We start from the raw sequence: 57,181 nt of genomic DNA, 5'->3' as shown, positions 1-57,181 counted from the left end.
GCAAGGGCTTGGCGCGGGAAGTGCTTCTGTTCTTGGCCGCAGTGTGCTGCGCGACAGTTATGATGGTCTGCAATTAACAAAGGCGCTTTCTTACATCGCCATCACCGCCTCAATTATGCCAATTATTGCCCCTGTGCTCGGTGGGTGGCTTGCCTTTCATTTAAGTTGGCAGTCCGTGTTTGTGTTCGTATTAATGTATATCTGTACCATTTTTATTTTAGGTTGGTGGATATTGCCAGAAACGTTGCCATACGCGAAACATCGGTTTCAACCTAAGGCCGTATTGCATAACTACTTGCTACTCTTGAAAAATTCCCAAGTGCTGACCAGCGCCAGTTACAACTGGATCAGCTATTTATCTAGCTTAGTGACTCTGTCGGTGCTGCCTTTTCTCTTGCAAAACAAGCTGGGGTTAACGGCCGCCGATTATGGAACCGTAATGATCGTCCCTTCCGCGGGTTTGATGATAGGCAGTGTTGCCGTTAACTTACTCAATGATCGTTTTTCATCCCAACGTTTACTTGCTTTGGCGATTGTCATTATGGCTTTTGCCGGTGTTTGGTTACTGATAACACCGATGAGCGTGTTCAATTTAGTGTGGGGATTTACTTGGTTAACGATTGCGCAAGGTATCTCATTTCCATTATCCACCAGCATGCTGCTCGGGCCACACAAAACTCAAGCGGGCTCCGTTGCGGCTCTATCTGGCTCCATTCAAATGTGCTTAGCTGGATTCTTAGGAGGATACTTGGTGGAAAGATGGATCACGAGTCAGATGTCGCTAGGCTGGTTCTATTTAGCAACCAGTTGCGCTATGTTTTTGGTGTTGTGTTCTTCCTATCGCTTACGTCAAACCAAATTCGCTTAATGCTTGTTTATACCCTTCCGGTTTGAAGCGGTTTAAGTCTAGTGGTGCATTGGCAGCGTACATGTCGGCACAAGAGAAATAATTTGAGGTATAATCTCGGCGACATTAATTCGACGGAAAAATCAATGCAACAAGATGAATTTCAAGCATTAGTCAAAAGCTTGTGCGAGCAAAAAACACTTCCTCAAGCGTTAGATATGCTGAAAGTATTTGAAGATCAAGATATTGCTGAAGCAGCCTTATCGTTAGTGGGTCAGTTTGCTTTAGCCGAAGTGGATGGGGAGCAACGCATTTACCACGTCGTGTTGCAAGAAAATGAGCAAGGTGAAGAAGAAGAGTTTGTCGAACACATTATGAATGAAGGCGATGACGTTATTAAGTTTGTTGCTTGGTTTTTTGAAACCATGTTTGAAGTTAAGCAGAAAGAAACTTACTTGGCTGCTGGTAAAACCTATAAGCAGCCTAAACGCGGTTAACTGAAAATTAATTACTTTATTTTGTGACTCGGGTCTTGTTTTTGTTCTTTTTTGGACTAATATACACCTCGTTAGGTAAATAAATTACATGTTGAGGTGATTCATGGGTTATGAATTAGGTGGTGCTTACGTTGGTCAACTGATCGCAAAAAAAGCGATGTATGATGCAATGCATGGCAAACCACAAGCAAAGAAAAAGTCTTTCATTAAAACGCTAGTGAAGAAATTCAGCAAATAGTGAATGCCTAAGAATCAAAAAGCCCTAGCTTGGTAACAAGCTGGGGCTTTGCTTTATTTACTGGGGTAAAAATGACTGTGCAAATTCGTCCACCATTCGTCCACAAAGAGCCCGTATACCATTACTGACTAAAGAGTCGGCGGTTTCTGAGGCGTCAGTACTTTTTCTTCTAAAGTAACCAGATGCTCTGGGGCACTACTGACTTTTTTTGGTTAGCCAATCTTCCAATTTATCACACCCGCCGATATAGCGGCTTTCTAGCCAAATTTGTGGCACGGTGACGGGCGTTTTTTGACCGATGATGGCTTTAACTTCTGGGATCATCCGGTACAGCGCCGCACTTTCTTTGACGACATCATGATAGGTGTATTGAATTCCCGCTTCATCCAGCAATTTCTTTGCTTTTACGCAGTACGGGCAAGTGGCTTTTCCATACACAATATTGCCAGTTAACTCGTCACGTTGTGCCCATTCTTTGATCACCGATTGAACCAAAACACCTCGATTTAACGCTTCTCCTTGGCTGATCACTTTACCTTCAACGACCAATATTGGGGCGTGCCATGCGCCAAGTTTCAAGGGTTCCCACCAGTACGATAGCCAGTCTTTGACTTCTAACTCGATGGGAATGCCCTCCAGTTCATTGTTGAAGGTGTCAGTCAAAATGTCCTTGGTGAGCGTACACTCGCCGCAAGGGATGGTGACTTTAAATGGGCCCCAACTTCCAGCCCATCGGTATAGTGTGATTTTTATCGGTTTTGCCATCGTGTTTTCCTCAAGAAGCATTGCTTAGAGAATAGGAAAGAGTTGAGTGACTTTTTATTTCAACGCGAAGATTTTTTTGTTTCCCAGTGAGTAATAAAGGCCACTGAAGCGATAATGATGGCAGCGCCAAGCCATAATCGCCCGGGTGGTGCCCAGCCAAACACTAACCAACCCGCCAAAACATTCAGTGGCAGCTTCGCGTGATCAAAAGGTTGCACAAAAGACGCATCTGCCACCGCATAGGCTTTAACGATCGCCCATTGAGCCAGTGCTGTCATCGCACCCGCAAAAAGCAATATGAGCCATAGAGTGCTTCCTTGAGGTGTTTGCCAATCTGGTAAAGCGAGCAGTAGATTGAACGGTGTGATCAGTACTAAAAGGTAGACCACCATAGTAGACGGTGAGTCATGGGCAGACAGTTTTTTCACCATCAAAGAGTAACAAGCCCAAAAAAATGCCGCGCCAACAGGCAGCAACGATGCCCAGTTGAAATCGTCAGCCCAAGGTTCAAGGATGATCATCGCCCCGACAAAGCCAGTTAATGTTGCTCCCCAGCGCGCTGTACCCACTTTCTCTTTTAAAAAAAGGCCTGAGCCAATCGTGGCAAACAGAGGAGAGGTCATCAGCAGTGCAATACCTTGCCAAATGGGTACGGGATAGGCGAGTGCCCATAACCAGAGTTGTATGCCAATCACAGATAAAAACACACGGAAAATATGCATGCTTAAATGCTCGGTGCGCAGCGAGTAGCGGATCCCTAACGTTGATAAATACGGCAAAATAACGACTAACGCGATGGCATATTGAACCAGCGCCACCGTGGTAGATGACAGGCCATAATTGATACTGGCGACTTGAGCAAGGCTATTGACTATCGCAAAGGCGAGGCCTGCGATTAGCATCCAACTTGCTCCTTGGATTGGGTGGTGAAGTATTTTGGTCATAGAGAAGAGGGTTATAGAAAAAGTCGTTGAATCATACTGACTTATCAGCGTTAAACCAATCTCTGAAATGAATGGAGTGGTTCAATAAATTTGAGCAAGTGTTATCCCTGCTGATTTCCACTTGTCTGAAACGCCAAACATTTTGCGTATGGGCTGTGGTGATGGGATAAAAAAAGCCCCCTAAAAAGAGGGCGAAAGAACATGAACGGCCAGTGCTCTGCCTTAGCACTGAAAAGAAGCACAAACGCTGCCATGCATTTGTACTTATTACATAGCAGGTTGTGTGCCACCTTTAACTTATTGAAAAATAGTGAACTTATATTTTTGGCTCTGTTAAGTATGGTCTAGCCTAGTGCAATGTGTTTCATTGTGGTGCAATGCGGAAAATAAAAAAGGCCAAGCGGGTGCCTGGCCAAAAGGACAAAATCCTTAGGGAGTATATGCGTTCGTATAATTAAAATTAGAAGTTGTAACGTAGGCCTAGGCGAATAGAGTCTTTTGCATCATACGCAGTGCCGAGGTCTTTTTTATCTAGGTTGTTCATTTTGTAGGCAACGTAAGTGTAGATTGATTTATTGAAATCATAACGCCCTGTCAACTCAGCAAAATCACTTTTCGTCGTTGTGACGTTTGCAGTTTCATTTTCCGTTTTTTGATACACACCAATCAAGCGGAAGTTACTTGTGATTTTGTATTGCGCAGCAAATTCAATCCCGTTGAATTCGCTCTTCGCTTTATCGTCCAAATCCCCTTGTGTATAGGTCAGGCCTAAGTACAAATCGTCCAACGTGTAATTCACACCGGCAATAATTTGATTCGCTGCACCTTGGCCTGTGCCATTATCGTTGCTTGCGTAGCCCAAGCCTAAACCAAGGCCGATAGGTAAGTTATAAATTGCAGAAAGACCGAAGCCATCGGTGTCTTTTTCTTCGCCTGCAATAAAGCTTGCTTTCACATTGAGGGCATCAAATGTACCTGCGTAGAGGAAGGTGTTGTTGATTTGCTCATTACCTGCGTTGATGAACTCTTTTTGAGCGCCAGTATAAGTACCGATGTCTGACATTTGAGAAATTTGCACGCCAGCCGTATCTTGGCGGCCGACAGAAATAGCACCAAAATCAGCTTGTAAACCTGCAAATAGGTAACGTTGGTTGAAATCAGAATTCTTATCGTTGCTGGCGGAGGAATTAACCGTTTGCTCTGCTTCATAGGTTGCAAAACCTTTCAAAGAGTCAGAGATTTCTGTTGAACCTGTAATGTTCAAACGCGCACGGCTTTTGTTTTTCATCGTGCCTTCAATTTCTTTGCCTTTGTCATCACCACCGAAATCGCCACGAAATTCTGCACGTCCACCAACTTTAAGCTCATTTCCATCCGCTTTGTAAACGGTCGCAGCAAAAGAAGAACCTGATACCAATGCTGTAAGAATTGCGGTTGCGATTGTTGCTTTTTTCATTTTATTTACCTTATCCATAATCAATGAGCTTCAGTGCTCGAACGGTTTGATGTGAGTAAAGTAGATGTTTTAAATGAATGTTTAATTACTGATTCATGATGTTTACATGTTGTTTTTATTGATGATTTATTAAAGAGAATGTTATGTAGTGATGTTCAAAATAGTCAAGGTGCCATGAATTTTGAGTCGAAGATCTTACTTTTATCTAATGAAGATGCAAATCCATTCACTCGCGCTGTAGATGAGGTAAACTCGACGATCTTAGTCATCTCAAGGAAGAGTATATGTATTCGGTTCGTTTGGATAAACAGAAGATAACCCCGTCTAAAGTGTTGTGTGTTGGACGGAACTATATTGAACATATTCAAGAGCTTAATAACACAATGCCAGAACAAATGGTGGTGTTTAATAAACCCAATACGAGCATCACAACCACTCTATCCTCGTTTCACCAAGAGACGCTTCACTATGAAGCTGAAATTTGTTTTTTGATCAAAAAAGGTCAATACAGCGCGGTTGGTTTAGGGTTAGATCTGACTAAGCGGGTACTGCAATCTCAGCTTAAAGCAAAAGGTTTACCTTGGGAGCGGGCGAAAGCATTTGACGGTTCAGCAGTACTTAGCCGATTTGTGCCATTGCATGGTATCGACATCAATAAGTTGCAGTTAGAGCTATTCATCAATTGTGTTCGGGTTCAGTGCGGCGGTGTAAATCAAATGATCTATTCACCCGCCATCATTTTAGAAGAGCTAAAATCTTACACATCGCTGCGTGATGGTGACGTTGTGATGACCGGAACACCACAAGGCGTTGGAGAAGTACATTGTGGCGATCTCTTTTTAGGGCGTCTTAAATGTGGAGAGCAGACCTTAATCGAGATTGAATGGCTAGCGCAATAAAACTGATTTGCGCGATTCGGGCTGCGGTTATTATCAGTATTCACCGCAGCCTCTGTCTTTAATGGGCTAAGAGCGTTAAATTTAGCAAAAAGAAAGTCGCCATGCTGATGATCGTGGTCAGCAGGACATTCTTGGTTTTCCATGCAATCAGTCCCGCTAATGCTGCGGCCCACAAGTAGGGATTATGGCGATCAAGCCAAAGTGTTTGCTCTGGCAGGAACACAATCGGAGCCCAAATAGCAGTTAATACAGCAGGGCTAGAATAAGTGAGTAAGCGCTGGATAACTGGGTTGAGACGCAGCGGTAATTTAGGCTCTAAGAACAGATAACGGCTCATAAAGACCAAAGCGGTCATGGCGAGGATAGAAAGCAGAATCATCGTTGGTTCCTCCTGCTCGAACAGAGTAAAACTTCAGAAACATAACCTGCACACATTGCGCCAATGCTTGCTAGCATTAAGCTACCTTCAACTTGCCAAAGAGTCAGGCTTACCGATAACACTAGGGCACTGATGACAGCAACGAGTATCGGTATGTTTTTAATGTTCGGAATGACAATGGCGATAAAAGTAGCCGCGACTGCAAATTCCAACCCCAACTCGTTTAAAGCGGGGATGTAGCTACCCGCAATAATGCCGACCAGTGTGGCCAAATTCCAAACTAAATAGAAGCTTAAACCTGCACCAAGCGCGTACCAACGGTTAAACTGTTTTTCATTTTGTTGTCCGCAGACCGCAAACAGCTCATCAGTGAGCAGAAAACCCAGAATTAAACGCCAACGTGTCGGGAGTGGGCTGATTTTGCTGCGCATGGAAACGCTGTAGAGAAAATGGCGAGAAGTGATGAAAAATGTGGTGATCAGCAGAGTCAACAGCCCTGCACCTGTTTTAAACATCCCCGTGGCGACGAGTTGCGCTGAGCCTGCAAATAAAACCGCAGAGAGTGCTTGGCTCTCTAATACGGTCAGGCCACTTTCAATCGCAAATGATCCCGCCAATAAGCCCCATGGTAAAACGGCAATACTCAGCGGTAGCATGGCCAGTGCGCCTTGCCCAAAGAGGCGACCTCGAGGTTCTAAATGTACGTGGTTCAATAGTGTGCTATCCATAGTAATTCCTTTGCTGGAAGTGATGAATCTATCAAGCCACAAGGTTGGGTCAAGTGATTGTACAAAATTGCGCTTGCTATTTGGCTAAGAACTGTTTTGGCGTTAAGCCCATTGCACGCTTAAAGTGGCGATGTAGATGACTTTGGTCATGAAACCCAGATTCTTGCGCAGCATCTGAAATGGGATGACCACTTCTCAATAGTGTTTTAGCATAACGCAACCGCGCTTGAATTTGATAGGCATGCGGTGGGAAGCCATACATTTTTTGAAATGAACGAACCAAATGATAGGGGCTAACTCCAGCTAGTTTTGATAAATCTTCTAATGAGACATCGGCCTGGGGAAAGTCATCTAAGAATTCTTTAACCGTATAGAGCGACTGCTGAATTTTAGTTTTAGGTACTGAGATCGGAGGACTTTTGGCATGACGTGCTACCAGTTTGGTTAGGGTCGCGTACACTAATGTTTCGCGTAATAGACGGTTACTCGACTGCTCTAACGTATCAAAAACTAAACGAAATTGGTTTGCTAATTCAGGATCGTAGACTACGGGTTCTGGAAAATAAGGAGCGCATGAGCTAAAAGAACCTAACTCTTGAAGCACGGTACTAAATTGTTCTGGAAGTGGATACATGGCTTTATAGGCCCAACCACCTTCTACAGCAGAATGGCCATTATGGATTTCTTCGGCATTAACCAAAATAATGCTGTCTTGTGGAGCAATATGATGACCACCGGTGCGGTAAAATCGTTGAGCACCGCGTTCAATTACTCCAACCGTGTATCCTTCGTGGCTGTGGCGCGAAAAGTTTTGTGTTTCGTATTGTGCATCGAGAAGCTCAATTCCGCCAAGTTCATTAGCGATATAAAACTTGGCTAGTTCTCTCTTTTTGCTTTTCTGCTTGGGCATTTCATATCCTACCTTTTTGCAACAACCAGTGTAGCCGATTTATTCAGAATGGTTTTGTACAAAATTGCGCATATCGTGTTATCCACTGAAGGCAAAAGAGTGTCGCGATGGTGCGCAACCTAAAAAGATGAAATAAAAATGCCGCCAACAATGAACTGAAGACGGCCTGTTATTTCGTTGTGCTTGTCCGGCAGTGAGCGCTACAAGCTGTGCTGGTGTTCTGCGATGAGCATCGCCATTTGCTCGTCGGATTTTTTCTCGGCGCTGGCGAAATCTTCTCCTGCTTCAAAGGTTCCGACGACCTCGTAATAGCATTTCAATTTAGGCTCAGTGCCCGACGGGCGGACAATCACTCTCGCTCCGCCTTCCAAGTGATAGGTCAATACATCGCTAGCAGGAAGTTGAATCACTTGCGTTGTTCCATCGGCAATATAACGTGTTAGTGATTTGAGATCGTCGATCATGAGCACTTTTCGACCGGCGATTTCCGTTGGCGGTGTGGCGCGAAGCTTATCACCGATCGGCGGTGAGTTAGGGTCTAACTTAATGCTACGTTGTGCATTAATGTAAAAACCGTGCTGGCGGTAAATGGTTTCGAGTTGATCCCAAATAGTCTTACCTTGGCTGTATAATTCGGCCGCTAGTTGTGCAAATGCCACCATGGCCGAAAGGCCATCTTTATCCCAAACGCTTTGCCCTATGGTGTAACCCAATGCTTCTTCATAGGCGAATAAGAACTGCTGTTCATCGCTTTGTTGTTGCATCGCCACGTTAGTCAACCATTTAAAGCCAGTCAAGGTTTGGTAGTATTTTGCACCTTTCGCCTGCGCAATATTACCGAGTAAACTGGATGAGACGATGGTGTTGCCAACCAACTGCTTTGAGGCATCGGTTTTGGAGAGCAAATAGTCCCCAAATAGTGTGCCAACTTGATCGCCAGTCAGCATTTGGTATTGACCATCCGCTCGTTGTACGGCAACAGCAAATCGGTCGGCATCTGGGTCGTTGGCGCAGGCCAGTTGTGCATTTTCAGCATGAGCTAACGCGATAACCATATCCATCGCCCCCGGCTCTTCAGGGTTCGGGAAGTTGACGGTCGGGAAACGGCCATCTGGTTCGCGTTGTTCTTTCACACTGATGACATGGGTAAACCCAGCGTCATGCAGCAAAGTTTCAGCCATCTCAGCGCCGACACCATGCATCGCGGTATACGCAATGGTAAGGCATTGCGGATCAGTGTGGTGGTTCAACAATGGGCTTTGATTGAGGGTACGACGGTAAGTTTGGTAATACTCTTCTGTTAGCCATTGCAAAAGGCCTTGTTGGTGCGCGTTGTCTAACGGCATCAGAGAAATAGCTCGAGTTGCCGCTAAGTCGATTTCTGCTGCAATACCTGAATCGTGAGGTGGGATAATCTGGGCACCATTTTCCCAGTACACCTTGAAACCATTGTATTCGGGTGGGTTGTGACTGGCGGTGACTACGACGGCGGCGGCGGCATTAAAGTGTTTTACCCCAAAAGCGACTACAGGGGTCGGTGCCACTTTATGCGTGAGATACACTTTGATCCCCAGAGCGGCGAGTACCGATGCGGTATCATGTGCAAATTGCTGAGAATCTGGCCGGCCATCATAGCCAATCACCACCCCACGTGTTTTGGCATTGCTGACTTGCTGAATGAGATAGTGCCCTAAACCCGTCGCCGTTTCTTGAATTACCAGGCGGTTCATACGATTAGGGCCGCATCCCACCATGCCGCGTAAACCAGCGGTGCCAAACTCAAGACGTGATTGAAAGCGATCTTTTATCTCATCTAACTGATGCTGATCGACTAGTGCTTGTAGTTCTTGGCGAGTTTTAGGATCGGGATCTTTTTCTAACCATTCGGAAACGTGTTGCATCATGGTTTCACCTTCTTACATTCATGTTGAATTGATTCTAACTGATATTCATTCTCAATAATGGGGGCGCAATCGCTAAACATCGTTCTTATTTTGTTTCTCATCACGTGTTGCTTCTCTTTGATTGGTTGCGCAACTGACGCTGACAAATTCCGTGTTATCTAGTTAGAGTGATGAAGCGAGAGATGGCGTAAACTGTGTAGCTCGAGCCGCCTAAACAGTAAAGAGAGGCTTAAACATAAACCCAAGTATGCACCGCCCACTAACAACCATATTTCAAAAATAAGCCCAGAAGAGTTAGCGATTTCTGTGCCAACAAACGTCATTTCTTGAATTGAAATTAGCGACACAATCGAAGAATCTTTGACCAAAGAAATCGCTTGCCCAGCCAAAGCCGGCGTGATCGCCGCCAATACTTGAGGGGCAATGACGTATCGGTATTTTACCCATCGAGACAGCCCTAAAGAGTGCGCTGCTTCCCATTGACCTTGAGCGATTCCGGCCAAACCTGAACGAACAACTTCAGCGATGTAGGCCGATGAAAGCATCCCAATACACACAATTCCAGAGAACAAATTTTCCCATAGATGAGAAGGACCAAACAGCCAATGCTGAATGGCATTGGTTGGATCATGGTGTTCCCGTAGTAGGTTTTCTAGGCCCAACAACGGGATCAGTTGATTGGAGACAAAAAAATAAAAAATGAACACGAAAACCAGCGGCGGAATGTTCCTAACTAATTGCACAAAAGCGTTAGCCGGAATTCTGAACCACGAAAACTGAGAGTGGCGTGCTACGCCAAGCAGTGTGCCTAACACAAGGGCCAGCACCATCGCCCAGACACTTAAGCGCAAAGTGGCGACCAAACCTTGAAAGAAATAAGGAATGTCGCCATTGCTGGTGGGAGTGAAAATCAGAGCAAAAGCTTCTTGCCAACGCCAATTATAATTCACCCCAAGCTCGGCTCGGTGCGTTAACCAAATAACAAAGCCTAACAGTGCTACGAGTAACGCATAATCGAGCTTATTGAGCGATAATTGTAGCCATGGTTTAAGGTTCCGTTTTTCATACAGCACGGTTTTTGTTCTATTCACATCCGCCCCTCAGGCTATTGCCCTGAGACGATTTGGTTTTGCCAATCTAGCGTTGAGAACCAATATTCGTAGCGTTCACTCAACCAGCCGTCATTGGTTCGTTCAATAATCCATTGATCAAAAAAGGCTTTTTTGTCCTCTTCACCTAAGCGAACGGCAAACGCTTCGTTTCCTTTGGACAACCGTTCATTGAAAGGAATGAACAGTTTGTCACTGTGTTTCACTGTTTCATGTTCAGGTTTAGGGCTTGACGCAATCACGGCGTGTGCTTGGCCGTTTAATACTTCTTGAAAGGCTTGTGCATCGTCATCAAATTGCAGAATTTTGGCTTTGGGGAAGGTTTCACGAGCGACTTGAACGGTAAATGCTCCGCGTCGCGCTGCGATAGTCACTCGACGAGAATTGAAGTCTTCTATTGTAGAAAATCCTTTAGCGAGGGACTGATTAGCGGCAAGTTGTACTCCTGAATGTGAATAGGGAGCAGTGAACAGGACGCTTTTCGAGCGTTCTGGCGTGATAGACATGCCGCCGATAATAACATCAAATTTTTGTGCTAAGAGTGCTGGAATAATGCCATCCCACGCGGTAGGTACAAATTCCACTTTCCAACCTGAATCTTCAGCAAGACGTTTGGCAACATCAATTTCAAAGCCAATTAGGTCGCCTTGCTTGTTGCGCATTGCCCAAGGCACAAACGTAGACATACCCACACGCAATGTGCCTCGTTCAGTGATTTTATCAAGGCTAGGCGTTTCACTGGCAAAGGCGGGTATGGAAATGGTTATCCCTAGTAACATGGTCAACCCGAGCGATAGAGCGGCGATAGCCTTCAACCCAGCGCGTTGCCACGCTTTTGGTGCAGATTGCTGCATGATGTTCTCCTTTTAAGGATGATTATTGAGCGCGCCATTGCGCCCCGAGTTTGTGTTCTAACCATGCTGAAAACCCTGATAAAGACAGAGTTAACAGTAAATAAATTGCAGCGACGGTAAACCATATTTCAAATGGCATCGCCGTTTCTGAGACAATATTTCTACCTTGAGTGGTTAAGTCAAAAATAGCCATCACACTGACGATAGACGAGTTTTTAATTAATGACACGACTTCATTGGTCAGTGGAGGTAATGTACGTTGGATAAGTTGCGGTAAGATCACATCAACATAGGTATAAAAACGAGAAAGCCCTAATGTTCGAGCTGCTTCAAACTGTCCCTTCGGAATGCTGTTTAAACCACCGCGAAACACTTCGGCAGTATAAGCGCCTTGAAACAGTGCCAAAGCTAAAATGGCGGTAGAGAAGCGATCTAAGCCCAGCACTGGGCCAAACACAAAATAGAGCAGGTATATCTGCACCAGTAGCGGCGTGTTGCGGATAAGCTCAATATAAATATTGGCCAACCAACGCCCTACCACAGAATTGGAAAGCTTCAACAAAGCGGTTGTTAAGCCAATGACCAGCGTAAAAAATAGGCTGACCGTTGAGATTTGCACCGTGACGGCTAACCCTTCGAGCAGTTCCGCGGGCCACCATTCCCCCTCGTCGTAAAAAGCGATGAAATCAGGCACACGATGCCATTGCCACTGGTAACCCATAGCATGTGCGCCAGAATCAAGTAGCCATATCATCCCCGCAAGCAATAGAACTATCTGTACTAGAGCGGAGAAGATCGGTTTTATCAGTACTTTTATCATCAATGGCTCAATATTTGGTTGAGAAACTGTTGAGTTCTTGGGTGTTTTGGCTGACGAAATATCTCTTCCGGCGTAGCGATCTCGAGAATTCTTCCTTCATCCATAAAAATGACGCGATCCGCTACTTTTCGGGCAAAACCCATTTCATGAGTGACGCACATCATGGTGATGCCATCTTGAGCAAGATCTACCATGACATCCAGTACCTCCTGGATGGTTTCAGGATCGAGAGCTGAAGTGGGTTCATCAAACAATAAAATTTCTGGTTGCATACAGAGTGAGCGTGCAATGGCAACACGCTGTTGCTGACCGCCAGATAATTGCACCGGATATTTGTCAGCTTGGTCAAGAATATTAACTCGCTGTAAAAAATGGCTCGCTCTTTGTCTTGCGGCTTGCTTACTCAATTTCAGTGTACGAATTGGAGCTAAAATAAGGTTTTCAATCACCGTCAAGTGAGGGAAAAGGTTGAAATGCTGGAAAACCATACCGATTTTTCCCGCAGGCTGTGTGATGTCGGAATGGTTAGAGTTCAGGGTGATCTTGCCCGCGGTGATAGCTTCTAACCCATTGACCGTTCGGATTAATGTTGATTTTCCTGAGCCTGAAGGGCCACAAACGACTAAGATTTCCCCTCGACGAACCTGAAGAGTAATGTCTTTCAAAGCGTGAAAATTATTGTACCACTTGTTTACTTTTTCAAACTCTATCGCATTCATGGTTGAATATCTTGTTGCTATTTTGTTATCACCTACCTTAGCAATATCAACGAGATAATGCACCTACGAAGCTCATATTAGCGTTAATTTGTGGGTTCCAGCATAAAGGTGTAACTATTTTTTTACGCAATGATAATCTTGTAAAAAAGTAGCCAATATTGCCTTTTGTTGAAAATAATGATTGAAGTTGTGGTTTTTAGTAGATAAGTTACAGGGGAGAGCCGAAAGCAAGGCTGCGTATAGATCCAACCTGTCCGTTGTTCGGTAGGCAGTAGAAAAGAATAAGGAAGAAGTAAGCAATGTTTCAGACTGATGATGTAAAAATTAAACGAGTTAAAGAGTTATTACCTCCTGTTGCGGTTCTAGAAAAGTTTCCGGCAACAGAAGTTGCTTCTTCAACCACATTTCAGGCTCGAGAAGCCATTCATAATATTCTACAAGATAAAGATGATCGCTTATTGGTGATCATTGGCCCATGTTCAATTCATGATCCTCAAGCGGCTGTTGAATATGGAAAACGTCTTAAAGTGTTGCGCGATGAACTAGGTGATCGCCTTGAAATTGTCATGCGTGTCTATTTTGAAAAACCTCGTACGACCGTCGGATGGAAAGGGCTCATTAACGACCCTTATTTAAATGATACCTATAAAATTAACGATGGTTTACGCATGGCGCGTAAGTTACTGCTTGATTTGACCGATATGGGGATGCCGACAGCGAGCGAATTTTTGGATATGATCACACCGCAGTATGTGGCTGACCTTATCAGTTGGGGTGCTATTGGTGCTCGTACAACAGAATCTCAAGTTCACCGTGAACTCGCATCGGGTCTATCTTGTCCGGTTGGGTTCAAAAATGGGACAGATGGCAATATCAAAATCGCTTCTGATGCGATTCGCTCTGCCAGTGCATCGCACCATTTCTTGTCGGTCACTAAGTATGGTCATTCGGCCATCATTCAAACGGCAGGCAACCCTGATTGCCATATCATTCTACGAGGTGGTAAAGAGCCAAACTACAACGCTCAACATGTCGCGGCTATCAAGCAGGAACTAGAAATCTCCGGTTTACCACAAAAAGTGATGATTGACTTTAGCCACGCAAACAGCTCTAAACAGTACCAGCGTCAACTTGTGGTATCACAAGATGTGAGCGAGCAGATTGCATCGGGTGAACATGCTATTTTTGGTGTGATGATTGAGTCTCATCTCGTTGAAGGACGTCAGGATCTCGTGGATGGTTGTGCGGCCACTTATGGTCAATCGATTACGGATGCATGTATTGGCTGGGATGACACTGAAGTGGTATTGCGTCAGTTGGCTGGTGCCGTAGAGGCGCGTCGCGCACGCTAAATATGGCGTCACTCTATAATATAAAGTATCAACAGAGCTCCCGATTTGGGGGCTTTTCTATTTAGGCTTAGACTCAGCTCTGATCGCGTCACTTTAAGCGCTATGGTTGTGCAAAATGCTCAGATAATGCTGAACGACGATTTTTGCTTGGGTCGCCGTTTTCATCGTTTTCTACCGTGCTTTCATAGCCTTGTTTGATAAAGCGTTGTAAAGGCATTACAGGTTCAATGCGCTTGAGTTGAGGGGAGTTTGTTGTCCCAGCAAGTTGGTAAATGGTTACGCCACTACCAGTGTTAATCACAATTTTATCCCCATCATATTCAAACTGAGTGCTGACTAAGCGATTATTTCGAAACACGCCATTTGAATTGAGAGTGAGAATCTCAGTGCTATAGCTGGGTGTACCGATTTCGATCCATGAACCATAGACATTTTTGGGGCTTGTATACTCTTGATAGCTCACTAAAAGTAAAGTGGCAAAACCAGCTGCGATAGTGAACAGCACTATCCAAAAAACACTTTTTAATACCCACTTTTTTTTCATGTGGTGACCTGAAGAGGCTTTATTTGCATGCGTGAAACCCTTAACTGCCATTCCCACTCCATAACGTAAGCAATCAGCGACTAGTACTTGTAAGGCTAACCAATTAAAACAAGGCTAGAGAGTGGAATATGTCGTGTGGTTTAGCAAATGTCACACCGGAAAATATGATCTTTTTTCCAAAACCAGTACTAATGGATGACAAGATGAACATTGCATCATGAATTTTGTTGACTTACTGATCAGTATAGGTCGCGTTTCACTATTTGTTTAATCCCAATTGCCACTTGTGTATTTTTACGATTTCAGATAAAACGGCTTACAAACGTGTTATTCACCATATTTTGGTGATTTATTTTACAAGGAAGAGAAATGATCAAAGAAAACACATACTTCGATGGGGCTGTTAAATCTTTAGGTTTTGCTCACCAAAGTAGTGACAGTTCGGTGGGCGTAATGGCTCCTGGCGAATACACCTTTGGCACGGCCGCTCCTGAGCGTATGAAAGTCATCAAAGGTTCGTTAACGATAAAGCGTTTAGGGGATGAACATTGGTCTACATTTAAAGCGAATGAATCTTTTGAAGTCGCTGAGAATTCGTCCTTTGATTTGAAAGTTGCCGAAGCAACAGCTTATTTGTGCGAATATTTGTAGTTGAAATAGGGCTTAAAAGCCCTATTTCTTATTGAGCTGTTAAGCCAAATTTTGCATAGATAGCTTCGATCCTTCCACTTTTTACCATTTCAGACAGAGCGTTTTGTAATGCATCCGCTTGTGGATGGCTTTTAGGCATACCGTAATAGTTGCCGATAGTGTTTGGATAGTAGTAGGTTGCTACTTGGTAGTTACTAAAATTGATTGTTTTTAATTCCACTTCTAGCGCAGGTAAATCCAATACGATAACGGTATCTATTCTCTTTGCCTCTAGCATTCTTGCTAGGTTGAAGTCATCATTAACAACCGTTCTATTTATCTCTTTGTCTTGATCAAACGCTTCGAAATAAGCGGTACCTCTTTTCACACCGACATTTAGCTCTCGTAAATCTTGATAATTGTTGATTGCTGGCCCATCACTGCGAGTGACAAAAACAATATTCCGTGTTTGCTCACTTATAGGACCGATAAAGCGAACAAATGCTTCTCTGTCTGCTGTTCGTATGACACGTGGAACAATGTCAACAGTACCATTTTCTAAAGTAGCAAGGCTGCGAGGAAATGGAATGTTTCGCCACTCGATATCGAAGCCTATATTTTTTGCTGCTTCTTCAATGATTTCCTTTAATGGGCCGCTGATTTTTTGACTATCTGGGCTGATCACCATTTCTGGTGGTCGATGCCTAAAATCAGCTTTAAGGGTGTTAGCAAAAAGCGTTGAGCTGATCAGCACTGCTGCCAATGAAATGAGAATATTTCTAGTCAATACCCACATATTTCGTGCCTCTCGTCAAATTTACTACTTGAGTATAGGCAAACTTTCTGAGAACCCCAAAATGACACTTAAGATCAGCCGGATGGCTACCCTATGGTTAATACTGTTCAAACACACCTGAGTTGTAGTCTTTAATTGCTTGTTCTATCTCAGAAAATGAGTTCATTACAAACGGCCCATAATGCACGACAGGTTCATCAATGGGTTGCCCCATTAGCAACAATACTCCGCTCGTATCATTGGCTTTTAATGTTAAGAACTCACCTTTTGAGAGCAACGCTAGCTCGCCTTGCTTCAACACTTTACTGCCTAGCTGTGCATTGCCTTTGTAGGTAAATGCCATGACATTAAAGTGATTTGGAGTGGCGATCTCTAATTGGCTACCCGGTGTTGCTTGCCAGTCGGCTACACTCAATTTAACGCCCGTTTTTGTTAATGGGCCAGTTACTATCTGGTTGCCACAAGTGACATCACCCGCGAGTACTCTCAGCAGGCCAGTCTCTTGGGAGTGGTATTCGGTAATGGTTTCGGGTTGAAAGTCGTGGTATTGCGCTGGCGCCATTTTTTGGCTAGCAGGCTGATTGATCCAAATCTGAAAACCGTGCAACTGACCTTCAGTCATGATTGGCATCTCGCTGTGAATAACACCTCTTCCTGCGGCCATCCATTGGGCACCTCCAGAGCGTAATTCACCGACATTACCCATATGATCTTGATGTTGGAAATGCCCATTTAGCATATAAGTGAGCGTTTCGATTCCTCGGTGTGGATGAGGAGGGAATCCGCCAATATAATCGGCTTTTTGATCAGATTTAAATTCATCGAGCATTAAAAATGGTGAAAAATTAGCATTATTAAAGCCAGCAACGCGGCTAATTTTTACGCCATCTCCATCCGAAGTGGGTTGTGCGGGGATTATCTGTTTTATTTCACGTTGCGTTAGCATAATGATTCTCCTTGTCGGTATAACATCAGTCTAAGACAAGGTGCTGATAAAGAAGAGCGCTGAGTTTTGAAGGTCTTCGTCGAGAAATTCGAACATATCTTGAGGGGGGCTATAATTAAAGTAGCTTGGATCACGAGGAGGATGCCCAATGTCTATGTTGCCCAAACATGAAGATCAGAATCCGCATTATGATCCCAAAGAGGATTTTACGCTTGAGCAGATGCACCGATTTACCAAGGTAGCTAATCAAGCGCAGAAAAATCGCGATACGCTTGAACAGCTCAGTGACAAAGACGTTTCCATTGTTGAAGCAGCAAGGCGTGCGGCAATGAGGCCAGTGATTCACCCTAAACCAAATAAACCTAATACAGCACGCTACGCCGCATGGATGGTGGTGGTATGTGCAGTAGGTTTGTGGATTATGTATATGACTCGCTAGCTTTCTTTATTGGTGTCACTGTTGCTGAATGGGTTGCAGTAGATGCTTCAGTATGGTCAAGTGAAAGATGTTGGTAATACTGATATTGATTTTTGCCGTTGTGTTTTGCTGCGTACATCGCTTTGTCTGCGCACCGAGTCAGCTCGGCCAAGTTATCAGCATCGGAAGGAAACAAAGCAGCGCCGATGCTGACGGTGAGGTTATTGATCATTTCTGAGCCTTGATATTTATCTTCAAACAGATAACAAATCCGGTTGAGAACGCCATCCAAATCCTTAACCGTTTTGATATCGTAAAGTAGTAGCACGAACTCATCTCCGGCAAATCTCGCGATGGAGTAATCGTGTTTATCGGTCTTCCGGTCTTTATTTCGGACGTTGTTTTTTAAACGATTGGCGAAATACTGCAAGACTCGATCCCCGACCTCATGTCCGTAGCTGTCATTAATGGACTTGAAATTATCAATGTCTAGAAAGACGAGTGCGGTGATGGTTTTTTTATCAGTCTGCTGGGAGAGTCTTTCACGTGCCCAAGTTTCGAAACTCCAACGATTGGCGAGCCCAGTCAGTTGGTCGGTGTAGGCAAGGTCTTCAATTCCCTCTTGATAAAGATGCTGGATATAGCAAACCGCTTTGTTGTAGTAGTAAGAGGAAATATGACACATGCAACAGAGTGCGATGAGACTGAGAAAAAACCGATCTATGGGGAGATATTGAGGAAGAATATCGGCTCCGGAGAGTTGTACTGAGACGCCAATTAGCATAAAGAAACTGCAGCTAAAAACTAAGCCTATTCGAAAGTCATTAATGAAGATCACCGCCGCAATAATTGGAAACAACCACAGCACATTGCCGACCATATGCTGCCCATATAGTAGTAATATGACCCCTTTTGTTAACAAGATGGCACTGAGGAATAAATCGGCATAGGAGGTGTTATCAGAGTGATGGTAGAAATACAGGTAATTAGAGGCAATGGCGATCAAGCATAATAAATTAAAAGTGCTCAGGTAATATTGCTGTTCAAGAAAATGAAGAATGCCATAAAAGGCGAAAAGTAGCACAGACACAAACGAGCATAAGGCAACGACCCTACGCTTGCGTGACGCTCGCATATTGGCCATCTCTTCTAAATGTCTACCTACCAGTTCAGTCATACTCGATCTCGATGCTATCCTAAAGTATTAGATACCGAGTTAAGTCTAGAATAAATAACAGAGTTTTGCGGACGAAGTGCATGGAGTAAGTTGAAAAATACAATGGCTAATCATTTTGCGTTTTCGTTAAGTCATTAGGCTATTAATAATCGGTGAACAATGGTCTTATAACTTATTGTATTATCAGCATGTTTTGTCGATTATTTTAACGTTGTCCAAATAAGTCATTATTTAAGCCATTATTTTTTATAAAAAAATGAATATAAGCAAATGTGGATATAGCAAAAAAATCTAAGCCGTCCTGTAGTTACATCGCAAATTTAGTTACATCACAAATTCTTTTTTGATCCAACTTCTTAGCACTAAGATACTCTCTTGTTTCAGTTGCTCTTTGGCACAAACGAAGTAGTAGTCTTGATAGGGATTAGTCACTGCGGAACCGAGTTCTTGTAGTAGGCCTAACTTGATGTCATCTTTTACAAAGAGGCGATGGGTAACGAAAATACCTAATTGGCGGATAGTTGCTTGTACGGCTTGTGCTGAAGAAACAAATGATAGGTTTTTGCGACTTTCTGGCATGCTAAGTTGATAAGCATCGCACCAAATTTGCCAGTCTTTTTTGCGGCGCTCGTTCACAGCGATAATCGCTGGGTGGCATTTAAGTATGGATGAAAGCGTCTGCTTATCACCTTGCTTTATGAGTTCAGGGCTGCATACCAGCACCAATTCATCTTCGGCAAGTTTCTCACAATAGTAGTCTTGCCACTCATCTTGTTTACCATGAACAATCGCGATATCAACGTTCTCTGATGTTAGAGAAAAAGTGCCTGTTAAACTCGATATTCTCACGTCTATATGTGGCGCGTGCTCTTGAAAGCGGTTAACTCGTGGTATCCACCAGTGCAGCGCTAATGAGTTGACCATGTTGAGTGTCAGTCGGTTATGGCGCTCATCTCTCATAAGCACTTCAGTTGCTTCAACGATTTGCTCCAAAGCAGGCGCAATTCTCCGATAGTATTTTTGACCAGCATTATTGAGTACGACGTGACGCCCAACGCGATTGAATAGCGGCTGGTTTAGCTGGTTCTCTAATGCTTTTATTGATTGACTGACGGCTGAATGACTAACATTAAGGTGCTTTGCTGCATCCGTCATACTGCCTGTTTCTGCTACGGCAATAAATGAGTAGAGTGACTTGAGCGGAGGTAGTTTTCGCATTGGTAAGTTTCTCTTACAGGTTTGGTTAATATTACTCGTTATTTTTCCTTTCGTCATTGTTCTATGATGGCTGTACTAGAGGAGAGTTGTATGAACCCACGAATTTTGGCCCCATTATTTATGTTGTCCTCCACATTTAGCTTGTCATTGACAGGGCTACTGTCTAAGTTTCTTGCACATGAGATACCGCTACAAAGTCTCAGTTTTCTCCGATTTTTACTCCCCGCGCTTATATTGTTGGGAGTAATGAGCTTGACTCATTTCCGTTTTCCTCCCAAAGGTATGAAACGGGCTCTGTGGGTTCGCTCAGTATGCATTGCAGGCTGTCAGCTCTGTTTTATTTACTCACTTCAGCACCTTTCTTTGGTGGAAAGTGTCGTATTGTTCAGCACTGGTCCACTGTTTATTCCTTTGTTAGAAAAATTAATATTTGGTGTAGTGATGAAAGCTGGCACGGTTGTGAGCTTGGCCATTACATTTATCGGGGTGTTACTGCTGGCTGGCGATGTTTCGGGCATCCATTTACGGATGGAGTTATTGGTCGGTTTACTTGCGGGAGCGCTGAATGCGGGATCGCAGTTAAGCTTATATCGAGCGACGAAAAGTAATATGCGATCTATTGATATCAATGCTTGGACGTTTGTGTGTGCATCAATCTTATTACTGCCTTTGTTATTTCTTCCTACCGTAGACGCGAATGTACTTCAACAAACCTGGGGCAGCTTGCAGCAGTTAGCTGTGGTTATTGCCTTGAGCGGAGTCTCTATATTAGTCATTAACACTCAAATTTTTCGAGCCAAAGCCTACCGTCTGGCACACTCTGGCTCGCAGCTCGCTCCGTTAATTTTTACCAATTTGCTTTTTACCGCTTTATGGCAACAGTTGTTTTTTAATGTGCAGTACTTGCCAACACAAATGGTAGGGTTGGGCTTGATTGTGATGGCAACTTTTACTGGAATTCTTATCCCGAAGCTATTTAAATCCTCAGTATCGTCAAACCAGCTTAAATCAGCTTAACCCGCTTGTTGTTACTGTCTGATGAGCCCATAAGGCAGGCTAGAAAATACCTTAGGATTATTTTTCACTGTGGGCGCTTGGTTGGTTTTCTGCCAGTCAAGTAACATAATGGCAAGTACATTGCGGTGCTCTCCGTCGGCAAGGTCAAACACACCTGAGGTAGAGGGGATCATCCCTTTCTTTTTATCAATCGCTTGTTGAATTGCGAGACGAGTTTTTTCTACAACAGGATCCTTTTCTAAACCTGCGAGTAGAAAAGTGATCCCAACTTCAGCAACCACATCTTCCTTCGCTCTTAGCAAAATGGTATCGATATTATTGCGAAAGTAGTCGAAGATCCATTGATGCTGCTGCTCTTTAATGGGATTTTGATAGTATTCCGAATCGGCAAAAATAATGTGTGTCATGCCATACAGCTTATTGCCATATTGTTGCACGGAGAGTGCTTTATCAGCAGAATCTGGGTATGTTTTCCTAAAGCTATCAATGAATGGTTGTACGACATCTTGTTCACCTAACTGGCGTAACCAATAGACTTGGTTAGCAAGTTGTGCGGCCCACGCTTTAATCATTTCTTCATCAGTGGCGTACTTAGTAAAATCATAACGGCGGATCACTTGGCGCAAAAGCTGATCTTCTTTATGTTTCAAACCATATTCGTTGGCACGGGCCATAGAGCCTAATAGGTCGACGCCTAAGTAGAGGTATTCTGGCATATGTTTAGTGGCGATATAGCGTAATTGGCTGCGTTCATCTTCGTCATCGAGGTATCCAGCCAAACGTTGCTCAGAGTAGAGAAAAACCTGTTCAGCAGTTGAAACTTCTGCGGAAAATTGATTAAGTCGGCTTGCTACGCGAGCAAGATCACTCCACACCGCTGCTGAATATTTAGGATCTAGAGTTTGGCGATACATCCGTAACCCATAGTGCCCCTCTTTGAATGCCGGCAATGTGAAAAGTTGCTCTTCATAGGTTTGACGAATAAGCTCCGCAGATTCAGAAAAAGTGTTATTCGTTGTTGACGCCGGCTCTGCATAGCCAGAGGCAGGCAACCACAATGTAATAGCTAATCCCAGAAATAGGCCACTCTTTTTTAATAACATGATGAAAACACACCTCTAAGCTAATATTCATAATAACATTAGCATTTAATGGATTTATTATTGTTGGTGATGTGTCAAGTGTGCGTAAAATGACCGCTTTGAGCCGTCGTTAGGATAATGCGTTTAGCTGATTGTGCTTTTTACGCTATGCAAATTGATGAATTAAAATATTGCTATGTTAGCAAAAAGCTACGAGTTCATTTGGTTATATCAACAAATTTGTAATTAATTTGGGTATTCCCCCATTAATTACGTTAATCTTAAGTAAGAAGCACTATTCTAAATAGAGCAAGTAAAACCATACACATGTAGTGATCGCTACAGGCTAGTGAGGGAGAGTTGCATGAGACATATCTCAGGCAAACAGTGGTCTGTCAATTTGCTTCTCGTTGCCTTCATCATTTTTTGTGGAGGGTTGATCGAAATTATCAATTTCAATCAACGAAGTTTTATCCGAGATAATCTTCAAACCAGAGCAAAGGAAGAGCTTTCGATTATTCGAGCTCAGTTAGAAGCTGCCATTTTGTCTGACATCTATGTAGCAAATGGGTTAACCAGTTTAATTGCGATTAACGCCCATTCTCAGTTCGAAGATTGGGAAAAGATTGCGGCTAATATTTTACATGAAGGTAGACATTTGCGCGTGATTGGGCTTGCGCCTGATGATGTGATTCGTTACACCTATCCATTGAGCGGAAATCACAAAACGATAGGCTTAGATTACCGTACCGTTCCCAAACAATGGGCCACGATCTTAAAAGCAAGGGAGATCCAAGAGATCTTCATTGCAGGCCCTGTGAACCTAGTTCAAGGTGGGCGAGGCCTTGTTGCTCGGATTCCTATATTTACTGACCCTCCTGATAACCAACAATATTGGGGAGTATGCAGTGTCGTGATCGATTTAGATTCGTTATTACTTTCCACTGGCGTTGAACGTTTTACTCACCGCTTTAATTTGGCGATACGTGGGGTAGACAGTACTGGTTCGGAAGGCGAGGTATTTTTTGGTGAACAAGAGGTGTTCACGAAAGCTTTTGCAAAACAAAGTGTTCATTTTCCCTATGGCGGCTGGGAAATTGCTGTTGCGCAGAAAAGCGATGTTTTAGGTCAAGTGCCTTGGTATCAGGTTCACATTGTACGGCTGTTAGGTTATCCGATCTTAATCTTGTTGGTTGCGGCGTTTATTACGATATATCGCTTGTACTCTATTGCTAATGAAAGAGCACTTCATGATGAATTAACTCAGCTTCCTAACCGTCGGTACTTCATGTATACGCTTGATCGATATTTTGAGCAGGCTATAAAAATGGACCAATCGGCTGGTTTTGTCATCCTCAACATTGATATTGATAAGTTCAAATCGATCAATGACACCTATGGGCATGCGGCGGGTGACAAGGTGTTGATTGCTTGTGCGGAGCGAGTGAAAAGCGTATTGCGTTCTTCGGATTTAGTTGCACGTATTGGCGGTGATGAGTTTCTGGTTTTGCTGTCTCGAGTATCGGACAACGATGATATTGAGCGGATCAGTCTCAAAATAAAAAGTGCGTTGTGTAATGCGCCAGTCATTTATGAGCAGCACTTAATTAACCTACATGTCAGTGTAGGCGCAGCCGCATTTAGCCCAGAATTTGATAATGTGGATGCGATGTTGAAACTGGCTGATGAGCGGATGTATCAAGAAAAGAGGCAGCAGTACTACTAAATTATTTATTCAGATTTGCATTTTGAAATTTAATTGCAAAATGCAAATTTATTATGCGACACGTTGTAATGAAACCGCTCATAAAGTAGACAGATAAGGTGTTTTTTGGCAGTTTTAAAGTTGGCATGCATCCTGCTATATAGTAAGTGACCCTTCTAAGCCGAGGGTCACCTAGCCAACTGACGTTGTTAGTGAACCTTATTTTTGTTCACACTTATTAATAGCCAATCATACTTTTTGTGATTGGCTTTTTTTATTTTTACGCTCTGCAACTAGCCAGCACATTTCTCATAGCAGCTTGGTTTTCTTGGACAGACAGCACCGCGTGAGCAGATTAAGCGCGCATTATTTTCAATTCCGCGTTCAATCCAATTAATATTAAGAATTTTAGCAATAGTCGTGAGATCTTTTTTAATATGTCTTGGAATAAGAGAGCTTCCGCCGTTGCTGACGCATAACGCTTTGAGCTCCTCAGCAATTGAGTGAGCATCCCCACCTTGTGCATTGATGGCTGGATTCAAATCTATTCCTGCGCATAGCACTCGATTATTGCCTGCTGGATCGATCATATTGACGGATTCACAGCAATATATTCTCGGCTCATCACCTACATTCAAAATCGAAATTTGCGCAGAGCTGCCACTTTGCGGCTCTGAAAGACGTCTAAACACGGCCCAATGCTGGCAAGGGTCATTCACTTTACGCATATTCCCCCACGGTAGAGGGATCCCATTGCCACGATAAACCGCTTTTAATTTGCCTTCACCATAAGCATCGAAATAGTGCCAATGCGGATAGGGTGACACGACCGTCATGCGTCTCATCGCAACAGAAGGAGAAACCCCTGCTTTCAAATGTACATCGATTTCGTAGCCGCTGCGATCAAGAAGTTGTCGATAAGGCACTTTGGGGCACAGTAGTGCGCCAGCAAAAAAACTCGATTCAAAATCTCGCCATGCCTGAAGGATATCTTGGGAATTTAATTCGCAGGTGGCGGTGGCATCAGGCGTTTCTTCCCAACTGTTTGTGTGGCCAACCGTTAAGACACTTTTTAGTCCCTCTTTGCTGTGCAGAATATTGTGGCCAATATACACCGCGAGGTCGTACTTTAGGCGAGTTGGGTACTCACGTAGAATTTCATTGAGGTAGATCGTGCATGGTGGTTCAAAAAAAGAGGTAATAAGTTGTTTGGCGCTAACACCAAGCTCATCAACAACATCTTGCGGGGTTCTCGTGACCCAGCGGATAACCAAACCAAGGCTTTTGGCGATGTCGATAAGATCTTCAACAGCTAAGTTTAAGCGTTTTAAACCCACTTCTTCTGCCGCTCGCTCAAGATCTGGGAAGTGGTTTTGTAAACTCTCTTGGTGAGCACGGATCAATAGATGAGCAAACTGTTTGCCAGTGATCCCGGTTTGGGAAAGCATCTCTGGGATCGCGATTTGTAAAATATCATTTGAGAATAAAAAGCTAGGTTCAAGAGCCATACCGCTGATCCCACCTCTGTTACCCTTGTCAGGAGTAATATCCGTTTGACCTGGTTCATCATCTAAAAACCAAGCGGGATCTTTTTGGAAAACTTGGGCAATGACCTCCAACATATCAACACTAGGCACCCGTTTTCCACGCTCAATCATCGAAAGGTATGAAACGGAGGGGGCGTATTCTGGGTTGATACGAATACAGCGTGCCGATAAGTCTTCCATCGTTAGGTGATTACGCTTTCTTAAGTTTCTGACTTTTGTCCCTAAGAAATGTGACTGACGAACTAAGCTTTTTGATAAGGCCATTTTGTAAAATTCACACTGTAAAATTTTTGTTGTGAAATTGTAGTAAAAAATTGGTTAATCTACCAAGTAAGCAAGGTCACAAATTTGCACAAAGGTTAAACGCAAGTTTGGAATAATTGCTCTAGAACACAAAATGTTGAGTTACCTATAAGGAAAAGACGATGAATATGCTGACATTCGATAAAACAGAAATCCAAAAACTAGATAAACCCTTTATCGCTGAAGCCGTCTTCGCCGTCGAGACTATCAGTGCTAATCAACAAAATGAAAAGCAGAGTAGAGCGAAGCAACTACTCGATAGATTGTTCCCTTTGGCGACGGGCTCTCATCAAGATGTGACCAGTTATGTGATCGATTACCGCCATGTGTTGGCTTATTTCAAGGATGGGCGTCATAGTGGTTTGAAGCACCCAAAACATTTTGTTGCCTTCAATGGTGAAAAGGAGTCACCATGTTCGATCTTGTTCCGTGATGGAAGTGGTAGTCATGTTGAAGTGATGTTAGGCTGCACTAAAGGGACTGGGCGCGTTGAGCTGATAGAGATTAATGATATTCAGTTAGAAACGTGTACCACATTTACCCAATCGGTGGAAGAAATGCCCAGCGCCGCAATGCGCCACTGGGTAAGCCTAGTCAAAGGTGATGAAAAGGGTAAGCCTCAAGCTTGTAGTGAAGATAAGGAGTACACCGCAAAAGATGGTGAAGACTATTACTTAAACTACAGTTTTAACCTTGCTTAGGTTATAGATGCGTATTGGGATTAAATGGGGCGTGGCGCCCCTTTTACTTTTCTATCCATAAATTGAGGTTTATGGAACTTGTGATTGCTTTTCAGCTACCTATAAGCCATAAGAGGTTGAAGCGATTAAAGCGGCATAACACGGTTGCGGCCTAACTGTTTTGCTTCATAGAGCAGTTTATCTGTTCTTTCTATCAAAGACTCGGACGTATCACCTAGTTGTAATTCTGTCACACCAAAAGAGGCGGTAATATTACCAACTTGGTTTCCTGAACGGCGATCCTTCACGCTCATTTTCTCTATCGAACGGCGCAGTGATTCTGCAAACTGTCTGGCAATGCGCAGTGTTTTATTTGGAACAATTAAAACGAACTCTTCGCCGCCAAATCGGTAGGCGGTAATGCCATCTCGACAGCTACTCTGAAGCTTTTTAGCGATGCCTTTGATGACGGTGTCACCAAATAGGTGGCCGTAATTGTCATTAAAAGATTTGAAGTGATCGATATCTAATAAGATCAGGCTTATTGGTTGCTGCGCGCTTATTAGGGTAAAGAGATCATCATTGAACGAACGGCGGTTATATAAACCGGACAATCCATCGAATAAAGCCTCTTTTTGCACCTCGGCAAGCTGCTCTTTCAGTCGATGAATTTCTTTACTGGCACTATTAAGTTGACCATTTAGAAACTGAGTTGAATGGCGAATATCTCGCGATTCAGTGACCAATTGGCGAACCACTTTCATCACCTCTTCGATCGATAAATCATCGTTTTCGACTCGTTCTAATTCACTAAAACTTTTATCAATCACTCTGGCAAATTCGCTGGTATCGGTTAGGGTATCTGACATTGAACTTGCGACTTCATTGACTAACACTTCAATGTTGTTGCGTAGCGTGCTTAAACTGGTTTCAGAGCGCGATGCGACATAGCTGTTATAGAGTTGAGAGCTTGCCGCGGGAGGACAAAGGCCAAAGTTTTCCAATACAGAATCGAGTTCTCGATTGAGTTGAGGTATGGCGTTGTCAACATAGGTATACCAAAGTGCATAGTTAGCAGGTGTTGCCGCCACATGATTTTTCATCATCAACGGTACTGCTTTTTTTAAATTGGCTGTAGATCTCTTAAAGTCGTCGCTGGTCATTATCGTAAAATTAATAGACAGTCACAGATATTCATACCGCTAAGATTAGCGGATATCCCAAAGTTATGCGCTAAAAAAATGCAACTAAAGTTTGAAGTTGAATTTTTATTTACGGTGAACAATCGATTCTTGATGTAGATCAAACACAACAGACAGACATAGTAGGGGGTTTTTTATATATTGAATCGTTGAATGATTAAAATAAGTTGGTTACTGAATCAAGGAGTAATAGATGGAGATGTATGATATTGAATCGTTTTTGGATATTTTACCTCAGGTAGAAAGTAGCTATCCGTTTGGTCCTGACGCGTTGGTTTTCAAAATTCGCGGTAAAATGTTTGCCTATACTTCTCAGTCGAGAGAAGAGCCGTTTGTGACATTGAAGTGCACTCCAGAAGATGGTGAAGTTCTGACCAGTGCCTTTTCCGCTATTCGTCCTGGTTATCATATGAATAAAAGACACTGGATCTCCGTTAAGTTAAACGGAGATGTTGACCAGATGATGTTAGAGGAATTATGTGAACGCTCTTATCAGCTTGTAGTGAGTAAACTGAAAAAATCAGATAGAGAAGCGCTTCAGGCTCTGTTTGTGCAAGCAAAGCTTGATTAAGCGGTATCCTTACGTTGTTCCAGTTTTTTTGCGCCACGCAGCATCGCTTCTATTAATTCTGTTGCGTTAAATTTTTCCAAAGCTTCGTGGGCTCCGACTTGGTGAGCTCTATCCAAACAGATCTCACTGGAAAGCGAGGTGTGAAGAATACAATAAGCATGGCTCAGCATTGGATCATTTTGAACCTCAAAGGCCAGTTCATATCCATCGAGGCCCGGCATTTCAATATCACTGACCAGCAAATCGATCGCACGTTGATGTTGAGCGTCTTGACGCATCAGCTCAATGGCATCAAGCCCATTTTTACAGATTTGGTAAGGGATGTTGATACTGTCTAAGGCATCTGACAATTGTTTACGTGCAATAGATGAATCATCCACCAGTAAAATACGCAGTGCTTTTAATCGCTCACGTTCAATATCAGTCAGCATCGGGATCTTAGTTGATTCATACTGTGGATAAATTTTTGAAAGTAATAATTCGACGTCAAGTAACTGCACAATCTGTTTTTGATAGCGGGTTATGCCAGTGACAAAAACGTCTTTTCCCGCCACTGCAGGTGAAGACTCGATTGTTCGCCAGTCACACTCGATGATTTTCTCAATGCTACGTACCATAAACGCAACTACAGTTCGCAGGCAGTCCGTCACGATTAAGTAGCATTGTTTATATTCGCTAGGTTGAATTGCTCTAAAGCCAATGGCGGCAGCCATATCAATGACAGGTACCGTCAAGTTACGGATAGTCACCGTTCCGATCACATGGTGATGAGAATATGGGATTTGTGTCATTGGCATGTAAGGGACAATCTCTCGTACTTTCAGAGTCCCGATAGCAAAAAGCTGTTTCTGAGTGTTCAATGTGAACATCAACATGCCTTGGGATTGGTTTGCCTTACTGGGGGTTTTAGCCATAACACCTTACTCAACGTTGTTTCTTATGCTTAATACTAAACGATCTCTTACTGACGGCAATGCGTTAAATGCAAATAAACAGTATAACCGTATGTTTATTGATCTTTTGCACTCTTACATTGGGGTTGGACTCTTGAAAAGCATCCGTTACACTATTTGCAGTAGCAAATTTATTGAGAAAAATGATGGCAAGAACGGCAGCGGCTCTTCACATTTTAGTGAAGCATAAAGAACAAGCTGAAGATATTATCGCTCAGTTAAAAAAAGGAGCGAAATTTCAAACATTAGCCAGAAAATATTCTACCTGTCCTTCTGGTAAAAAAGGGGGCGATCTGGGTGAGTTTCGTCAGGGGCAGATGGTACCTCAATTTGATAAAATCTGTTTCACTGGTGAGGTACTGACACCCCATTTGGTGAAAACCAAGTTTGGTTGGCATGTTGTAAAAGTTCTATATCGGACCTAGCCTCAATAGGGTGATTTTCTCATCGATGTTGATTTTTAAAGTAATAGTCAATGAGCAGTGAGTGCCACGCTTTTTCTTAACACCAGAAGTGCGTGGTGCTTTTCATTCGTTAGGAATGACACTCGATTCTTTATCTTTTTTATTCCATTACCTTTTATAGAATGGCCTACTACACCCAAACTACTTCAAGTAGTAAGGTATATAAATAAAACAGTCATTTGTTCTCATAAATAAGAATGCACAATAACTTCATGAATTAAATGGATTTATTCATTAGGTTTTTTATTAAAATGAGAGCGGGTTATTTTGAGATATTGACTTATAGTCGCTTAACGTTAGTTTTATCAAGTGAGCGGTATGATCTAGGAGTTTAAAATGAGTGAAGAAAAAAAAATTAACGTTCGATTGCTTTCTGATGTTTGTATGCAGTCTCGCTTACTTAAAGATTCGCTAGAGTCAAAGTTGCCGATTAGTATTGATATCTCTCCGCTTTGCGATACGTGGATGAATGATAACAGTCTATCATCCTATAAAATTCAATTGGTTATCATCGACTATTCTCGCGTTGATGAAAATAATTTTGCTGATTACTCAGCATTTAAACGCTTATCCTGCCCTGATGCAAAAGAAGTGCTTATTAATTGCCCGCTAGATATTGAACCTAAAATGCTCTTTAAATGGCAGAATCTTGTGGGTGTATTTTATACCAATGATCAGCTTGAATCTTTAGTTAAGGGCATGGAAAAAGTGCTTGATGATGAAATGTGGTTTAATCGAAAATTGGCTCAGGAATATATACAGCATTATCGTGCAGGTAATTCATCTATTACCTCTCAAGCTTATGCTAAATTAACGAAAAGAGAGCAGCAAATAATTAAGCTACTTGGCTGTGGTGCATCTAATATGCAAATTGCAGATGAGTTGTTTGTAAGTGAAAATACAGTAAAAACACATTTACATAATGTATTTAAAAAGATAAATGCTAAAAATAGACTTCAGGCATTATTATGGGCAAAAGATAATATTGGTATTGAAGAGTTTAATTAAATTTTATTTATTTTTAAATAAGACAGCCCCTATCAAAGGGGCTGTCTTATTTTCTTAACTGAATTTCTTTTTATTCGGCTTCGATGCCTTTTTCTTTGTAAAGGCGGCGGCATGCACGTCCATCGCTGTGGAAGAGATGGCAGCGATGCCCTGGAATACCAATTGTCAATGTATCACCTGTTTCAACGCCCAAAGTATCAGGCTGGCGGTAAATTACATCAGAATCAGAGCCTTTCAAGTTCATGTAGACTTGTGTTTCATTGCCGAGTTTCTCAACCATCATCACCTTGCCTTCAATTTTCGCGTCACCATCTTCAGCGCTCAGCAAGTGCTCTGGACGCACACCTAATGACATACGCTCGCCGCGAGTGATCGTGGTTCCATCGACCAAAATCCAAAATGAGGTTCCATTAGAGAGTTGAACTTTCACACGTTCGGCTTCGACATCTTCGATGAATACGCTCATGAAGTTCATTTTAGGAGAACCGATGAAGCCTGCGACGAAACGATTTTCTGGGTAATGATACAACTCAAGTGGTTTACCTACTTGTGATACGAAACCAGCATCCAAGACCACGATTTTGTCAGCCATTGTCATTGCTTCGACTTGGTCATGGGTAACGTAAATCATAGTGCAGCCCAATTTGCGTTGCAGTTTGGTTATCTCTGAACGCATCTGTACGCGCAGCGCTGCATCTAGGTTAGACAGCGGCTCATCAAGCAAAAAGACATTCGGTTGTGAGACTAAAGTACGCCCAATCGCGACACGCTGACGTTGGCCACCTGAAAGAGACTTAGGTTGACGTTCAAGCAAATGGCTGAGCTGGAGAATATCGGCGGCGTGCTCAACACGTTGCTCGATCTCCTTTTTATCGGCTTTGGCCAACTTTAGGCCAAAAGACATGTTGTCGAAAAGATTAAGGTGCGGGTAGAGCGCATAGGATTGAAATACCATGCCGACGCCACGTTTAGAGGGTTCAACATCATTCATTCGCTTATCGCCAATAAACAAGTCACCCGAGGTGATATCTTCTAGGCCTGCGATGCAACGCAGTAGGGTGGATTTCCCACAACCTGACGGACCGACAAAGACGACAAATTCGCCTTCTTGAATTTCTAAGTCGACATTTTTAGAAATTAATACATCACCGTATGCTTTACATACATTTTTTAACGTGACACTCGCCATAGAGCTCGTCCTCGATCAATATTTTTTATAAATCACTGCCCATCATTATATGAGTTTTCTTGCAGGCAATGACAGCAGGAATTGGGTAAGGTGGTTAATAATGTAAGAAAAAGGGTGATGTCTTCAAATTAAGGGAGTTTGAAGAAAGCATCACCCATCCATGCCAATGATTTAGTTCACTTCCCCTGCACATTGAGCGTCTCCCCCGTTATAAAATCAATTACCACGAACGCTCATTTATGACAGCAAACCAATCTAGCGATGTAAGCCAGTAAACGATGAGTTACTGGAAAAGGCTCTTACTATCCACTCTGGGATGACTGTATTTTGTGTGATGTGTGTGTTTGATACATCCTCCTAATTGAGTTTTTTATAGGGGGGAGTAGCGATGGATGCGATGGAGGAGGGGTTTAAGGGCTGAGTTAGATCCAGTTCAAATAATTAATGGCTGTTAAGTGGAAGCATGTCACAAAAAGGTATTTTTTTGTGATTGAGCTCTCTAACCTTGAGCGATGATGATCACGAAAATAGTCCATAATATCGAGGGCGTAGGGCGTAGGAGGATGAGTCAAGTTAGGTTTTCTCTGATTATATATGACGAAATACGGCGAAACCTGTTGGTGAGCCCTACAACACAAAAATAAAAAGGATATGAACATGAAAAACGCCCTAAGCACAGTCGCGCTAAGTACTCTAGTTGCTCTTGGTTCGTTTGGTGCACATGCTGCTATTGAAGAAGGACAACTCACCATTTGGATTAATGGTGATAAAGGCTATAACGGTTTGGCTGAAGTGGGTAAGAAATTTGAGGCGGACACGGGTATCAAAGTGACCGTGGCCCACCCTGACGCACTTCAAGATAAATTCCCACAAACCGCAGCAACGGGTGATGGACCTGATATTGTGTTCTGGGCTCATGACCGTTTTGGTGGTTATGCAGAAGCTGGCTTGCTGGCTGAAATTAAACCTTCAAAAGCGATTCAAGAGGGTATCGTGGATTTTGCCTGGGATGCGGTGAAATACAACGGTAAAATCATCGGCTACCCAGTCGCGGTAGAATCCTTGTCTCTCATCTATAACAAAGATCTTGTGCCAAACCCACCGAAAAGCTGGGAAGAAGTGGAAGCGTTGAACGCCAAACTTAAGAAAGAGGGCAAAACGGCCATCATGTGGAACTTGAAAGAACCGTATTTCACATGGCCTCTTATGGCTGCTGATGGCGGTTACGCATTCAAATACACGATTGATGGCTATGATGTGAAAGATGCGGGTATCGCGAATAAAGGCGTAAAAGACGCGATGAACTTCGTGAAAGGCTTAGTGGACAAAGGCGTGATCTCTCCGGATATGGACTACTCTGTTTCTGAAGCTGCGTTTAACCAAGGTAAAACGGCAATGACGATCAACGGTCCGTGGGCTTGGGGCAACATTGAAAAATCAGGCATTAACTACGGTGTGACGACATTACCGAAATTTAACGGGCAATCTTCCAAGCCGTTCGTGGGCGTATTGACGGCTGGTATCAGCACCGCTTCTCCAAATAAAGATCTCGCGATTGAGTTTATCGAAAACTACTTACTCACCAATGATGGTCTGCGCATGGTCAATAATGACAAACCTCTTGGTGCGGTGGCTCTTAACTCTTTCCAACGTGAGCTTGATGCAGATACACGCATCGCCGCGACAATGGATAACGCAATGAATGGCGAAATTATGCCGAACATCCCTCAGATGAATGCATTTTGGGGCAGCGCGAAAAGTGCAATTATCAATATTGTAGATGGCCGCCAAACTGTCGATGCCGCACTGGCTGATGCAGAAAAACAAATGACTAAATAATTCGGTTTTGGTCAAGCCCTTAAGGAGAGGGTAACCTCTCCTTCATTTTACGTTTATATCGCTAGCAGGTTCTTCTATGCAGTCAGTTCAAGGTACAGATGCTTTGTCAGCACCCGAAACGGCACTTCCTTCCAGTAAAAATGTGCTCATTAAATGGGCATTATTAGGTACGGTTGGTATCGTTAACGGTTACGCCACTATTCTTATGTATTCTCGCGGTGAGCTCGCCTTTGCGCTGCTTACTCTCATTCTTACCGCTCTGGCCCTTTATATTTTCGGCAGTAAACATACTTACGCACACCGCTATATTTATCCGGGTATCGCGGGAATGATCTTATTCATCCTCTTTCCTTTGGCCTACACCGTTGGTCTGGCTTTTACTAACTACAGTGCTAAAAACCAACTCTCTTTAGAACGTGCACAAACCGTGCTGTTGGATCGAACTTATCAGGGCGGGGAAAGCTATCCTTTCACTCTATACAAAACGGAAAGTGGTTATCGAATTGCAATCGAAGATGGAGAGCAGACGCTCGCTACCGACGTATTTTCCTTAAATGGCTTATCGGTGACCGATATGGACCTTCAACCTATTGAGGGTATTGAGGGCACCAAAGAGCCGATTAAAACCATTATTAATCACCGTGCTACGTTGAGCTCAATTGATCTGCATTTCCCTAGTGGTGAAGATGTACGCATGAGTGGCTTGCGCAAGTTTGCCGCCGTATCGCCGCTTTACACCATGCAAGATGATGGCGAAACGCTGGTCAATAATCAAACAGGCGAAATACTACGGCCGAATATGGATGTTGGCTTTTATCAACCAGTGGACGAAAGTGGTCAATTTATCGGTGCGACAGTATCGCCTGGTTTTGTGGTGAAAATTGGCACACATAACTTTGAGCGTGTATGGAAAGATGACGGTATTAAAGAGCCTTTCATCAATATCTTTATCTGGACGGTCGTTTTCTCAACCTTAACCGTGATTTTCACTCTTATGATAGGGTTAGTGTTGGCTAGTGTTGTGCAATGGGAAGAGCTTAAAGGCCGCGCCGTTTACCGAGTGCTATTAATCCTGCCTTATGCTGTTCCTGCCTTTATTTCTATTTTGATCTTCAAAGGCTTGTTCAACCAAAGCTTTGGTGAGATCAATATGGTGCTCAACAGTATTTTTGGCATTAGTCCTAGCTGGTTCTCAGACCCCTTTCTCGCTAAAAGTATGGTGCTGATCGTCAATACTTGGCTTGGTTTTCCTTACATGATGATTTTGTGTATGGGTCTTTTGAAAGCGATTCCAGAGGATTTATATGAAGCATCGGCGATTGATGGTGCAGGTTTTTTACACAACTTCACCCGTATCACATTGCCGCTCATGATCAAACCAATGACTCCGTTACTTATTGCGAGCTTTGCGTTTAACTTTAACAACTTTGTGATGATTCAACTTCTGACACAAGGTGGCCCGAATATGATTGGTACTTCAGAGCCAGCCGGTTACACCGATTTACTCGTAAGCTATACCTATCGTATTGCGTTTGAAGGAGCTGGTGGTCAAGACTTCGGTTTGGCTAGTGCCATCGCAACCTTGATCTTCTTACTGGTTGGTGGGTTAGCACTACTCAACTTACGTTTTACGAAGCTGTCACAGAATTAAGGAGTAATCGTTATGGCGATGGTACAAGGTCAATCTCTCAAATATCGCTTATGGGCGACTCATGTTGCTCTGTGGGCATTTTTATCGCTGATCATTTTTCCACTATTGATGGTCATTGCGATTTCATTTCGTGAAGGGAACTTTGCCACGGGCAGTTTGATCCCAGATAACCCATCTCTAGAACACTGGAAATTGGCATTAGGTTTTGCTGTCACTAATGCTGATGGCTCTGTTACACCGCCGCCATTTCCGGTTCTGACTTGGTTATGGAATTCAGTGAAAGTAGCAGGCATTACTTCAGTGCTCATTGTGGCCCTATCGACAACGTCTGCTTATGCCTTTGCGCGCATGCGTTTTAAAGGTAAAGACACCATCCTAAAAGCGATGATGATTTTTCAAATGTTCCCAGCGGTACTGGCACTGGTTGCGATGTATGCACTGTTTGACAAATTAGGTCAATACATCCCATTTCTTGGCTTAAATACGCATGGTGGTTTAATTTTCTCCTACCTAGGTGGTATCGCACTGCACGTATGGACGATCAAAGGCTATTTTGAAACGATAGATAACTCATTAGAAGAAGCGGCTGCTTTAGATGGAGCTACACCATGGCAAGCCTTTAGACTGGTGCTGCTACCACTCTCTGTGCCGATTCTTGCGGTTGTGTTTATTCTCTCGTTTATTGGGGTGGTTGGTGAAGTACCAGTGGCATCTTTGCTACTTTCTGATGTAAACTCATATACATTAGCGGTGGGTATGCAGCAGTATCTTTATCCTCAGAACTATTTGTGGGGAGATTTTGCAGCAGCAGCAGTGTTGTCTGCTTTACCTATCACTGTCGTATTTTTGCTTGCACAGCGCTGGTTAGTCGGAGGACTTACGGCCGGTGGTGTGAAAGGATAATAACGATAGGGCGACCGTGAGGTCGCCCATATTGTATTAGCTTAACGTATTTGGTTTGGCCGCCGATCAGTTAAGTAATATGCAAATCTGGCGTTACGCATAGCTGGCTGTTAGCTTTATTCCTTACTATCCAACAAACTAACAGTTTTTGTAACCAAGACCCGAGCATTGCTTGGGTTTTTTTATATCTGCATTAAAGGGTGCTATTGGTAACGCACATGCAGTATATGATGAATTGAATGTCTCAAAAGTGAAATGGTGTTTGGATGCGACTCACATCTGAAATCTTCGTGTAACGTCGTAAAGGAAAGCTAAAAAATTAGAACTCACGGCTAGAAGGGGCGCAGCCTAAGTATTGCAAAAGGACATACAAACTCTCTTGTTGCAACGCAACGCGGCGAAACAGATCGGCGAAGGTATCATCTCCGCCAAAGCAGGCACGGATATAGTGGTTAATTTCTTGGGGCTGGTAGCCTTCAACGTAAAGCGTTCGGACCCAGTGATACTCAATTGACTTTGGGTAGACTAATGTCGATTCGCTCAAGGTAATCTCTCTGAGAGTCAAAGCCTTTTCCTATCATCGATGCAAAATTTCAGAGAACTCGATTTAAGCAGATAAAGATGAAGAAAAAATGACAACTGAGCGCATCATGGGTGGTTATTTTAAGTACTTAACGTGAGCTTCCATCTCTTCCCCTATCTCTTTACGCATGTTCATTAAGCGTATCGCTGATTGGCGTAGGGCAATATCTTCTGCTGTTTGCGGCACCCATTCGGGTATAGGGGTGGGCTTGCCTTGCCCATCGACAGCCACCATGATGACAATACAATGGGTAGTCAGCTGGTTTTTTAACTCTTTTGGATCACTCGCTTGCACATCAATGGCAATATGCATTGAGCTCGTTCCCGTATAAATGACTTTTGCGCTGACTTCAACGAGGTTCCCTACGTGGATAGGAGCGACAAAGCGGATCCCTCCAGCATAAGCGGTGATGCAATATTTACCACTCCAGCCTGCAGAGCACGCATAGGCCGCTAGATCTATCCATTTCATGACAGCGCCACCGTGGACTTTACCACCAAAATTCACATCACCGGGCTCTGCTAAAAAACGCAAAGTTATTGCACGTTGGCCACTACTCATTGGGGAATCCTTGTTTTTTATTAACGGAATCATAAATAACAAAGCGTTAACCAAACTGCAATATTATTTTGAATGCAGCAGATATAAAAAATCCTCTTAGTTGCCTAAGAGGATTTTTAAAGCCGAGCGGTACGAGTTATTTACTTTATGTTGTACCTTATTGAGCCAACTGAGCGTTAGTTATTCAGTTGCGTTAATAATAGTTTAAACAGTATTTCGACGTAACTGTTCGATCGAACAGGTTCTATCTCTGATGAGATTGTTTAGCGTGATTTCTCCAATAACCTAAGGAGAAGTCACATGACTATTTCAATTTATTCACATACCTTTCAAAGTGTCCCTCAAGCTGATTATGTGTCATTGCTGAAGTTACGCTATAAAGTTTTTTCGCAACGCTTGCAGTGGGAGCTAAAAACAAATCGAGAAATGGAGACTGATGAGTACGACGTTCCAGAAGCACACTATTTGTATGCCAAAGAGGAACAGGGTCATTTAGTGGGGTGTTGGCGAATTTTGCCAACGACGTCGCGTTATATGCTTAAAGATACTTTTTCGGAATTACTCGGTGTGCAGCAAGCACCCAAAGCAAAGGAGATTTATGAGCTGAGTCGTTTTGCGGTCGATAAAGATCATTCGGCGCAATTGGGCGGCGTGAGTAATGTTACGCTGCAGATGTTTCAGTCGCTGTATCATCACGCCCAGCAATATCACATCAATGCCTATGTAACGGTCACATCGGCCAGTGTGGAAAAATTGATTAAGCGAATGGGGATCCCATGCGAAAGACTCGGTGATAAAAAAGTGCATCTTTTGGGAAGTACACGTTCTGTCGCTTTGCATATTCCAATGAATGAAGCATATCGTGCAAGTGTCAATGCATAAGCCTTATAAATAGGGATTGATATAGCCACCTAAAATAGCTTTAGTGATCGCTTGGTAGCGATTCGTCGCGCCAAGCTTTTTACAAGCATTACTGAAATGGAACTTCACGGTACGTTCTGACGTATTAATAATCGTGGCAATTTCCCATGCGCTTTTGCCTTCGGCCGCCCAAGCTAAGCATTGTACTTCACGTGCGGTGAGCACCGCTCTCGGTTTTGCGTCTTTATGGTAACGGGTGATGTTGCCAATATTATGAGCCAGTAACGGTACAATGAGCTGTGAGGTATGGATACTTTGTTGATTCAAATCGTAAGACTTGGTATCTGAGGTTGCAAAACTTATCATGCCAAATTCCCCTCTAAGCCCATGGATTGGAATGCTAAATCCCGCTTTGAGTCCATTGCAACGCGCCTCTTCGAAAATGACTCGTCCATCCTCATTGACCCGCTTAGCGTCATCCCAGCGAATGGGCAAAAAATTGGTAATGCTGTATTTGACAATTGGATCGATATGCATGAAGCCGGATTCATCATATTGCTGTCGCCAGCTATTGGGGTAATTGTCCGTGACAAGCGTTTCACTAGTTTTTAACGTGGGTTGAAAAGAGAGGCCAAAGAGGAAAAATTCATGACCAATTAAGTTATTGAGCCCATTGAGTACATTTTCCAAATCATCGTGGCTAGTGATTTGTTGGTTCTCTTGGATCAGTCTCAGAATTTTGTACATAAGCCGAAAGTTCTAAATTGCGTCGTACTATATTGGCATTTATATCAAAAAAAACCGTAACAGTACGAGCAAATAATGAAATAGTTTATCTATTTGGCGGGAAAATCTAGTTCAAATGTCGGTTTTGGCCGCAATCTATCTATACCACCTGAATGGTTACTTCATTTTCACGAGCGAATGCATCAATTTCTTCTGGTGGTTGAGCATTGGTAATGATCAAATCTACATCGGCAATTGTGCCTAGCTTCACCATGGCATTACGTCCGAATTTACTGTGGTCGACACCGAGATAAACACAGCGACTATTTTCGATGATCGCCCGTTTGACTCTCACTTCGTGATAATCGAAATCTAAAAGTGAGCCATCATAGTCAATGCCGCTAATCCCTAAAATACCGAAATCGAGACGAAATTGTGAAATGAAATCCAAAGTGGCTTCACCCGTCACGCCACCGTCTTTATTACGCACTTCACCGCCCGCTAAGATGACATTGAAATCCGGTTTGGCCATTAAAATCGTCGCCACGTTAATGTTGTTGGTAACAATGCGCAGATTTTCGTGATTGAGCATTAATGCCCGAGCGATAGCTTCAGGTGTCGTGCCTATGTCGATAAAGAGCGTTGCGCCATCGGGAATGTGTTTGACTAGCTCGGCAGCCACTTTCTCTTTTTCTTGCTGATAAGTTACTTGGCGAGTGTGGTAAGAGGAGTTTTCAGAACTAGACGCGATGGTAGCGCCGCCGTGATTGCGTCGTAACTTATTGGCATCTGCAAGTTCGTTGAGATCTCGGCGGATGGTTTGTGGGCTGACATTGAATCGCTCGACTAAATCATCGGTACTCACAAATCCGTGTGTTTGAACTAATTCGATAATTTCTTGATGGCGTTTAACTGCTTTCACCTTAAATATCCTTATTCATTGAAGCTTAAATAGGTCAATACCTTGAATGCTTACTTTGCGTAAGGCACTACGATTTTGTGAGTGTACGGTTTAATCGACCAAATTCAATCATTAGTGAATGGGATACGCGAGTATTTGCTCGTTTTAAGTGATAATTCACATTAAACGAACATTATAGGCTCTTTATGGAACATAGTTATGTTTCTTGGAATGTGGCACATTGATTCCGTCCAGCGAGCTTGGCTTTATAAAGTGCTTTGTCTGAGCGGCGATAAATTTCGAAAAAATCGGCATCGCTACCCGCAATTTCAGAGATACCACAACTGATACTAAAGTGTGCGTCGTTGTCAAAAAATGCGTATGCATAAAATTCTTTACGTAAACGATCTGCCACTTGAAAGGCCTCATGCACATTGGCCTTATGCAAAACAATCAGAAACTCTTCACCACCAATTCTGCCGCAGGCGTCGCCATGGCGTGTGTGCTTTCTCGCCATCTCTGCTAACTGCCAAATCACGTCATCTCCTCGCTGGTGGCCATAGGTGTCGTTTACTAACTTGAAGTTGTCGATATCAATGGCAATACAACTTATCGGATAATGATCACGCTGAGCCAACGTAAATTCATTGCACGCTTCCCGCCACAGCTTGCGGCGATTGTAGAGCTGCGTTAAGTCATCGGTATTGGCCAGAGTGTGTAGTTGCTCTCGCAGTTCGACAATATCGGTAATCTCAGTAGAAACACCGATAAGGCCAATCACTTCACCGGTTTGTGTACTTAGAATAGGTTTCTTTATGGCGCGGTAGACGCGTACTTTGGTATCCAATTTTGCTTGTGCACGTTCTTCACTGATGAAAGGCTGTTTGGTATCAAATACCATTTGATCGCTGTGTAAAATATCGGCGAGTAGGTCATCTTGAAAAAAATCATGATCAGTTTTGCCTCTGAGTTCTTCCAAAGTTGTGCCAAACAGTTTAAGTGTTAGCTGATTTGCATACAGATACTCACCTTGGCGGTTTTTTACGAATACGTATGAACCGAGCTCGTTTAAAACAAGCTCATGCAAGGCAAACAAATTATTGCTATACACATCTTCGATGTTATCAAGAATCATTATCTGGCCACCAAATTTGCTAGGTTGCCTAACGGATCTGACGTAAAGGATCCCTCAATACATTTCATTTTTGTTTATTTTTATTCTTCTTCCATAAACATAGCTCCAATCGATGCTAGATGCTCAATTTTATGGTTGTATTGCGCCCTCGATAGCTGTTGTACGGCTTTTTGTCAGTTTTATTTGGGATAAAATAACCCCGGAAATTACCATCGTTCCACCTAAAAGATGGTAGTTTTGCACTGTTTCACCTAACAGGGTTGTGGCAAGCGAAACCGCCACCACAGGTAACAAATTCATAAACATCGCACTAGAGTCTGCACCAATTAAATCGATCGCTTTTACCCACATCCACGGAGCCAATAAGGATGCAGCGACGGAAGCGTAAGCGATTAGGGGCAGTGAGCCTTCCGTGGGTAGGAGATGTTCACTGGTCAACCATAATGGTGTCAGCATTAAGACAGCAAACAACCCTTGCATATAAATAAGCGTCCAATTGCTTAGCGGCATTTTCCACCGTTTAAGTAACACGCAATAAAGTGCGTAAACGGTTGCAGCCACCACCATTAATGCATCACCATGTGTAATATCTTGATGCAAGAAGAAGCTCATATCGCCTTGACCTAGCATAAAAGCAAGCCCTGCGAGAGAGAGGACTCCTCCGACAACACTCAAAGCTGAAATGCGCTTATGGAGCAGAGGGACGCTGATGAACACACTGAGCAGTGGTACCAGCGAAGTGATCAACGACATATTTGATGCAGTAGTCGTTAGCCCTGCGTAATAGCCAAGAGACTGATTCAGTACCATGCCTAACATGGCTAAAAAAGCCAGTTTAGTTAAATGGGGCTTGATGATTACCCATTGGCGGATCACGGTAGGTAAGCAAAAGGGGGTTAGCAACAGCATCGCGACAAACCAGCGATAAAAACTCATCGCACTTGGTTCAATGGTTTCTGCGGCGAGCTTGTTGATGATAGAGTTACCACCCCAAATTAGAACCGTGAATAGTGGAAGAAGATATACCATGTGAGCCTCGTCGCAAATTGTGCTGTGAAGTATAGTGTGGCAGGTCTCTATAATTATATATATCTCCAAAACGACATTGCGAGCGATAGGAAGACAAGTTTGAAAAAAGCGCCCAGAAATCTTCACCCTTCACTATCGATTGACAGTGCGCCATCGGATGTCTTTATGAATTTCGATGCGTTTTTGTCAAACACAGAAACGCGAACTCATAGCCATCCATGGGGACAAGTGCAGCTAATTTCCGGCGGGATTTTGGAAATGGAAGCGCAAGAAACGCGATTTCTCGCACCGCCTCATCTAGCGATTTGGGTTCCTGCGGGGGTGAAACACTGCAGCTATAATCGTAAGCCAATTGAATATTGTTCGCTCAATATTGCTCGGGCTCTCACCCATGGTTTTCCCAAGCACACCAGTTTGATAAAAGTGACGCCCATCGTTTCTGCCATCATTGAGGATTTTCGATCGCGTGAAATCAGTGTGGCTCAAAACGCGCAAGATAAACGTTTAGTTCAAGTATTGCTCGATCAATTGGCAACGCAAGAAACACAGCATCATTTTTTGCCTTCCACTAATCACAAATATTTAGCCCCGATTTTAGCGGCGGTAGAAGAAAACCCGACCGATGATACGACATTGGCTTTGTGGGCTGAAAAAGTACATACCACAGAGCGAACATTAGCGCGTCATTGCCAAACGGAACTCGGGATGAGTTTTACCGAATGGCGATTAAGAGTACGCTATCTCTATTCCATGGATTTACTGCGCACAGGGCATTCAGTGAAAGAGGTAGCATTAACTCTTGGCTACAACCAAGCCAGTCCTTTTATTACTATGTTTAAAAAATACTCCGGCCAAACGCCGGAACAGTATAAAAATCGCTTGTTATAATATTGCTTAAGCGTATGTAGGCACTTCATCCTGATCAAACTATAAAGAAGTGCCTTAGACTTAATTTGGTAATTTTTTACAACGTCTATTACTCATGAATCCATGACATAGGGTGTTTGGTGTTTTATCGTTTTAGCGGCACACGTAGTCCAAAGCGCCAACAATGGCAGCCACTTGTGCGTCATTACACTCTTGCGCTGTGACTTTTGGGCTATCTGGGTACACTTCGGTGGTGGTGCCGAAGTAGCAATTTGTGATGCCACCGCATAACCCTAACGCTTTCATGGGGTAGTTGATCACCCCTTCTTGAGTGATGGGAGAGCCGATGATCTCGCCTTTACTATCGGCTGGTGCAATGTGCGTGACTTTGCGTACCGATTCAATAATGGCTGCTTGGAATTCTGGCTGCGGATTTTCCGTATCGCCGACAGTATAAAACCCATCGGGAATCGTATCGGCTTCATATCTAATCCCATCGCGCGCTGCGAGTGCAGGGCGAAATTCGCTTTCATCACTGTCTGTAGTTTCATGCAAATCAATATGCACCAGCACGTCACCTAAGCTTGCGACCCAGCGCATTAAGCTTGCAGACTCTTCGGCTGGGCTATTGGCGTAAAATGAGCGATTAGGGTCAAGCGCTGATGTGTTCCAACGATTGATCGTTTCATAGCCCCAAGGGCTTACGCACGGGGCAACGGCAATGTTGAAATGAGATTGATACTGCTGTGCTTGAGTCGCTAAAAACTGCAACGCGCCGTGCACTCCGCTGGTTTCGTAACCGTGTACGCCACCTGTGATCAACACCGTTGGTTTGTCAGGGTTCCATGAGCGACTTTTTAAGGCAAATAATGGGTAGCGATCTTTGTCTATTGATAGTGCACCGTATTGCTCTATCTCAAAATCCGTTGCCAAAGCGTTAATTTTCGACACGACTTCTTGCTGATATTCTCGTTTAATCGTCGTTTGTGCGAGCCACGCTTCGCGTTCTGCTGCTTGCCAAGGTGTACCTGGCGTACCGATAGGATAAGTATAAACAGAGTACATGAGGGTTCCTTTCTGACTAGTTGCCCACAGAGTAAGAGGTGTTAGTGTCAAGAGCAATCAAAAATACCAAGCTGGATTTACCACAGCCCGTTAACAGGGTTCATTACCTCAACCTGTTTTTGGGGCAATGCAGGTTTGTTAGAGCAAGGAAATAGTCCAACTCTGGCCTGATAACTGAGGTAAATCATTGGCTAAACCGAACGGTCACATCTAAACTGCAACCAGACCAATGCAATTGAGTGAGAACACGATTGGAGAATAGTTTCCCCCTTTCTGAACTAATGATTTCGCTAACGACCGCCTTAGACATGACGGAAGGGCAACCACCGGAGCACTGCATTCGTTGCTGCTGGGTTGGTATGCATATTGGCATGCAATTAGAGCTCGATCAGGCTGAGCTGCATGATCTGTTTTTTACCTTGCTATTGAAAGATGCCGGCTGCAGTAGCAACGCCGCGAGAATTTGCGAGTTGTATGCCACCGATGATCTCGCTTTCAAACGGCGTTATAAAACCGTCGGAACCAGTCTATCGAGTGTGATTAACTTTATCGTCAAAAATACCGGTTCAGAGCAGAGTTGGGCAGAACGTATTTTAACTACCATCGACATTTTGAAAAATGGTAATGATTATGCACAAGAGCTTATTCAAACTCGTTGTACTCGTGGGGCTGATGTGGCGCGAGAGTTGCGATTTAGCGAAGTCGTCGCGCAGGGGATCCACTCACTGGATGAACATTGGAATGGTCAAGGGCGCCCTCAACAACTAAAAGGTGAAGCCATCCCCCTTTTCTCGCGGATTGCGTTATTAGCTCAAGTGTTTGACGTTTTTCAAATGGAACATGATTTGGACGAAGCAATACGCGAGGTTACAGAGCGTAGTGGTGTATGGTTTGACCCACAATTGGTTGAGATTATTGAGCAGTTGGTGGATAACCCGCACTTTGTGGCTAGCCTCAAAGCCCCTGATATCATCCAACGAGTGATGCATTTACCACCGGCACAAGCGCATCAGCCTTTGGATGAAGCGTATTTAGACTGTATCGTCACGGCATTTGGCAAGATTGTTGATGCAAAAAGCCCCTATACCGCAGGGCACAGTGAACGAGTGGCTGTGTATACTGATTTAATCGCACGACAATTAGCCATTTCGGAAACTGATCGATCTTGGTTGAGACGCGCGGCATTACTGCACGACATTGGTAAATTAGGGGTCAGTAATGCCATTTTAGATAAACCCGGTAAGTTAGATGATATGGAGTGGAAAGCCGTTCAGGCACATGCCACGTTTACTGAACAAATCTTGCAGAAATTATCGCCCTTTAAGACGTTGGCACGTATGGCAGGGGCACATCATGAGAAACTCGATGGTACTGGCTATCCGCGTGGTGTAAACGGTGATGAGATCAGCGTGATGACTCGAATCATCACGACAGCCGATATTTTTGATGCTCTCAGCGCGGAACGCCCTTATCGCTCCGCGATGCCAATTGATAAAGCACTTTTGATCATGCAAGAGAATCTACATACTGCCATTGATCCTGACTGCTTCGCCGCGTTACAGAGCGCTCTGGCTCAATTGCCAGCCGAATATACTCAGTCACTGAGCTAGTGTTCTTTACTGCTTTGCTACTTGAAGCGTCAGCACTGTTGGTGGGATTCTTATCGCTGTGTTTCCCTTCATCAGCGCTTGGTGTTACATTTTGTCACGCTTTGAATAATGAAAATGAATAAGAGAGAATTTGCATGGCAGGCGCGAGCTTACTTACCCTTCTTGATGATATTGCAACCGTGCTCGATGATGTGGCGTTGATGTCAAAAATGGCCGCGAAAAAAACGGCAGGTGTATTGGGTGATGATTTGGCGCTCAATGCCCAGCAAGTGTCTGGTGTTGCCGCTGAACGAGAGATCCCAGTGGTATGGGCAGTGGCTAAAGGCTCATTTCGCAACAAATTAATTTTGGTCCCCGCCGCCTTGCTGATGAGCTCATTAGCCCCTTGGCTGATAATGCCGCTCTTGTTAGTCGGTGGACTTTTTCTCTGCTTTGAAGGGGCAGAAAAAATCTTAGAAAAAGTGTTTCATACCAACCATCACAGCACCGCTGACGCGGATGAGCGCATGCTCACTGACGTATCGATTGATGACTATGAAAAACGTAAAGTCGCTGGGGCGATTCGGACCGATTTTATTTTATCGGCCGAGATTATCGTGATTGCGTTGGGGACAGTGCAAGGCCATAGCATGGTGACACAAATTTTGGTGGTGAGTTTAATTGCAGTGGTCATGACCATCGGCGTTTATGGTTTGGTGGCAGGCATTGTGAAATTGGACGATTTAGGTTTCTACCTAGAGCGCACTTCAGATGGCGCAGGGCTGCGTGCTCGCTTTGGTAAAGGGTTGATCAGTTTCGCGCCTAAGCTCATGAAAGCATTAACTGTAGTGGGTACCGCCGCGATGTTTTTAGTGGGCGGTGGCATTGTGGTGCACAACGTCCCTTTTATTCACCACGTGCTTGAGCCTGTGATTGCAGCCGTTGCTGAACTCTCTTTATTAACAGTAGTGATGCCAACCTTGCTTAATGGTTTCGTTGGTTTACTCGCCGGGCTGGCTGTGGTTGCAGTGTGGGGGATGGTGAGTAAATTGAAACCGTCCCATTAATTTTTTTTATGGTGATGATAATCATATTGAATGGTGATTTGCCCGCAGACGAATAGACTAGCGCTTTTCGTTTTTGGCAGTTCCCATTATGCAGTGTGCGTTTTTTGATCAACAGCTGTGCCGTTCTTGTACTCATTGCGCGGTTTCTTATTCAGAGCAGGTGAAGCGCAAAGATTTGGCACTAAAAGCGCTGTTTTCAACGCAGATGCCACAGCAGTGGCTAGAACCTGTCATAAGTGAAGAGACGGGTTTTCGTAACAAAGCGAAAATGGTGACTCTTGGTGCGGCTCATGCACCGATCTTGGGTGTTGAATCCATGGTTGATGGGCAATCAACGCCCGTGTCGTTAGTGCAATGTGCTCTCTACCCACAAGAGACACAAGCGCTATTAACTTATCTACAAGATTGGATCCGTAGCTCGGGTATTCCTCCCTATAATAAAGCCAAGAAGAAAGGCGAACTCAAATACATATTGCTCACACGCAGCGAATATTCAGGTGAGTTTATGCTGCGTTTCGTACTGAGAAGCCGCGAAGCTTTAGGCCGAGTTGAGCAAAACCTCGCGCGGCTTCAGGCGCAGTTTCCAACCATTCGCGTCGTCTCAGTTAACCTTCAACCCATCCACATGGCGCGCCTAGAAGGTGAAGAAGAGATTTTTTTAACCGAGCGTGAGTATTTGATTGAGCAGTTTAATCAGGTGCCTATGGTTATCCGCCCGAAAAGTTTTTTCCAAACCAACCCGCATGTAGCGAAGCAGTTGTACGCGGCGGCGCGTGATTGGGTGAGAGAGATAAACCCAAGTCACATGTGGGATCTGTTTTGTGGCGTGGGCGGTTTTGCCCTACATTGTGCCAGTCCAACTACGGCAGTCACAGGAATTGAAATTGAACCAGAAGCGATCGCCAGTGCTAAACGCTCTGCCAAGACGATGGGCATTACCAATTTAGACTTTGCTGCGCTGGATTCTGCCCAATTCTCACAAGCTCAATCAACCGCGCCTGAGCTAGTGCTAGTCAACCCTCCGCGTCGTGGTTTAGGAGCTGAATTAGTTGAGCGATTGGTGGCTTTATCACCCAAACACATCATTTACTCAAGCTGTAACCCGCAAACGCTGATCACTGATATGCAAGGTATGGTGGGCTACTTACCCAAAAAACTGCAATGGTTTGATATGTTTCCACATACCGATCATAGCGAAGTGATGGTGCTGTTAGAGCGTCAGCCTAAGCTGAGATAAGCGCTGTGTGGTGCAAAAATGATAATGATAAAGAGAGGGAAGCCGCGGCTTCCCTTTTTGATGTATTAATGAGCTATTTTACTGCCCACGCGACCGTTTCACCGGCGCGGATCGGCACCACAATATCTGAGCCAAATGGCATACTTTCAGCAACTGGCCACTCTTCTTTGACCAAAGTAACGGTGTCGTTATTACGGGGTAGGCCGTAAAAATCAGGGCCATTGTGACTGGCAAACGCTTCAAGGTTGCCAATTTTACCAACTTGCTCAAACACCTCTGCGTATAACTCTAAGGCTGCGTGCGCTGTGTACGATCCAGCGCAGCCGCAAGCGGCTTCTTTTTTGCCTTTGGCATGAGGCGCAGAATCAGTACCCAAGAAAAATTTCTTATTGCCCGATGTCGCTGCCTGAATCAGCGCAAGCTGGTGGGTGTTGCGCTTAAGGATTGGCAAACAGTAAAAATGAGGGCGAATACCACCAGCAAGCATGTGATTGCGGTTATAAAGTAGATGATGCGCCGTGATCGTTGCCGCTACATTCTGGTTCGCATTTTTTACAAACTCGGCAGCATCGGCGGTGGTGATGTGTTCTAACACTATTTTCAGATTTGGGAAATCATTAACAATAGGAGCAAGCACTGTATCGAGGAAGGCTTTTTCTCGGTCAAAAATATCCACATCGTGAGCGGTTACTTCGCCATGAATCAGCAGCAGCATGCCAACGTCTTGCATCGCTTCCAATACAGGGTAAATATTTTGAGCGCAGGTTACGCCAGAATCTGAATTGGTGGTCGCCCCAGCCGGATAAAGTTTGGCTGCCACGACAGCGCCAGAAGCTTTGGCTTTGCGGATCTCATCAGGTGTCGTGTTATCGGTGAGATAAAGCGCCATGAGTGGCTTGAAAGAATCACGTGGTTTTTGCGCCATGATGCGCTGTTGGTACGCTAATGCTAATTCTGTGGTGGTGATCGGCGGGACCGTATTGGGCATGATCAGTGCGCGGCCGTTGTAGCGACTGATGTCTCGTACTGTATCGGCCAACACATCACCATCACGTAAGTGAACATGCCAGTCGTCTGGACGAGTAATTGTTAATGTTTTCATTGGTTGCTCCCACCGGAAAATAAATTGATTGGAGCTTAAACGGGCTTCGCTTTTAATGTGCGCGCAATCGCTTACGTTTAAGCGACAGGATGATAGAGGAAACAGGGGTGAATTTCATCCTTTTATTTTCCATAGGGTTAGCCAGCTTTGGCGATTTCCATTATCATCGCGTTATAAAAATACCTTCAAAAAAGCATAAGGATAGGCCATGTCGTCAGCTCAACTTTCACAAATTAACGTTTACCCAGTCAAATCGATAGGTGGTATCGCGCAGTCCACCGCTTGGGTTGAAAAACAGGGGCTGGCTTTTGATCGGCGCTTTATGATCGCGTTAGCTGATGGTTCAATGGTCACTGCACGTAAGTATCCAAATATGGTTAAGGTGAATTCAATACTGGTTGCAGATGGTTTGATCTTTACGGCAGCGAACCAATCTCCGTTAAAACTGCGTTATGCAGATTTCAAAATGCAACCTTCTCCAGCGCAAGTGTGGGACGATAACTTTACCGCTTACACCACAACCGATGAAGCGGATGATTGGTTTAGCCAAGTGTTAGGCCAGCGTGTTGAGTTGCTGTTTACCGGAGAGCAATCAAACCGAATGCGTGAAAAAGTGGGTCACAATGTCAGTTTTGCTGATGGCTATCCAGTGCTGGTCATCAGCCAAGCTTCACTTGATGAACTCAATCGCCGCAGCCCTGAAGTACACAGTATGGATCAATTTCGTACCAATCTAGTGGTACGAACCGATGAGCCTTTCGCTGAAGACAGCTGGAAGCGGATCCGAATTGGTGAGGTAGAATTTGAAGCGGTAAAACCTTGCGAACGCTGTATTCTCACTACTGTTGATGTGAATAAAGGGGCTTTTCGTCCAACCAAAGAGCCGCTAAGAACCTTGTCACAATTTCGCGCTAACGAAAGAGGTGGGGTGTTTTTTGGGCAAAATTTAGTCGCAAAAAATGAGGGAATGATTCGAGTTGGCGACAGCGTTGAGGTGCTTGAGTACAAAGAGAAAGAGTTTTATCGAGATTTGGGCATGAGTCACCATGTGATGACCTGTGTTGAGCGTGAAGCGATTGCGCGTGATTTTGTCACGTTCTGGCTAGAGCCGAAAAAGGGTGAAATGCCAAATTATCAACCTGGGCAGCACCTACCAATCGAAGTTGTGATCGATGGCGAGAACGTGGCGCGCCGCTACACTTTGTCATCTAGCCCATCGCGCCCGGGTCGGTTAGCGATTTCAGTCAAACGTATTGATGGCGGTAGAGTTTCTAACTGGTTGCTTGATCACTTGCAGGTAGGAAGTACATTGACCACGCAATCACCGGATGGCTCGTTTCATCTGTCGACTCAGCACCAACAACCGTTGTTACTGTTGTCGGCTGGAAGTGGCGTGACGCCTATGTTATCGATGTTGCGCTATCTTGCCGATAATCAACAAATTCAAGATGTGGTTTTTTATCATCAATGCCGCAGCGTTGAGGATATTCCTTGCCGTGTTGAACTTGAAGCGCTTAAGCAGCGACATCCGGGGTTGAAAGTCTTCATTTCGCTGACTCAAGCTCCAGTAGATTGGTTTGGCCTGAAAGGCCGGCTCTCTTTATCTCACCTTAAGCAAATCCAACATGTGACTGCTCGCCAAGTGTTCGTGTGTGGACCTGATGGTTTTATGCAGAAAGCAAAAAGCTTATTGTTGAAAAAAGGGCTTGCGGAAGAATCTTACCACCAAGAAGCATTTGGTGTGGCGCACACCGTCGCAGCTGAGCTGAAAACGTTACAACTGAGCGTCAATGGCCATGTATTTGAGGGTAATAACCAAACGACCTTATTAGATCAAGCCGAAGCCGCTGGCATTGCGATTGCCAACAGTTGCCGAGCAGGGTTCTGTGGCGCGTGCAAGGTGACTGTGCAGTCGGGCAAAGTGCATCAACCTGACGTGCCAGCACTGCCTGAGCATGAACGTCATCTTGGTTTCGCTTTAGCGTGTTGTTGTATTCCTGAAACCGATATTGAGGTTGTAAACTAGTTTTCGCCTCACGCTGTTGCACTACAGTGACTTTGTCCAATAAAAATGCCTCTTGGGTCAGTGTTGACCGCAAGAGGCGTGACGTTGCTAGTGATTTTTATTCGAAACCGTTTCAGTCTCTTGAAAGTGACTCTCTTAAAGCTAGTTGGCAAAATGCAGAAATACCAATTATTCGTTTTTATATAGCTAAATTAGTTTAAATTTGTGATGAAAATTCCATATTTTTTTTGTTTGTTTTCCATCCAATCTTGCCTGTGTTTGATGTTTTTTTAGAATAACTGTCGAATAAATGAGCGCTTGAACGTTTGCGTAAAAATATGTGATGAAACTCTCATTTTGTTCGCTATACTTTCCGCCCGGTTATGAGCCGGTGCTCAACCCATACAAGCCGTCACACGGAAATGTGAATGACCCCAAGGACTGGACCAGCTAAGTTCCTCTGCTTGTATAAGGTGATCTTAGATGAACAATATGTTCGCATACCCCTCTTTTTGTCACGCTTTTGTTGTACAAAAGGACAATGATTCCTCCTTTGCCAAGTTTTTTGGTTCTACCCTTATTTCCAAATTTCAAACTAGGTAAATACAATGAATATTCTTTTTGGCCTCGTCGGCATTTTAGCGCTGATCGCTTGTGCCTACCTGCTCTCTGAAAATCGATCTTTCATCAATTGGAAAACCGTATCACGTGCTTTATTGCTGCAAGTTGGTTTTGCCGCGCTGGTGCTCTACTTCCCATGGGGACAAAGCGCACTAGCCAGCATCAGCGGCGGTGTGTCGAGTTTGCTGGGTTTCGCCGATGCAGGAATCCGCTTTCTATTCGGTGATTTAGCCGATTCCGGATTTATTTTTGCTGTTCGTGTTCTGCCTATCATCATTTTCTTCAGCGCTCTTATCTCTGCCCTTTATTACCTTGGTATCATGCAAAAAGTCATCGAGTTTATCGGTGGTGGTATTCAAAAATTTTTAGGTACGAGCAAAGCAGAATCTCTGGTTGCTACGGGTAACATTTTCCTTTCACAAGGCGAATCACCACTGCTTGTGCGTCCCTTTTTGTCGCGCATGACACGTTCAGAACTGTTTGCCGTCATGGCCGGAGGCATGGCCTCTGTCGCAGGTAGCGTGTTGGGTGGCTATGCCGGTCTAGGTGTTGAGCTTAAATACCTTATTGCAGCCAGTTTTATGGCCGCACCCGGCAGTTTAATGATGGCAAAAATCATCGTACCAGAGCGCGATGTTCCACTTGATCAAACCAATATTGAGATGGATAAAGCGCAAGAAAGTAATGTGATTGACGCACTGGCGAGCGGGGCGATGAATGGCATGAAAGTGGCGGTGGCCGTCGGTACAATGCTGGTTGCATTTGTGAGTGTGATTGCGATGGTTAACACTGGGCTTGAAAGTTTCGGTGAGTTATTGGGTTTGAACGGTATAACCTTGCAACTGCTGTTCGGTTATCTATTTTCACCACTGGCTTGGTTGATTGGTGTACCAAGCCATGAAGTCTTGATGGCGGGCTCTTACATTGGGCAAAAAGTGGTGATGAACGAATTTGTGGCTTTCATTGATTTTGTTGACCACAAAGCGCTGTTGTCGGAACACACCCAAGTTATCATCACTTTTGCTCTGTGCGGCTTTGCCAATATTGGTTCTATCGCGATCCAATTAGGCTCTATCGGGGTTATCGCTCCTGAACGCCGTGCAGAAGTCGCGAATTTAGGTATTAAAGCGGTGATTGCAGGTACGCTAGCTAACTTAATGAGTGCATGTCTAGCGGGCATTTTCATTCTGCTTTAAACGCCCTGTTTGCTTCTCTCAATGCTCACTGCGGTGGGCATTTTTGATCCCTTTTTTGAATGATTGACACCTCAGTAATTGCTGAAAAGCTGATTTATAGCAAATTCCGTTTCTGATGAGCGCGTAGTATAGCTTGCAATTAACTGCGTATCCCAACATAGGCGATACGTTGACATGCTAACTTATTGAGTGCTTGCTATGGAAAATCTTGTTGAACGCTTTTTGCGTTATGTCTCTTTTGATACTCAATCTCACCCTGCCAGCCGCCGTTGCCCGAGTTCAGTAGGGCAAATGACGTTTGCCCATACACTGCATGAAGAATTAATCGCATTAGGCTTAACCGATGCTACGGTTGATGAACACGGCTATGTTATGGCGAAGTTGCAATCGAATGTTGATTACCCTGTTCCTGCGATTGGTTTTATTGCACATATGGATACCGCGCCAGACGCGTCAGGTAAACACGTTAAGCCGCAAATTGTGGAGAATTATCAAGGTGGAGACATTGCTTTAGGTAAAGGGGATGAGGTGCTGTCACCTATTCAATACCCGGATTTGCATCAACTGCATGGTTACAATCTGATCACGACTGACGGCACCACACTGCTTGGTGCCGATAATAAGGCAGGCATCGCTGAAATTATGACGGCCATTGAGAGGTTAATTGCCGACCCAAGCATCGCACATGGTGATATTTGTATCGGTTTCACTCCCGATGAAGAGATCGGCCGTGGCGCGGATTTATTTGATGTGGAGAAGTTTGGCGCACAGTGGGCTTATACCATTGATGGTGGCCCGGTGGGCGAATTGGAGTATGAAAACTTCAATGCGGCGAGCGCCGATGTCATTTGCTATGGCGTGAATGTTCACCCGGGGACCGCGAAAGATAAAATGGTGAATGCCATCAACATCGCCGCACAATTTCAGCTTATGATGCCAGCCGATCAAACCCCAGAGACCACGCAGGGCTATCAAGGCTTTTACCATTTAAAATCCGCAGAGATGAGTGTGGCTCGCTCAACCTTGGGTTACATTATTAGAGACTTTGAACGAGAAGGCTTGGAAGCTCGTAAAGTGTTTATGCAGCAGCAAGTGGACCAGTTAAATGCCCGTCTTGAGAAAGGACGAGTTGAGTTGGTCGTGACGGACAGCTATTTCAATATGAAAGAGATGGTCGAGCCTCATCCACAAGTCATTGAACTGGCTAAACAAGCCATGATTGCTTGTGATGTTGAACCGCTGATCAAACCTATTCGAGGTGGTACGGATGGTGCGAGGCTCTCATTCATGGGCCTGCCATGCCCTAATATTTTCACTGGCGGTTATAATTTTCATGGTATTCATGAGTTCATTACCATTGAAGGGATGGAACAAGCGGTAAACGTGATTGTAAAACTGGCTGAAAAGACAGCGTTGGCGAATCAACACTGATAACAAATTTTTCCTTTCGCCAATCTCAAAGGGAGTTTCTCTTCCAAAGCTATGACAGGGCGCATAATAATTGCGCCTTATGCCGACGTTAACTATTCACTCAGTTACAATACCTTTCTAAAATTTCTAACACGATCTCAATCTGCTGCTCTCTAGTTGGCTTAGATGTGTTGCTGATCATTATGTATAAAAATAAAAGAAGGGGATTGATATGGAGAAAGTGGTCGCGGTGTGGGACTTTCTTATCACTCATAAATTGGTGTTTAGTATTTTAATCATGACGTTGATTATTTTGACGCGGCGAGTTGTGCTTTCTCAAATTCGTGGCGATGTCGCACTGATTACCGAAAAGCAGCGTAAATGGATGTCACGCACCAAGAATGGCACCTTTGCGTTTACTTTGGTCATCCTCTTCGTATTGTGGCAATCGGAGATCAACGAATTTGCACTGTCAGTGACGGCGATAGCGGTCGCCATTGTAGTCGCATCAAAAGAGATCATCTTGTGTTTTACGGGTTCAATTCAGCGAGCGAGCTCTCGCTCATTTCGTATCGGGGATTGGATTGAAGTCGGAAAACTGAGCGGTGAAGTGATCGAACACAACTTGATGGCAACCGTGATCCAAGAAATCGATTTGAATCATGGTCAATATCACTACACCGGAAAAACCGCGACCTTGCCAAACAGTATGTTCTTCTCGTTTCCGGTAAAAAACCTTAATTTTATGAAGCGTTATGTGTTTCATAACTTTTCGATAGTAGTGCCTGAATTTGTAAATTTGTATCCTTTATTACCGATTATGCATGAAAAGATTGAGAGCCACTTTGCCCACTTTATTGATGTTGCAAGGCGCTATAACAGCATGATTGAAAAACATGCGGGTGTAGATTTGCCCAGTGCTGAACCGCACATTCAGATCAGCAGCGCAGCCGCAGGAGAACAGATCGTGCATTTCATGATTTTTTGCCCAACAGAGCGGGCCAACCATTTAGAGCAACTGATCCGCCAAGACTTTATGCAAGCGTATGAAAACGCATTTCCACGCGCTTTAGTTGCAACAGAAGTGTTGCCGAGTGAAATGGGTAGCTAACCGCCGAATAATGAGCGCTCACACAGTATGGTGAGCGTCTTACCTGTAATTACTGTTTGGGTTAGAAAAGATATATTAGTGATGACAGTGAGATTAACGCTCAATTGCGTGTGTTTTTTTCACCGAAATCCCTAAGCGTTTTGAAAGCCTAGTGAGATTCGCGCGATCCACTTGCAATAATCTTCCCGCTTTTGCCCAATTGAAATCGGATTGGGTCAATGCTTCACTGATCAATTTACGCTGATATTCATCCGTTGCTTCTCGCAGCCCACGTTGCCACACCTTCGCTGTGGCTTCTGTGTCGCTCAACGTACTTGGCGTGTTAACCAGAGGTAGGCTGAAGTCTAACTCACCTATGTCGTAGCTGTTGACTGTGATCAACGCTTGTAAGCCTTGTCTGGCTCGTGCTTTCAGCGCTGCGCGGTTGATCACGTGTTCTAATTCGCGAACATTACCGGGCCATGAGTAGTTGAGTAACCCAGCCAGTGCGTTGGGATCGATTTTGAGCTGTGTGATACCGAGCTTGCGACGCGCTTGCTCTAAAAAATAACCTGCCAACAAGGTAACGTCACCATTTCGCTCTCTTAGCGGAGGGATATGAACAGGGTATACGCTGAGTCGATGGTAAAGATCGGCTCGGAATCTTCCCGCTTCCACCTCTTGCTTTAAATCTCGATTTGTCGCTGCCAATATTCGTACATCAATAGTTTGGACATGATCTTGTCCTACGGGCTGAATTTCATTGTTCTGCAATGCACGTAAAATCTTGCTTTGGGCAGCCAGTGGCAGTTCACCGATTTCATCGAGAAATAAGGTTCCACCGTCGGCTAATGCAAACTTGCCTAAGCGATGCCGTTCTGCTCCAGTAAAAGCTCCTTTGACGTGGCCAAATAGTTCACTTTCGACCAAGTTTTCTGGAATTGCGGCGCAGTTGACATAAATAAGGGGCTGGCGTTTACGCGCTGATAGTTGGTGCAGTGTTCGTGCGACCAGCTCTTTACCGACACCCGTTTCACCATGGATTAAAATGTTGAAATTAGAAGGGGCGACCACTTCCAAATCGGCTTTCATGGCTAGCATCGATGCACTTGAACCGATGATCTCTCCACCTTCTCTGTCCCATGCTTCTTCATTCAGCTCTTCTAAGCGTTGCTGTGATTGTTTGGCTTGTGCTTCAAGTTGAGAAAAGGTCAGTGCCATTTTCAAGGTAGAGGCCGCGATTGCCGACAACGCTTCTAGGCTGCGTTTGGGAATATGCTCAAACATGTTGGGATTAAGGCTATCAAGCGTCAATATACCGAGCAGTTTATCACCAAATAAAAGGGGTAGGCCCATACAAGAGTGCATGGGAAGGTCGCCATCATGATCCATTAATAAACCATCGAAAGGATCGGGTAGTGGTGAATTCGCATCGAAAATAACCGGCCCATCAGCGTGGCAAATCTCACGAAAGCGGGGATGTTCATCAATTAAAAAGCGTCGGCCTAAGGTATCGCGAGTCAAGCCTTGCATCGCAAGGGGGATTAACAAATCACCTTGGCGTGAAAGCAGCATCACACAGTCGCATTGAATGGTTTTACGAATCGCATCAAGCAGGCGATTGAACCTATCTTGATCGTTCAAACCACTTGCGAGTCCTATGGTCATTTCAATCAAGGTAGAGATGGAAAAATCTTGCATGGTAAGCACTCAGGTGATGTTTTTGGATATTGTAGTGTCATAATGACATTTTTTGAAGTGTTATTTTGACCTGATTATTTAATGATTTATTATTTTTTATTTAAAAATCAATGGATTAATGTTGGTATGCTTTGTGCTATACAAGCTTCAGTATCAGAGCGAATCTAATTC

General features: G+C 44.1%; 55 protein-coding genes (1 of these 55 cut by a window edge). 25 read left to right on the top strand and 30 right to left on the bottom strand.

The genetic code is table 11. The features are described 5' to 3' along the window. From AACQ42_RS11870 to AACQ42_RS11860, 3 genes are all read left to right on the top strand, one after another. A protein-coding gene (locus AACQ42_RS11870) for a multidrug effflux MFS transporter (RefSeq protein WP_094163317.1) crosses the window boundary here: on the top strand, positions 1 to 868 show its 3' portion. 329 nt of this gene lie to the left of the window's left edge; the window shows 868 of its 1,197 coding nt (coding positions 330-1,197); its start codon lies off the left edge, out of view; it ends in the stop codon at positions 866 to 868. A gap of 125 nt (positions 869 to 993) precedes the next feature. Beyond that, positions 994 to 1,344: a hypothetical protein gene (locus AACQ42_RS11865; RefSeq protein ID WP_026027570.1), complete on the top strand. Its 351-nt coding sequence runs from the start codon at positions 994 to 996 to the stop codon at positions 1,342 to 1,344. A 103-nt stretch (positions 1,345 to 1,447) separates the two neighbouring features. Next, complete coding sequence (locus tag AACQ42_RS11860; RefSeq protein ID WP_013868100.1) at positions 1,448 to 1,582, top strand: hypothetical protein; 135 nt, start codon at positions 1,448 to 1,450, stop codon at positions 1,580 to 1,582. Positions 1,583 to 1,777: 195 nt separating this feature from the next. Here the strand turns inward: AACQ42_RS11860 and AACQ42_RS11855 are convergent, their stop codons facing one another. The 3 genes from AACQ42_RS11855 to AACQ42_RS11845 all read right to left on the bottom strand — a co-directional run bounded on the left by AACQ42_RS11855 (position 1,778) and on the right by AACQ42_RS11845 (position 4,747). Continuing rightward, the gene (locus tag AACQ42_RS11855; RefSeq protein ID WP_010320515.1) at positions 1,778 to 2,347 is read right to left on the bottom strand and encodes a glutaredoxin domain-containing protein; all 570 of its coding nucleotides are present in this window, start codon (positions 2,345 to 2,347) and stop codon (positions 1,778 to 1,780) included. 59 nt (positions 2,348 to 2,406) lie between these two features. Further along, positions 2,407 to 3,291: a DMT family transporter gene (locus AACQ42_RS11850; RefSeq protein WP_013868098.1), complete on the bottom strand. Its 885-nt coding sequence runs from the start codon at positions 3,289 to 3,291 to the stop codon at positions 2,407 to 2,409. A 460-nt stretch (positions 3,292 to 3,751) separates the two neighbouring features. Further along, on the bottom strand, positions 3,752 to 4,747 hold the full coding sequence (locus AACQ42_RS11845; RefSeq protein WP_026029056.1) for a porin: 996 nt from the start codon (positions 4,745 to 4,747) through the stop codon (positions 3,752 to 3,754). 284 nt (positions 4,748 to 5,031) lie between these two features. Between AACQ42_RS11845 and AACQ42_RS11840 the strand changes: the two genes are divergently transcribed. Then, on the top strand, positions 5,032 to 5,646 hold the full coding sequence (locus AACQ42_RS11840) for a fumarylacetoacetate hydrolase family protein (protein WP_017047416.1): 615 nt from the start codon (positions 5,032 to 5,034) through the stop codon (positions 5,644 to 5,646). Between the two features lie 58 nt (positions 5,647 to 5,704). Here AACQ42_RS11840 and AACQ42_RS11835 read toward each other — a convergent pair whose 3' ends face one another. The 8 genes from AACQ42_RS11835 to AACQ42_RS11800 form a co-directional block, all read right to left on the bottom strand. Beyond that, positions 5,705 to 6,025 (bottom strand): AzlD domain-containing protein, encoded by a 321-nt coding sequence (locus tag AACQ42_RS11835; RefSeq protein WP_013868095.1) that lies wholly within the window; start codon positions 6,023 to 6,025, stop codon positions 5,705 to 5,707. Beyond that, positions 6,022 to 6,753, bottom strand: a complete 732-nt coding sequence (locus AACQ42_RS11830) for an AzlC family ABC transporter permease (RefSeq protein WP_026027571.1) — start codon at positions 6,751 to 6,753, stop codon at positions 6,022 to 6,024. The genes AACQ42_RS11835 and AACQ42_RS11830 overlap by 4 nt, the downstream gene beginning before the upstream one ends. A gap of 76 nt (positions 6,754 to 6,829) precedes the next feature. Next, positions 6,830 to 7,663: an AraC family transcriptional regulator gene (locus AACQ42_RS11825; protein ID WP_094165299.1), complete on the bottom strand. Its 834-nt coding sequence runs from the start codon at positions 7,661 to 7,663 to the stop codon at positions 6,830 to 6,832. Positions 7,664 to 7,863: 200 nt separating this feature from the next. After that, positions 7,864 to 9,567, bottom strand: coding sequence for a phospho-sugar mutase (locus tag AACQ42_RS11820; protein ID WP_094165297.1), 1,704 nt, complete (start codon positions 9,565 to 9,567; stop codon positions 7,864 to 7,866). A 158-nt stretch (positions 9,568 to 9,725) separates the two neighbouring features. Continuing rightward, positions 9,726 to 10,640: an amino acid ABC transporter permease gene (locus AACQ42_RS11815; protein WP_176429651.1), complete on the bottom strand. Its 915-nt coding sequence runs from the start codon at positions 10,638 to 10,640 to the stop codon at positions 9,726 to 9,728. Between the two features lie 32 nt (positions 10,641 to 10,672). Continuing rightward, the gene (locus AACQ42_RS11810) at positions 10,673 to 11,455 is read right to left on the bottom strand and encodes a transporter substrate-binding domain-containing protein (RefSeq protein ID WP_094164470.1); all 783 of its coding nucleotides are present in this window, start codon (positions 11,453 to 11,455) and stop codon (positions 10,673 to 10,675) included. 97 nt (positions 11,456 to 11,552) lie between these two features. Beyond that, positions 11,553 to 12,350, bottom strand: coding sequence for an amino acid ABC transporter permease (locus AACQ42_RS11805; protein ID WP_094165293.1), 798 nt, complete (start codon positions 12,348 to 12,350; stop codon positions 11,553 to 11,555). After that, positions 12,350 to 13,069, bottom strand: coding sequence for an amino acid ABC transporter ATP-binding protein (locus AACQ42_RS11800; RefSeq protein WP_047687789.1), 720 nt, complete (start codon positions 13,067 to 13,069; stop codon positions 12,350 to 12,352). Before AACQ42_RS11800 ends, AACQ42_RS11805 begins: the two co-directional genes overlap by 1 nt. Positions 13,070 to 13,368: 299 nt before the next feature. Here AACQ42_RS11800 and aroG point away from each other — a divergent pair, with 299 nt between their 5' ends. Beyond that, complete coding sequence (gene aroG / locus AACQ42_RS11795; RefSeq protein ID WP_013868087.1) at positions 13,369 to 14,421, top strand: 3-deoxy-7-phosphoheptulonate synthase AroG; 1,053 nt, start codon at positions 13,369 to 13,371, stop codon at positions 14,419 to 14,421. Positions 14,422 to 14,521: 100 nt separating this feature from the next. Here the strand turns inward: aroG and AACQ42_RS11790 are convergent, their stop codons facing one another. Beyond that, positions 14,522 to 14,965, bottom strand: coding sequence for a DUF2850 domain-containing protein (locus tag AACQ42_RS11790; protein ID WP_176429650.1), 444 nt, complete (start codon positions 14,963 to 14,965; stop codon positions 14,522 to 14,524). Between the two features lie 369 nt (positions 14,966 to 15,334). On the opposite strand from AACQ42_RS11790, the gene ppnP reads away from it, so the two are divergent. Continuing rightward, complete coding sequence (gene ppnP / locus AACQ42_RS11785; protein WP_094165289.1) at positions 15,335 to 15,616, top strand: pyrimidine/purine nucleoside phosphorylase; 282 nt, start codon at positions 15,335 to 15,337, stop codon at positions 15,614 to 15,616. 28 nt (positions 15,617 to 15,644) lie between these two features. Here ppnP and AACQ42_RS11780 read toward each other — a convergent pair whose 3' ends face one another. Together AACQ42_RS11780 and AACQ42_RS11775 are read right to left on the bottom strand one after the other, a co-directional pair. After that, positions 15,645 to 16,391 (bottom strand): substrate-binding periplasmic protein, encoded by a 747-nt coding sequence (locus tag AACQ42_RS11780; protein WP_094165287.1) that lies wholly within the window; start codon positions 16,389 to 16,391, stop codon positions 15,645 to 15,647. 97 nt (positions 16,392 to 16,488) lie between these two features. After that, positions 16,489 to 17,337, bottom strand: a complete 849-nt coding sequence (locus AACQ42_RS11775) for a pirin family protein (RefSeq protein ID WP_094165285.1) — start codon at positions 17,335 to 17,337, stop codon at positions 16,489 to 16,491. A gap of 148 nt (positions 17,338 to 17,485) precedes the next feature. Here AACQ42_RS11775 and AACQ42_RS11770 point away from each other — a divergent pair, with 148 nt between their 5' ends. Further along, positions 17,486 to 17,776 carry a hypothetical protein gene (locus AACQ42_RS11770; RefSeq protein ID WP_013868082.1) on the top strand — a complete coding sequence of 97 codons (291 nt, stop codon included), beginning with the start codon at positions 17,486 to 17,488 and terminating at the stop codon, positions 17,774 to 17,776. On the opposite strand, the gene AACQ42_RS11765 is transcribed toward AACQ42_RS11770, so the two are convergent. Beyond that, the gene (locus tag AACQ42_RS11765; protein WP_094165283.1) at positions 17,757 to 18,932 is read right to left on the bottom strand and encodes a GGDEF domain-containing protein; all 1,176 of its coding nucleotides are present in this window, start codon (positions 18,930 to 18,932) and stop codon (positions 17,757 to 17,759) included. The genes AACQ42_RS11770 and AACQ42_RS11765 overlap by 20 nt on opposite strands. Before the next feature lie 324 nt (positions 18,933 to 19,256). Further along, complete coding sequence (locus AACQ42_RS11760) at positions 19,257 to 20,150, bottom strand: LysR substrate-binding domain-containing protein (protein WP_094165281.1); 894 nt, start codon at positions 20,148 to 20,150, stop codon at positions 19,257 to 19,259. 90 nt (positions 20,151 to 20,240) lie between these two features. On the opposite strand from AACQ42_RS11760, the gene AACQ42_RS11755 reads away from it, so the two are divergent. Beyond that, the gene (locus tag AACQ42_RS11755) at positions 20,241 to 21,167 is read left to right on the top strand and encodes a DMT family transporter (RefSeq protein ID WP_094165279.1); all 927 of its coding nucleotides are present in this window, start codon (positions 20,241 to 20,243) and stop codon (positions 21,165 to 21,167) included. An 11-nt stretch (positions 21,168 to 21,178) separates the two neighbouring features. Here AACQ42_RS11755 and AACQ42_RS11750 read toward each other — a convergent pair whose 3' ends face one another. Next, complete coding sequence (locus AACQ42_RS11750) at positions 21,179 to 22,270, bottom strand: DUF3541 domain-containing protein (protein ID WP_094165277.1); 1,092 nt, start codon at positions 22,268 to 22,270, stop codon at positions 21,179 to 21,181. Positions 22,271 to 22,598: 328 nt separating this feature from the next. Between AACQ42_RS11750 and AACQ42_RS11745 the strand changes: the two genes are divergently transcribed. Next, a complete protein-coding gene (locus AACQ42_RS11745; protein ID WP_017045991.1) occupies positions 22,599 to 23,975 on the top strand; it encodes a diguanylate cyclase in 1,377 nt (458 codons plus the stop codon). A gap of 272 nt (positions 23,976 to 24,247) precedes the next feature. Here AACQ42_RS11745 and AACQ42_RS11740 read toward each other — a convergent pair whose 3' ends face one another. Then, on the bottom strand, positions 24,248 to 25,765 hold the full coding sequence (locus AACQ42_RS11740) for a DUF3612 domain-containing protein (RefSeq protein ID WP_017047432.1): 1,518 nt from the start codon (positions 25,763 to 25,765) through the stop codon (positions 24,248 to 24,250). A 161-nt stretch (positions 25,766 to 25,926) separates the two neighbouring features. Between AACQ42_RS11740 and AACQ42_RS11735 the strand changes: the two genes are divergently transcribed. Continuing rightward, on the top strand, positions 25,927 to 26,505 hold the full coding sequence (locus AACQ42_RS11735; protein WP_013868075.1) for a malate synthase: 579 nt from the start codon (positions 25,927 to 25,929) through the stop codon (positions 26,503 to 26,505). A gap of 125 nt (positions 26,506 to 26,630) precedes the next feature. Here the strand turns inward: AACQ42_RS11735 and AACQ42_RS11730 are convergent, their stop codons facing one another. Further along, entirely contained in the window at positions 26,631 to 27,647 is a 1,017-nt protein-coding gene (locus AACQ42_RS11730; RefSeq protein WP_017045993.1) for a GGDEF domain-containing protein, read from the bottom strand. Positions 27,648 to 27,879: 232 nt separating this feature from the next. Here AACQ42_RS11730 and AACQ42_RS11725 point away from each other — a divergent pair, with 232 nt between their 5' ends. Continuing rightward, the gene (locus tag AACQ42_RS11725) at positions 27,880 to 28,257 is read left to right on the top strand and encodes an MmcQ/YjbR family DNA-binding protein (protein ID WP_017045994.1); all 378 of its coding nucleotides are present in this window, start codon (positions 27,880 to 27,882) and stop codon (positions 28,255 to 28,257) included. Here the strand turns inward: AACQ42_RS11725 and AACQ42_RS11720 are convergent. Then, the gene (locus AACQ42_RS11720; protein WP_013868073.1) at positions 28,254 to 29,171 is read right to left on the bottom strand and encodes a chemotaxis protein; all 918 of its coding nucleotides are present in this window, start codon (positions 29,169 to 29,171) and stop codon (positions 28,254 to 28,256) included. The two genes, AACQ42_RS11725 and AACQ42_RS11720, sit on opposite strands and share 4 nt — an antisense overlap. Positions 29,172 to 29,356: 185 nt before the next feature. On the opposite strand from AACQ42_RS11720, the gene ppiC reads away from it, so the two are divergent. Both ppiC and AACQ42_RS11710 read left to right on the top strand, forming a co-directional pair. Continuing rightward, complete coding sequence (gene ppiC / locus AACQ42_RS11715; RefSeq protein WP_026027858.1) at positions 29,357 to 29,635, top strand: peptidylprolyl isomerase PpiC; 279 nt, start codon at positions 29,357 to 29,359, stop codon at positions 29,633 to 29,635. A 375-nt stretch (positions 29,636 to 30,010) separates the two neighbouring features. Then, entirely contained in the window at positions 30,011 to 30,682 is a 672-nt protein-coding gene (locus AACQ42_RS11710; RefSeq protein WP_013868071.1) for a LuxR C-terminal-related transcriptional regulator, read from the top strand. Positions 30,683 to 30,752: 70 nt separating this feature from the next. Here the strand turns inward: AACQ42_RS11710 and malK are convergent, their stop codons facing one another. Beyond that, positions 30,753 to 31,871, bottom strand: coding sequence for a maltose/maltodextrin ABC transporter ATP-binding protein MalK (gene malK, locus AACQ42_RS11705; RefSeq protein WP_017045996.1), 1,119 nt, complete (start codon positions 31,869 to 31,871; stop codon positions 30,753 to 30,755). A 657-nt stretch (positions 31,872 to 32,528) separates the two neighbouring features. On the opposite strand from malK, the gene malE reads away from it, so the two are divergent. The 3 genes from malE (at position 32,529) to malG (ending at position 36,264) form a co-directional block, all read left to right on the top strand. Further along, positions 32,529 to 33,710, top strand: coding sequence for a maltose/maltodextrin ABC transporter substrate-binding protein MalE (gene malE, locus AACQ42_RS11700; protein ID WP_026027705.1), 1,182 nt, complete (start codon positions 32,529 to 32,531; stop codon positions 33,708 to 33,710). 76 nt (positions 33,711 to 33,786) lie between these two features. Next, entirely contained in the window at positions 33,787 to 35,361 is a 1,575-nt protein-coding gene (gene malF, locus AACQ42_RS11695; RefSeq protein WP_013868068.1) for a maltose ABC transporter permease MalF, read from the top strand. A 12-nt stretch (positions 35,362 to 35,373) separates the two neighbouring features. Further along, on the top strand, positions 35,374 to 36,264 hold the full coding sequence (malG, locus tag AACQ42_RS11690; RefSeq protein ID WP_010317575.1) for a maltose ABC transporter permease MalG: 891 nt from the start codon (positions 35,374 to 35,376) through the stop codon (positions 36,262 to 36,264). Between the two features lie 319 nt (positions 36,265 to 36,583). On the opposite strand, the gene AACQ42_RS11685 is transcribed toward malG, so the two are convergent. Together AACQ42_RS11685 and AACQ42_RS11680 are read right to left on the bottom strand one after the other, a co-directional pair. After that, positions 36,584 to 36,829, bottom strand: coding sequence for a hypothetical protein (locus AACQ42_RS11685; RefSeq protein WP_094165275.1), 246 nt, complete (start codon positions 36,827 to 36,829; stop codon positions 36,584 to 36,586). Positions 36,830 to 36,922: 93 nt separating this feature from the next. Next, positions 36,923 to 37,408: an acyl-CoA thioesterase gene (locus tag AACQ42_RS11680; RefSeq protein WP_026027856.1), complete on the bottom strand. Its 486-nt coding sequence runs from the start codon at positions 37,406 to 37,408 to the stop codon at positions 36,923 to 36,925. A 300-nt stretch (positions 37,409 to 37,708) separates the two neighbouring features. On the opposite strand from AACQ42_RS11680, the gene AACQ42_RS11675 reads away from it, so the two are divergent. Next, a complete protein-coding gene (locus tag AACQ42_RS11675) occupies positions 37,709 to 38,290 on the top strand; it encodes an acyl-homoserine-lactone synthase (RefSeq protein ID WP_017046000.1) in 582 nt (193 codons plus the stop codon). Positions 38,291 to 38,293: 3 nt separating this feature from the next. Here AACQ42_RS11675 and AACQ42_RS11670 read toward each other — a convergent pair whose 3' ends face one another. From AACQ42_RS11670 to AACQ42_RS11655, 4 genes are all read right to left on the bottom strand, one after another. Continuing rightward, a complete protein-coding gene (locus tag AACQ42_RS11670) occupies positions 38,294 to 39,016 on the bottom strand; it encodes a helix-turn-helix transcriptional regulator (protein WP_094165273.1) in 723 nt (240 codons plus the stop codon). A 139-nt stretch (positions 39,017 to 39,155) separates the two neighbouring features. Further along, positions 39,156 to 39,917 (bottom strand): DeoR/GlpR family transcriptional regulator, encoded by a 762-nt coding sequence (locus AACQ42_RS11665; protein WP_013868063.1) that lies wholly within the window; start codon positions 39,915 to 39,917, stop codon positions 39,156 to 39,158. A 196-nt stretch (positions 39,918 to 40,113) separates the two neighbouring features. Further along, positions 40,114 to 41,031: a GGDEF domain-containing protein gene (locus tag AACQ42_RS11660; RefSeq protein ID WP_094165271.1), complete on the bottom strand. Its 918-nt coding sequence runs from the start codon at positions 41,029 to 41,031 to the stop codon at positions 40,114 to 40,116. 129 nt (positions 41,032 to 41,160) lie between these two features. Beyond that, positions 41,161 to 42,060 (bottom strand): DMT family transporter, encoded by a 900-nt coding sequence (locus AACQ42_RS11655; protein WP_013868061.1) that lies wholly within the window; start codon positions 42,058 to 42,060, stop codon positions 41,161 to 41,163. Between the two features lie 99 nt (positions 42,061 to 42,159). On the opposite strand from AACQ42_RS11655, the gene AACQ42_RS11650 reads away from it, so the two are divergent. Beyond that, a complete protein-coding gene (locus AACQ42_RS11650; RefSeq protein ID WP_094165269.1) occupies positions 42,160 to 42,948 on the top strand; it encodes an AraC family transcriptional regulator in 789 nt (262 codons plus the stop codon). Positions 42,949 to 43,080: 132 nt separating this feature from the next. On the opposite strand, the gene AACQ42_RS11645 is transcribed toward AACQ42_RS11650, so the two are convergent. Continuing rightward, positions 43,081 to 43,992, bottom strand: coding sequence for a M14 family metallopeptidase (locus AACQ42_RS11645; protein ID WP_176429643.1), 912 nt, complete (start codon positions 43,990 to 43,992; stop codon positions 43,081 to 43,083). Positions 43,993 to 44,273: 281 nt separating this feature from the next. Between AACQ42_RS11645 and AACQ42_RS11640 the strand changes: the two genes are divergently transcribed. The 3 genes from AACQ42_RS11640 to rlmC all read left to right on the top strand — a co-directional run bounded on the left by AACQ42_RS11640 (position 44,274) and on the right by rlmC (position 47,885). Beyond that, entirely contained in the window at positions 44,274 to 45,602 is a 1,329-nt protein-coding gene (locus AACQ42_RS11640) for an HD-GYP domain-containing protein (RefSeq protein ID WP_094165265.1), read from the top strand. A 134-nt stretch (positions 45,603 to 45,736) separates the two neighbouring features. Next, a complete protein-coding gene (locus AACQ42_RS11635) occupies positions 45,737 to 46,648 on the top strand; it encodes a DUF808 domain-containing protein (protein WP_094165263.1) in 912 nt (303 codons plus the stop codon). Positions 46,649 to 46,736: 88 nt separating this feature from the next. Then, positions 46,737 to 47,885 carry a 23S rRNA (uracil(747)-C(5))-methyltransferase RlmC gene (rlmC, locus tag AACQ42_RS11630; protein WP_176429642.1) on the top strand — a complete coding sequence of 383 codons (1,149 nt, stop codon included), beginning with the start codon at positions 46,737 to 46,739 and terminating at the stop codon, positions 47,883 to 47,885. Between the two features lie 73 nt (positions 47,886 to 47,958). Here rlmC and pyrC read toward each other — a convergent pair whose 3' ends face one another. Then, complete coding sequence (pyrC, locus tag AACQ42_RS11625) at positions 47,959 to 48,987, bottom strand: dihydroorotase (protein WP_094164247.1); 1,029 nt, start codon at positions 48,985 to 48,987, stop codon at positions 47,959 to 47,961. Positions 48,988 to 49,195: 208 nt separating this feature from the next. Here pyrC and AACQ42_RS11620 point away from each other — a divergent pair, with 208 nt between their 5' ends. The 4 genes from AACQ42_RS11620 to AACQ42_RS11605 all read left to right on the top strand — a co-directional run bounded on the left by AACQ42_RS11620 (position 49,196) and on the right by AACQ42_RS11605 (position 55,330). Then, positions 49,196 to 51,013 carry a hybrid-cluster NAD(P)-dependent oxidoreductase gene (locus AACQ42_RS11620; protein WP_094165259.1) on the top strand — a complete coding sequence of 606 codons (1,818 nt, stop codon included), beginning with the start codon at positions 49,196 to 49,198 and terminating at the stop codon, positions 51,011 to 51,013. A gap of 587 nt (positions 51,014 to 51,600) precedes the next feature. Next, positions 51,601 to 52,809 (top strand): NupC/NupG family nucleoside CNT transporter, encoded by a 1,209-nt coding sequence (locus tag AACQ42_RS11615; protein ID WP_013868046.1) that lies wholly within the window; start codon positions 51,601 to 51,603, stop codon positions 52,807 to 52,809. A 198-nt stretch (positions 52,810 to 53,007) separates the two neighbouring features. Continuing rightward, positions 53,008 to 54,240, top strand: coding sequence for a peptidase T (pepT, locus tag AACQ42_RS11610; protein ID WP_094151512.1), 1,233 nt, complete (start codon positions 53,008 to 53,010; stop codon positions 54,238 to 54,240). Positions 54,241 to 54,451: 211 nt separating this feature from the next. After that, entirely contained in the window at positions 54,452 to 55,330 is an 879-nt protein-coding gene (locus AACQ42_RS11605; RefSeq protein WP_094165257.1) for a mechanosensitive ion channel family protein, read from the top strand. Positions 55,331 to 55,423: 93 nt separating this feature from the next. Here AACQ42_RS11605 and norR read toward each other — a convergent pair whose 3' ends face one another. Then, complete coding sequence (gene norR, locus AACQ42_RS11600) at positions 55,424 to 57,010, bottom strand: nitric oxide reductase transcriptional regulator NorR (protein ID WP_094165255.1); 1,587 nt, start codon at positions 57,008 to 57,010, stop codon at positions 55,424 to 55,426. Between the last annotated feature and the right edge of the window lie 171 nt (positions 57,011 to 57,181).

This window comes from Vibrio sp. V12_P9A6T4 (assembly GCF_963874835.1).
GTDB lineage: Bacteria > Pseudomonadota > Gammaproteobacteria > Enterobacterales > Vibrionaceae > Vibrio > Vibrio anguillarum.
Note: the sequence above shows the minus strand (reverse complement) of the source record. Positions and strands in the feature narration are given on the sequence as shown.

Excerpts from the sequence above, each read along its gene's own strand:
- AACQ42_RS11865 (WP_026027570.1), top strand. The coding sequence starts at position 994 with ATGCAACAAGATGAATTTCAAGCATTAGTCAAAAGCTTGTGCGAGCAA.
- AACQ42_RS11860 (WP_013868100.1), top strand. The coding sequence starts at position 1,448 with ATGGGTTATGAATTAGGTGGTGCTTACGTTGGTCAACTGATCGCAAAA.
- AACQ42_RS11855 (WP_010320515.1), bottom strand. The coding sequence starts at position 2,347 with ATGGCAAAACCGATAAAAATCACACTATACCGATGGGCTGGAAGTTGG.
- AACQ42_RS11850 (WP_013868098.1), bottom strand. The coding sequence starts at position 3,291 with ATGACCAAAATACTTCACCACCCAATCCAAGGAGCAAGTTGGATGCTA.
- AACQ42_RS11845 (WP_026029056.1), bottom strand. The coding sequence starts at position 4,747 with ATGAAAAAAGCAACAATCGCAACCGCAATTCTTACAGCATTGGTATCA.
- AACQ42_RS11840 (WP_017047416.1), top strand. The coding sequence starts at position 5,032 with ATGTATTCGGTTCGTTTGGATAAACAGAAGATAACCCCGTCTAAAGTG.
- AACQ42_RS11835 (WP_013868095.1), bottom strand. The coding sequence starts at position 6,025 with ATGATTCTGCTTTCTATCCTCGCCATGACCGCTTTGGTCTTTATGAGC.
- AACQ42_RS11830 (WP_026027571.1), bottom strand. The coding sequence starts at position 6,753 with ATGGATAGCACACTATTGAACCACGTACATTTAGAACCTCGAGGTCGC.
- AACQ42_RS11825 (WP_094165299.1), bottom strand. The coding sequence starts at position 7,663 with ATGCCCAAGCAGAAAAGCAAAAAGAGAGAACTAGCCAAGTTTTATATC.
- AACQ42_RS11820 (WP_094165297.1), bottom strand. The coding sequence starts at position 9,567 with ATGATGCAACACGTTTCCGAATGGTTAGAAAAAGATCCCGATCCTAAA.
- AACQ42_RS11810 (WP_094164470.1), bottom strand. The coding sequence starts at position 11,455 with ATGTTACTAGGGATAACCATTTCCATACCCGCCTTTGCCAGTGAAACG.
- AACQ42_RS11805 (WP_094165293.1), bottom strand. The coding sequence starts at position 12,350 with ATGATAAAAGTACTGATAAAACCGATCTTCTCCGCTCTAGTACAGATA.
- AACQ42_RS11800 (WP_047687789.1), bottom strand. The coding sequence starts at position 13,069 with ATGAATGCGATAGAGTTTGAAAAAGTAAACAAGTGGTACAATAATTTT.
- aroG (WP_013868087.1), top strand. The coding sequence starts at position 13,369 with ATGTTTCAGACTGATGATGTAAAAATTAAACGAGTTAAAGAGTTATTA.
- AACQ42_RS11790 (WP_176429650.1), bottom strand. The coding sequence starts at position 14,965 with ATGAAAAAAAAGTGGGTATTAAAAAGTGTTTTTTGGATAGTGCTGTTC.
- ppnP (WP_094165289.1), top strand. The coding sequence starts at position 15,335 with ATGATCAAAGAAAACACATACTTCGATGGGGCTGTTAAATCTTTAGGT.
- AACQ42_RS11780 (WP_094165287.1), bottom strand. The coding sequence starts at position 16,391 with ATGTGGGTATTGACTAGAAATATTCTCATTTCATTGGCAGCAGTGCTG.
- AACQ42_RS11775 (WP_094165285.1), bottom strand. The coding sequence starts at position 17,337 with ATGCTAACGCAACGTGAAATAAAACAGATAATCCCCGCACAACCCACT.
- AACQ42_RS11770 (WP_013868082.1), top strand. The coding sequence starts at position 17,486 with ATGTCTATGTTGCCCAAACATGAAGATCAGAATCCGCATTATGATCCC.
- AACQ42_RS11765 (WP_094165283.1), bottom strand. The coding sequence starts at position 18,932 with ATGACTGAACTGGTAGGTAGACATTTAGAAGAGATGGCCAATATGCGA.
- AACQ42_RS11760 (WP_094165281.1), bottom strand. The coding sequence starts at position 20,150 with ATGCGAAAACTACCTCCGCTCAAGTCACTCTACTCATTTATTGCCGTA.
- AACQ42_RS11755 (WP_094165279.1), top strand. The coding sequence starts at position 20,241 with ATGAACCCACGAATTTTGGCCCCATTATTTATGTTGTCCTCCACATTT.
- AACQ42_RS11750 (WP_094165277.1), bottom strand. The coding sequence starts at position 22,270 with ATGTTATTAAAAAAGAGTGGCCTATTTCTGGGATTAGCTATTACATTG.
- AACQ42_RS11740 (WP_017047432.1), bottom strand. The coding sequence starts at position 25,765 with ATGGCCTTATCAAAAAGCTTAGTTCGTCAGTCACATTTCTTAGGGACA.
- AACQ42_RS11735 (WP_013868075.1), top strand. The coding sequence starts at position 25,927 with ATGAATATGCTGACATTCGATAAAACAGAAATCCAAAAACTAGATAAA.
- AACQ42_RS11730 (WP_017045993.1), bottom strand. The coding sequence starts at position 27,647 with ATGACCAGCGACGACTTTAAGAGATCTACAGCCAATTTAAAAAAAGCA.
- AACQ42_RS11725 (WP_017045994.1), top strand. The coding sequence starts at position 27,880 with ATGGAGATGTATGATATTGAATCGTTTTTGGATATTTTACCTCAGGTA.
- AACQ42_RS11720 (WP_013868073.1), bottom strand. The coding sequence starts at position 29,171 with ATGGCTAAAACCCCCAGTAAGGCAAACCAATCCCAAGGCATGTTGATG.
- ppiC (WP_026027858.1), top strand. The coding sequence starts at position 29,357 with ATGGCAAGAACGGCAGCGGCTCTTCACATTTTAGTGAAGCATAAAGAA.
- AACQ42_RS11710 (WP_013868071.1), top strand. The coding sequence starts at position 30,011 with ATGAGTGAAGAAAAAAAAATTAACGTTCGATTGCTTTCTGATGTTTGT.
- malK (WP_017045996.1), bottom strand. The coding sequence starts at position 31,871 with ATGGCGAGTGTCACGTTAAAAAATGTATGTAAAGCATACGGTGATGTA.
- malE (WP_026027705.1), top strand. The coding sequence starts at position 32,529 with ATGAAAAACGCCCTAAGCACAGTCGCGCTAAGTACTCTAGTTGCTCTT.
- malF (WP_013868068.1), top strand. The coding sequence starts at position 33,787 with ATGCAGTCAGTTCAAGGTACAGATGCTTTGTCAGCACCCGAAACGGCA.
- malG (WP_010317575.1), top strand. The coding sequence starts at position 35,374 with ATGGCGATGGTACAAGGTCAATCTCTCAAATATCGCTTATGGGCGACT.
- AACQ42_RS11680 (WP_026027856.1), bottom strand. The coding sequence starts at position 37,408 with ATGAGTAGTGGCCAACGTGCAATAACTTTGCGTTTTTTAGCAGAGCCC.
- AACQ42_RS11675 (WP_017046000.1), top strand. The coding sequence starts at position 37,709 with ATGACTATTTCAATTTATTCACATACCTTTCAAAGTGTCCCTCAAGCT.
- AACQ42_RS11670 (WP_094165273.1), bottom strand. The coding sequence starts at position 39,016 with ATGTACAAAATTCTGAGACTGATCCAAGAGAACCAACAAATCACTAGC.
- AACQ42_RS11660 (WP_094165271.1), bottom strand. The coding sequence starts at position 41,031 with ATGATTCTTGATAACATCGAAGATGTGTATAGCAATAATTTGTTTGCC.
- AACQ42_RS11655 (WP_013868061.1), bottom strand. The coding sequence starts at position 42,060 with ATGGTATATCTTCTTCCACTATTCACGGTTCTAATTTGGGGTGGTAAC.
- AACQ42_RS11645 (WP_176429643.1), bottom strand. The coding sequence starts at position 43,992 with ATGTACTCTGTTTATACTTATCCTATCGGTACGCCAGGTACACCTTGG.
- AACQ42_RS11640 (WP_094165265.1), top strand. The coding sequence starts at position 44,274 with ATGATTTCGCTAACGACCGCCTTAGACATGACGGAAGGGCAACCACCG.
- AACQ42_RS11635 (WP_094165263.1), top strand. The coding sequence starts at position 45,737 with ATGGCAGGCGCGAGCTTACTTACCCTTCTTGATGATATTGCAACCGTG.
- rlmC (WP_176429642.1), top strand. The coding sequence starts at position 46,737 with ATGCAGTGTGCGTTTTTTGATCAACAGCTGTGCCGTTCTTGTACTCAT.
- pyrC (WP_094164247.1), bottom strand. The coding sequence starts at position 48,987 with ATGAAAACATTAACAATTACTCGTCCAGACGACTGGCATGTTCACTTA.
- AACQ42_RS11620 (WP_094165259.1), top strand. The coding sequence starts at position 49,196 with ATGTCGTCAGCTCAACTTTCACAAATTAACGTTTACCCAGTCAAATCG.
- AACQ42_RS11615 (WP_013868046.1), top strand. The coding sequence starts at position 51,601 with ATGAATATTCTTTTTGGCCTCGTCGGCATTTTAGCGCTGATCGCTTGT.
- pepT (WP_094151512.1), top strand. The coding sequence starts at position 53,008 with ATGGAAAATCTTGTTGAACGCTTTTTGCGTTATGTCTCTTTTGATACT.
- AACQ42_RS11605 (WP_094165257.1), top strand. The coding sequence starts at position 54,452 with ATGGAGAAAGTGGTCGCGGTGTGGGACTTTCTTATCACTCATAAATTG.
- norR (WP_094165255.1), bottom strand. The coding sequence starts at position 57,010 with ATGCAAGATTTTTCCATCTCTACCTTGATTGAAATGACCATAGGACTC.